The sequence below is a fragment of the Emticicia sp. CRIBPO genome (genome assembly GCF_009905725.1).
In the GTDB taxonomy this organism is placed as follows: domain Bacteria; phylum Bacteroidota; class Bacteroidia; order Cytophagales; family Spirosomataceae; genus Leadbetterella.
This window is the reverse complement of sequence record NZ_JAAAKV010000003.1, coordinates 1-57,671: the sequence shown is the minus strand read 5'-3', so window position 1 is coordinate 57,671 and position 57,671 is coordinate 1. Positions and strand designations below refer to the sequence as shown.

The following is a 57,671-nucleotide window of genomic DNA, read 5'->3' as shown; positions in this document are numbered from 1 at the left end:
ATGGTCAATGCCGGAGTTGAAGTCACCTTTCCTATTTTCGAGTAAGAAACGCCGGAAGCATCAAGCAATGCTTCTGCACTTTCGTCTGCCTGGAATACCACCGAAATATTTTCCGCGAAAAGCACTTTGGTCAGATCCGATTCACCAAGGCCTGTCAGGTCAATTTCAGCACCCAGGTTGCGGTCTGCAAAACACATTTCCAGTAAAGTAGTGATCAATCCTCCGCTGCCTACATCATGACCCGCCTGGATTTTGCCTGAACTGATCAGTTCCTGGATCAGTCCGAAAGCTCTTTTGAACTGAGCGGCGTCTTTGATGTCCGGGGCCTTATCCCCTACCTTATTCAGTATCTGGGCAAAAGAAGATCCTCCCAGCTGATAGGCATCAGCCGAAAGATTGATGTAGTAAATCGCTCCGCCGTCTTTTTGTAAAACAGGCTCCACGATCGCCGTGATGTCGTCACACTGTCCGGCAGCAGAAATGATGACCGTTCCCGGAGCAATCACTTCGTCACCTTTATATTTTTGTTTCATCGACAAGGAATCTTTCCCCGTCGGAATATTGATACCTAATTGAATGGCGAAATCTGAACAGGCCTGCACAGCGTTGTACAAACGGGCGTCTTCTCCTTCGTTTTTACAGGCCCACATCCAGTTGGCCGACAAAGAGACACTCTTCAAACCATCTTTCAGCGGAGCCCAGACCAGGTTGGAAAGGGATTCAGCGATGGCATTGCGGCTACCGGCGGCTTCGTCAATCAGGGCAGTCAATGGTGAATGCCCGATCGAAGTGGCAATACCGTATTTACCGTCAAAATCAAGAGCCATGGCCCCGAGGTTGTTGAGCGGTAATTGCAAAGGGCCGGCACATTGCTGCTTGGCCACACGGCCACCTACGCAACGGTCGACTTTGTTGGTCAGCCAGTCTTTGGCGGCCACGGCCTCCAGTTGTAAAACAGCCTCCAGGTACACCTGAAACTGATTAATGTTATATTCCAAAGGTTGATAAGCCCTTTTCACCGTACGGTCGTCCATGATGGTTTTCGGTGAACTGCCGAACATGTCGTCCAGTTCAAAGTCCATCGGTGTGGCCCCGGTTTTGGCAGAGGCTACCGTAAAACGATGATCTCCGGTTACTTCACCGACCACAAAAAGAGGAGCACGCTCCCTTTCGGCAATCGCCGAAAGCGTTTCGATGTGCTCATTGCTGATCACCAGCCCCATGCGTTCCTGTGATTCGTTTCCGATGATTTCTTTGGCAGAAAGTGTCGGGTCACCTACCGGCAATTTATCCAGATCGATCTTTCCTCCAGTGCTTTCAACGAGTTCAGACAAACAGTTAAGGTGTCCGCCCGCACCGTGGTCATGGATAGAAATGATGCTGTTTTCATCACTTTCAACCATTCCGCGAATGGCATTGGCGACTCTTTTCTGCATTTCAGGATTTGACCTCTGAACGGCATTCAGCTCAATACCCGAACCAAAAGCCCCGGTGTCGGCCGATGAAACGGCTGCTCCACCCATACCGATGCGGTAGTTGTCGCCACCCATCACTACAATTTTATCGCCCGGTTTCGGTTCATGTTTCTGAGATTGCTCCAGTTTTCCGTAACCGATACCTCCGGCCTGCATGATTACTTTATCATAGCCTAATTTACGGCCTTCTTCTTCGTGTTCAAAGGTCAGCAAAGACCCGGTGATCAAAGGCTGTCCGAATTTATTTCCGAAATCAGAAGCTCCGTTGGAAGCTTTGATGAGGATGTCCTGAGGTGTCTGATACAGCCACGGACGTTCTTCCACCCCGTTTTCCCATTCACGCCCTTCTTCCAGACGGGAATAAGCCGTCATATAAACGGCTGTCCCTGCCAATGGCAATGAACCTTGTCCACCAGCCAGACGGTCCCTGATTTCTCCACCCGATCCTGTGGCGGCTCCGTTGAACGGCTCCACAGTAGTCGGGAAATTATGGGTTTCTGCTTTTAATGAAAGAACAGAATCAAATTCCTGCACTTCATAATAAGAGGCCACATCTGCTCTCTGAGGGGCAAATTGTTTTACTCTAGGGCCTTTGACAAAGGCCACATTATCTTTATAAGCCGAAACGATGTCATTAGGATTTTCGGCTGATGTTTTCCTGATTAATTTAAAAAGGGAAGTCGGTTGTTCAACGCCGTCGATGACGAAAGTGCCGTTGAAGATTTTATGTCTGCAGTGTTCTGAATTGACCTGTGAGAAACCGAATACTTCAGAATCGCTTAGTTTGCGGCCCAGTTTTTCAGACAATTTATTCAGGTAATCCACTTCTTCCTGGCTCAGGGAAAGGCCCTCCTGCTTGTTATATTTTTCTACATCTTCAATGTAAAGAATAGGCTCAGGCTTGATGTTGATGGTAAAAACATCCTGATTCAGCTCTTCAAAACGCTGGGAAAGCATCGGGTCAAAGGCGATTTTAGTTTCAGCCGGCTGAAATTCTTCAATCCTGACAATGCCTGTGATTCCCATGTTCTGGGTAATTTCCACAGCATTGGTGCTCCATGGTGTGACCATCGCCGCACGCGGGCCGACAAAGCTCTTTCTTATACTGTTTTCAGGAATAAACGTGGCGTTATCAAATAGCCAGTTTAATTTTGAGATGTCCTGATCTGTAATTTCTTTTTCCGATTGAAGGGCAAAAACCGAATGGTTATTACTAAAAAAATAAATCATAATGAATATGTGAGCAAGTTTGGCTTCAGAAATGAAAGCCCAAAATTACGGAAAAAATAAACCTATTAAAAACTAAGTCTTCATTATCAGGATTATTTTTAAAGATGTATCGACATATTGCCCGGATTTTATTAATTTACTCCGAAAAAACAGGACAATCCGGTTGTCTGCAAAAATTTCAGTCCGGATGAAAAATAAACCCGGACCAGGACCCTGAGATTAATAAAAGGATAATACCGGGCGTAAACAAGCAAAGCAATTTACCTGATATATTTGTACCATAACCATCATCAAATCAACCATTCTCTATTAAATCATGAAACAAATCTCCCGCAGGAACCTTCTGAAATTTGTACCCGTGCTGCCTTTTCTGGGTGCAGCTACCCAAATCCCTTCTGAATCAAAACACAAACTGAGATTTATTGTGGCTTCTGACGGGCATTACGGGCAACCCAACACTCCTTACGAAAAGTTTCACCAGAACCTGGTGGATTGGGTAAATCAGGAAAAGGCAAGCAAGGGAGTTGATTTTATGGTGATTAATGGTGATCTGATCCACGATAAACCGGCTTTGTTACCCGAGTTTAAAAATGCCATCAAAGGGCTTCAGATGCCTTATTATGTGAGCCGGGGAAATCATGACCGCGTTACCCATGAACTATGGAAAAGCACCTGGGGATATGACACTAACCATAGTTTTACGGTCTCTGATTATGCTTTTATCGTACTCGACACTTCCAACGAAGAAGGAAAATACCTTTGCCCTGACAATGTATTCCTGAAACAGGAGCTTCAAAAGTATGCCGATAAAAAAGGAATATTTGTGTTTATGCACATTACTCCCGCCAAATGGACCGACAACGGCGTGGACTGCCCTGAAACCCGCGAACTTTTTGCGACCACACCGAATGTAAAGGCCATTTTCCACGGGCATGACCATAACGAAGATGAAGCCAGGACCGAACGCGGAAGGCCTTATTTCTTTGACGGGCATTTCGGGGGCAGCTGGGGTACGACTTACCGTGGCTACCGCGTGGTGGAAATCAATGAAGACGGCTCATGGAGGTCCTACCAATATAACGCCTCAGGTGAGCCTGTGATCAACGCATTTAATGGTAAAGCCTGACAACCGGTTTAACATGCTGAAAGTCATCAAGTTAATTATCATTTTACTGGTAACCATCAGTTTTGCTGATGCCCAGCAAAAACCCGAAGCCCTGATTGAACGGTTGCTGAAGCTGACTCCGGACAGCAAATGGACGCAAACCGCGGCTATTCCCTTGAAATTTGATGCCCATCATACCCAGGGCATGGTCAAAATCGGGGAATACTTTTTCATGACCTCCGTTGAAGTGAGCCGCTGGCCAAAAAAATATGAGAAACCGCAGGACGGCCTTGACCGCGACACAGGCATTGGCAAAGGCCATGTGTTCAAGTTTGATGCACAAGGTAATTTGCTCGCCGACCTTCCGATTGGTTCAGGCGACATCTACCATCCCGGCGGCATTGATTTCGACGGCACCTACATCTGGATTCCGGTGACGGAATACCGGCCCAAAAGTTTTTCGGTCATTTACAAACTCAATCCCAAAACGATGGAGCTGACAGAAGTAGTCCGTATCAAAGAGTCTATCGGGGCGATTGTCCATAACCTTCAGAACAACACCCTGACAGGTGCCAACTGGGGTGCCCGGAAATTCTACACCTGGCAACTTGACAAAAGCGGGAAGGTTATCAATGGAAACCTTCCGCCGGAAAAGCTGGCCAGAGAAAATCCGTCTTTTTATGTTGATTTCCAGGACTGCAAATACCTGGGCAACGGCCTGATGCTGGGTTCGGGACTCAGCTCTTACAAAAATGACGCAGGCACCTTCCGTTTAGGCGGCTGGGAAATATTCAACCTGAACGACTTCCGTCCGGTAAGACAGGTACCGATCAAACTCTGGTCACCCACCGGAGCACCGATGTGTAACAACCCCAGCACCGTTGAGCTTACCGCAAACGGCCTCAGAGCCTATTTTGTGCCGGACGATGATGAGAAGGCGGTTTTGTTTGTGTATGAGGTGAGTCATTAATCTGACAAATCACTTCACCACCTCCCTATCCCAGTTCCTGATCATATCCGCCAGGCTTTTGTCTGCGTTGGTTTCCAGGAAAGAGGACAGTTCTTCGTCTGTTTCGATCCTTGGTTTGTTTTTCAAGGCATCCCATACTTTCCTGTTCACCTGTTTGCCTGCGGTGTCATAAATTTTTCCTGCGGCGGCATGCCAGCGGCATTGGTACCAACCGTAATTCCTCGGGTGATTTCTCCCGATTTCATTGTATTTCGTTTCGACGTCGTTAAGACTGGTATATTTAAATTCTTTGATACCACCTGCGATGACCATCTGCGGGAATACGGTCAGAGACGGCAGCAATTGCGGTTCATTTTCTGCAATATAAGTGTGCAGTAAAATGTTAACATACAGTTCTCCCATCCAGTTACGCTGCATTTTAATACCAGCCTGACCATGAAAAGCATGTCCCAGCTCATGAATGGCCAGCAAGTCGAAGAATGCCTGCATGCTCAGACTGCCGTCTTCGTTTTTGTAAACGGTCCGGATCTGCTCACTTAAACCCGCCGGAAGTTTATCCAAAGGAGGCAGAAAGCTTTTCCAGAACGGATTATCTTCAGCGGCCACAATCAGTGTTTTGCTGTCAGAAGTATAATGCGGCATCCCGTAAACTGCTCCCGATTTTGTGTATTTAGTCCAATCGGACGGACTCAAAATAAGTAAGGTTACCTCAGGTTTAAAACCAAGCAAGCTCTGATAATAAACCATGGCCCTGTCAACACGCCCTGCTATTAAAACAGCCCGTTTTTCGTGACCTGTACTGTAATAAATTTTTGCGGCAAAATTATTCAATTTGCCCAACTGGTCCAATTCCTGGGCTTCGGCTTGCCCGACCAGGAAGAAACAGGTGATGAGAGGAAGAATGATGTACTTTGTCATAGCTGTTGTTTTTTCAACAAATTTCGGTGCTATAGCTGAGGGCAGATAGTACAAACACGACAATTACAGCCGCAAACCGGCTTGAAGACGGATGGGCGTTTGCTCCAGTTCCTTCTGGATGATGCCGGGAGCAACGCCGGCAAATTGCTTAAAATCACGAATGAGGTGCATCTGGTCAAAATAACCACTTTCATAAGCAATGTGTGTCCAGCTTACGTCCTGATGGTTTTCCCGCAGCCTGTAGGCTTTTGAAAACCTGACCACCCGGGCAAAGAGCTTGGGTGGCAAACCAATGCGTTCTTTACATATCCTTTCAAACTGGCGGAGGCTGAGGCAGGCCAGGGAAGCCATTTGCTCAACGGGCAGATTGCCGCTCATCTTTAGCAGTTCCAGCATGGCCAGATCAAAAGGCAGGGCTCTTCTTAACGATTTTGCTTTTTTAAGCAGAAAACTTTCGATTACAGCGTGTATTCCGTCAAAATCTTCCGCTTCCAGCAAACGCTCATTGATCTCTTTCAATTCATTTCCAAAAACATCAGCAGCATCGTAACTTCCGTCAATCATTTCGGCCATGGAGATTCCGAGCATTCTGTGTAATCCTCCCGGATGAAAACCTACGCGTACTGCTTTGTGATTTTTATTAACATCCAATGTCACCCTGGTAAGCTGAGGCCCCACCACCACACTTCCCGGCTGCAAAACAAAATTACTGTCGCCGTCTTTTTGTACTTTAATCCGGTCATTGATATAAAAGAAGAGGGAGTTCTGAGGTGAGGGCGGATATGGACTGACCATCGACGAAGGAGACTCTGCATGAACGATCATGACGCAGTTAATAAATTCCTGCAACATGATATGAGGAGGGTAAAATTTAACTTTCATACAGGCTCTCTTAACACACTGATAATAAGACTAAATTTACTAAAAACACACCACAGTATATCTAATTGTGAGGCAAATCCGCTTGAAGTTTTATTAAGTGGTAAGGGCCCCACAAAATAAAAACAGCCTTGTTCCGACAAGGCTGTTTTTATATCTAAATGATCTGCATCAGGACAAAACCACCGTCAGGATTTCCCACACAATAAAAAACGCCTGAATCGGGTATCTGTTGTTTTTTATAAATGCCCAGACTTTATCTGATTTGTTCATTTTTGTATCTGTTTTATATTTCAAATTTACAGAATATTTTAAAATAAACAAGCCATGACAAGCACTTTAATACCTGGCTTTTAACGGGTTAAAGATAATGTCTTATCCGTTTGACTTTACGTTTTTCTGGTCATCGTTCTGGATTTTCCTCGCGTTGTTTTTCTGGAACATATTTCCGAATTCCCAGTTCAGCGACAAGCGGACCGAACGGAGCATATAATCATTTCCGAAAGTCGAGGTAAAATCGGCAGATCTGAAAATATCAGATCGTCCGATGTATTTACTGAAAGGACTCACAGTAGTCAGCGTAATGGTCAGTTTGGGACCGGGCAATTCCTTTTTGGCAGAGAAACTGTAGTACAACCAATAAGTCTCATACCCCTGCAAAGTGACGCTTTTGGCGTCATAATTTCCATATGCCTGCACACTGTAGTTATTGGGCAATTTCCAGCTGCTGTTCAGGTTCAGTCCCCAAACCATTCCGTCATTCCGGATATTTAAAGCCCCGCTTGCATATTTTGCATAGCGGACATTGGCGTTGCCGTTTATTTTCCAGCCCCTCATGACATTATAAGAAGTGGAAGCGTTCAGACCATATTGACCGTTGGAAGCAAAGTTTTGTTTGGTCGTCGTTGCCACCCCTTCATTATTGACGGTCACGACACTCTCAATCGAATTCTTTGTATTTCTGGCAAACAGGGAGAAATTAATAAAGAAATCAGCATCTGTCTGTAGTGCATAGGTAAATTCAACCTGGTCTACCTCCTCAGGTCTAAGGTCCGGATTTCCGATCACGATGTTTTTAGGGTCCTGGCTGTCCCTGTTCGGGTTCAGGTCCCAGATAGAAGGGCGTGAGATACGTTTGGTATAACTCAGTGTCAGGTTGTTGTTGGTATTGAGCTTTTTGAAAACCGTTGCACCGGGCACAAAATTCCAGAAATCATTTTTAAATTTAACCCCGGCATTGACCTGGTTTCCTTCCAGGAAAGCACCCTCCATCCTCGCCCCGGCATGTAAGGCCCATCCGCTTTTCCACTTAAACTTCACCTGGCTGTAAGCCGCCACCACATTTTGCTGGTAGTCGAACCGGTCGGATCTTGAAGGCACCTGGGCCAGAAATTGAGGCTGGTCAGGGCTGGTCGCCCAAACGTCATAGATGCTGGAGTTATCCCTGAGAATGGCTTTCAGACCACTTTCAAGAGCGTGTTTTCCTCCTTCAGAGAACGGCATGATGTAATCTCCCTGGAACGTCCATTCTTTTCCGGACGTATGGTTGTCGTTCAATTCCCTGTAAGTAACATAATTCTCCCCCCATTTCTGAATCGCGTTGTAATTATAATCGTTCAGAGAGCGATTAAACTGGGCCATCAGGTAAAGTTCTTCACCAGGCTTCCGTAGTTTACGGGTATATCCCAGGTTCAGGTCCAGCCCTCTGCTCGGGGCTTTGGTAGTTACAGACTGGCGATAATCCTCTATCATGTAGCCGTCCGGCAAAAACCTCCGGTTGTGCTGTTCGCTGTTGTCCGGCCAGTTGCCTATATTTCCATTTGCCGAAAAATTAAACATATTCAGTGAATCCGGAGCATATTCCAGCTGAAAATCACCGGAGCCGTGTGGTTTGGCATTGTCTTTCACAATATCCTGGATCACCGTTCCGGCTGGTTCTCCGTCTTGTTTCAGCACCCTGTTCGTGCTTCCTATTTCCTTGTTTCTGAACCTGTGCATGTGGAGTGTGGTCGTCATGTTCCATTTTTCACGGTTCAGGGCTATGCGTGGATTGATGGCCTGTTCGAGGTTTCCGGCCACGCCTTCAAGCGTACCGCTCATGTTTTTATTGCCTTTTTTGGTGATGATGTTGATCACACCGGCCGCCCCTTCCGCATCATAGCGGGCCGACGGACTGGTAATGACCTCCACAGACTTGATGGAACCTGCGGGCATCATGTTGAGAGCATCGGCTGCATTCCTGGCCATCTGGCCTGAATATTTTCCATTAATCAGAATCCTTAAATTGGAATTACCACGCATGGTGACATTCCCGGCGGCGTCTACATTCAGGATCGGGGCCTTACGGAGTACGTCAGCGGCGGTGCCTCCCTGGTTACTGATGTCTTTTTCAGCATTATAAATAAGCATGCCGGGCTGCTGTTCTACCAACTGTTTGGTGGCTGTGACGGTGATGCCTTTCAGAAAAGTCACATCTGCCGTCATGATGACGTTTCCGAATTCATAAACCGGCTTTTCGGCGGTGAGGCTGAATGCCAATGTTTTGGGACGATATCCCACAAAAGTCATACTGAGGCTGAAATAACCCGCACGGACATCCGAAGATTTAAATACTCCGTTTTCATCAGAATAAGTCAGAGCAATTACTTTCCGGTCTTTGTCAAGTATGCTGATGGTCGCAAATTCAATCGGTTTTCTGGTAAGTGAGTCAACAACAATTCCTTTCAGTTGAAAAGGACTGGTATTCTGTGCTGATAATTGTTGTGTAAAAAGAGCGACAAATAAACATGAGAAGAGGTGTTTGTAAATAGTTTTCAATGGGAATAAAGTATGTTGAACGTTAAAAATTAATTACGGTTTGTTGAGAAGGCTTGCAACCTTTTTGTTATCAGCTCTTTAAGAAACGCCGCGGTGGTTGAAAACCGGGCTTATTTGTGAACTGATGGCAAATATATGATTTTATTTGGACTTATTCTAAATAACTAACCCTTAGCTTATAAAAAATCTGCTCCCCGCACGCCCGGAAAGCAGATTTTTATATGATACAGCTCAGGTGAAACGATCACAGGATTTATTTCCATCCCCCGCCCAAAGCCCTGTAAAGCTCTATGGCGGCTAATTTCTTTTGACGTTTGAGTTCAGCGAGGTCCAGTTCACTTTGCAGGTAAGCACTTTGTGTATTCAGGATTTCCAAGTAAGTGGCCATCCCGGTTTTAAAAAGCAGATCCGCGTTCTTTCTGGCTTCGGTAAGTGACTTTACCCTTGAAAGTGAAGATTGTATCTGCAGATCATTTTTTTCCTGTCTGACCAAAGCATTCTCCACTTCACCGATAGCCAGTAAAACCGATTGCCTGAAACCCAGTACAGCCTTTTCTCTTTCAATTTTAGCCAGTTCGTGCTGCATTTTAAGCTGTCCTCTCAGAAAAACCGGTTGACTGATGCCTCCGGCCACCATTCCGAACAATGAAGCAGGAACGCTGAACCAGTTACTGGCTTTGAAAGTGTTCAAACCTCCGGTAGCCGAAATGGTCAGAGAAGGATACATGGCTATCTGGGTCAGCCCTACCCTGGCATTGGCTGCCGTCAGGGTGTGTTCCGCCGCCCTCACATCCGGCCTTGCTCCGAGAAGTGAAGCCGGATAAGCGGGTTTTGTTAAAGCTATTATCTCTTCTTCATTAAAGTCTTTTCTGACCACAGCAGCCGGGTAAGAACCGCAAAGAATACTCAGGGCATTTTCCTGCAAAGCGATGCTCTGCTCTATCTGTGGAATCAGCTGACGGGCAAACTCCAGCTGGGCCCGGGCCTGATTAACACCCAGAATGGTCACCTGACCCACACTCTGCTGCACTGTGATGATTCTCAGCGTGCTGTCACTGATGGCCTCCATGTTTTCTGCCACCCTGAGCTGGTTATCCAGCATGATCAGGTTGTAATAACCATTGGCGATATCCGCCACCAGCCTGGTCTGAACCGCTTTGGTAGCTTCAACAGACTGAAGGTAATTGCTTAAAGCTTCTTCTTTTTGTGTCTTGACTTTACCCCAGATATCGATTTCCCAGGTAAGACCGAGGTTGGTATTGAAATCCGCCACGCTGTAAGAACCGATAAACAACTCGTTACCGATTCCCCCCAGACTGTTTTTTGAAGGTCTGGTGGTATTGGCGTCCATCCTGGCGGTGAGATCCGGCAGATAATTCAGTTTGACTTTTTTAAATACCTGTTCCGAAGACTCAATGCTTTTGACAGCCATATTGAGGTCATAGTTTTTCGCCATGGCCGAATCGATGAGTTCGAGCAGCACAGGATCTTTGAAAAACTCTCTGACAGGCAGGACCGTTTCGGCAGAAGAAACAACCGGAGTAGCTCTGTACGCTGCCGGAAGGTCTAATTCCGGGGTAGCCTGCTGTTTTCCTATCCTGCATGAACCCAGCAGGGAAAGGGAGGCCAGAACCAGAATCCGGAAAATATAATTATTCATATACTTTAAGTTTAAATTGCCCAGGAACATTATATTTTTTTAATGCTCACTTTTTCCTGCAAATACTGAAATACAATAAACAACACCGGGATGATGAATACCCCGAGTACTACGCCCGTCAGCATACCGCTGGCGGTACCGATACTGATGGAAATGTTTCCCACAGCAGAAGGCCCTGAGGCATTCATCAAAGGAATAAGCCCTGCTATAAACGCCAGCGAGGTCATCAGGATAGGCCGGAGTCTCAGTTTTGCAGCCTCGAGAGCGGCCTCCACCAGTGTTTTTCCGGCTCTTCTTCGTTGAACGCCGAACTCGATGATCAGGATCGCGTTTTTAGCGAGGAGCCCGATCAGCATGATCAGACCCACCTGTACATAGATGTTGTTGTCAAGACCGGCCAGTTTCACGGCAGTAAACACCCCGATCACCCCGACAGGCAGGGAGAACAACACGGCCAGCGGCAACAGGTAACTTTCATACTGAGCCGAAAGAAGGAAATAAACAAACAGTAAGACCAGGGCAAAGATGAATACCATCTGGTTGCCCGATTCTTTCTGTTCTTTACTCAAGCCCGTCCATTCATATGTAAATCCTGTTCCCAATGTTTTTGAAGCTACTTCTTCAATGGCCAGCATGGCGTCACCGGTACTGAAACCCGGTGCCGGAGAAGCATTAATGGCAATGGAATTGAAGAGATTGTAGCGGTTAATAGACTCCGGACCGTATATTTTTTTGAAAGACGCCAGTGTACTCACAGGTACCATTTGTCCCGTAGCATTCTTAACAAAAATACCGTCAAGCGATGATTCATTGGCCCTGAAAGGAGCATCCGCCTGCATATAAACACGGTAATATTTCCCGAAACGGTTAAAATCATTGGCCTGCACACTTCCGTAATATATCTGCATAGCCATCATGAGGTCGCTCACCCTGACACCCAATTGTTTGGCTTTGATCTGGTCTACTACCAGTTCGTATTGCGGGAAACTGGCGTTGAACATCGTAAATGCCTGGGCAACTTCTTTTCTCTTTGAAATCTCACCGATGAACTTGTGGGCTACCTGGTTGAATTTTTCGATCGGAATACTTTCCCTATCCTGCAAAACAAACTCAAGACCGTCGAAAGTACCAAAACCCGGTACCGTCGGCATCGTAAACACACTGAAGTTGGCATCCTGTATGGTGCTGAGCTTTTCACCCAGCATGATGACGATCTTATCGATATCTTTTACTTCACCCCTTTCTTCAAGAGACCTCAAGTTAATAAAGCCTGTGGCGTAGGCAGATCCGGCATTGTTACCCAGCATGTTAAAGCCTGAAATGATGGTCGTCGAAAAAATAGCAGGCTCTTTTTGTAATATGCTGTCTGCTTTCCGGATCACTTCGGAAGTTCTGGCCAATGAAGCTCCCGGAGGAAGGGCAACAGCAAATGCTGCAAAATTATCATCTTCACTCGGAATAAAACCTTTGGGCGTGCTGTTCATCAGCCAGAAAGCCACTACACTCACCACAGCCAGGGCTCCGAGACTCAACCATTTGTTTTTAACCAAAAAACCTACACTTCTGACATATTTGCCGGTCACCGCATCAAAACCAGAGTTAAAGGCCGAAAAGAATCTTTTCCGAAAACCTGCAGGTTTACCGCTGGCGTTTTCAGCATGGTTGTTTTTCAACAACAATGCACACAAAACAGGGCTCAGTGTCAGGGCATTCAAAGCTGAAATCAGGATCGCAATCGCTAAAGTAAAGGCAAACTGGCGATAAAATACCCCGGTTGACCCTTCCATAAACCCGACCGGAACAAAAACGGCCGTCATGACCAGAGTAATGGATACGATCGCACCGGTGATTTCACTCATGGCTTGCGTCGTCGCGGCCTTTGCACTCTGATGGGTTTTCTCCATGTTACTGTGGACAGCCTCTACTACTACAATGGCGTCATCCACCACAATACCGATAGCGAGCACCAGGGCGAAAAGCGTCAGCATGTTGATCGAAAATCCCAGCATCTGAAGAAAAAAGAAAGTACCGATCAGCGACACCGGTACTGCAATGGCCGGTATCAGCGTAGACCTGAAATCCTGCAAAAACAGGAAAACAATGATAAACACAAGTACAAACGCCTCTATGAGGGTATTCTGAACCTGGGAAATAGAGGCGTCCAGTTGTCTTTTAGTACTATAACTTACATGCGATTTCACCCCTTTCGGAAAAGTAGGCTCCATCTGCTCTAACAGTCCGTTGATTTTGGTCTGAATTTCATTCGCATTTGATCCTGTGGTCTGAAAAACAGCCATGGTTACACAGTGCTTCCCGTTTGTACGGTTATTCACGCTGTAATTGGCGGAGCCGAACTCCACCCTTGCCAGGTCCTTCAGCAGTAAGTTGTTCCCGCTGTTTTCAGCCCTGATCACAATATTCTCATACTGTTCCGGGGTGTTGAATTTCCCCGCATATTTAATGACATACTGCATGGCTTCATTGGTGCTCTCTCCCAAACTACCGGGAGCAGCTTCCAGACTCTGGTCCCGGATGGCATCCAATACTTCCTGCGGAGAAAGATGATACGTAGCCAGTTGCTGAGGGTTAAGCCATATCCTGATGGCATAATCTTTCGTACCGAAAATCTGCACGTTTCCAACTCCAGTCACCCTTTTTAAGGCCGGAGTGACATTGATCCTGGCATAGTTCTGAAGGAAAGTCTCGTCAAACTTTTTACTGTCTTCACTGTAAATGTCGACGATCATGATCATCCCGTTTTGCTGCTTGACGGTAGTGATCCCGGCCTGAATCACTTCAGGAGGCAGCTGGCCTGTCACCTGGGCAACCCTGTTCTGAACGTTGACGGCCGCCTGGTCAGGGTTGGTGCCCAGCTTAAAAAACACATTGATGACCCCGCTGCCGTCGTTGCTGGCGGCAGACTGGATGTAGGTCATGTTTTCAACCCCGTTGATGGCTTCTTCTATCGGCGTGATGACCGAACGCATCACTGCGTCGGCATTCCCACCCGGAAACACGGCAGACACTGAAACACTCGGAGGAGCGATATCCGGAAACTGGGTCAGGGGTAATTTTAACAAACCGACAATCCCCAGTATCACAATAATTATAGAAATAACGGTGGCTAATACCGGCCGTTCAATGATTCTCTTTATCATATTCTTAACGCTGATTTATTTTAGTTGTGAATTTCTTTTCGGGACAATCACGGAGCCGTCCTGGATGGTCTCAATACCACTCACCACTATGCTGGTATTGGGTTCCAGCCCCTCAGAAACAAAATAGTAGGATTCATTTTTGCCTTTGATCACAATAGGCTGCATGGCTACTTTATTGCTGTCTTTCAGCACATAGACAAAAGTTTTATTCTGTATGTCCAGGGTAGCGGCAATAGGCACTGTACTGACGTTGTCGAATTGCTCCTGAATGATGATTTTCCCCGTGTTTCCGCTACGTAAAAGCCCTTCTGCATTCGGGAAAGTGGCACGAAGGCTGATCCCGCCCGTGCCTTTATCTGCCTGACCGGCCACTACTTCTATTTTCCCTTTATGAGCATACACTTCCCCATTGGCCAGTTTCAGAGAAACCGGATGAAAAGAGTTAATCCTTTGCTGCAGTGTCTTGCCATTTCCCTGGCCATTAAACTTCAGAAAAGCCGACTCACTCATGGTGAAATAAATATACACCTCGTGGATATCAGACAAGGTGGTTAAGGCAACAGGATCCGTACTGCTTACCAGGCTTCCGATACGTTTCGGTATTCTGCCGATATATCCGCTCACAGGGGCTTTGATCAGGGTGAAATCCAGGTTAATCCTTGCGGCGGCTACCATCGTTTTAGCTTGTTCTACCATGGCTTCAGTAGATTCATAAGCCACTTTTACCGTTCTCAGCTGAAAATCAGAGACAACTTTATTAGCATAAAGGGTCGTAATTTTATCCACTTCAATCTGGGCATTTTTCACACTGGCTTCTGCTATGTGCAGATTGGCTGTGGCAGTATTAAGTTGCTCGCGGTAGACTTTGTCGCTGATCTTAAAAAGAGGTTGTCCGGCCTTTACATAAGCCCCTTCATCCACAAATATTTTCTCCAGGTAGCCTTCCACCTGTGGTCTGAGATCAATATTCACTTTTCCTTCGATGGATGCCGGATATTCATTGTACACTGCCACATCTTTTTTTTCGATCAGTTCAACCGGCACAGAAAGTGATGGAACTGCGGTCTGTTCTTCTGTTTTTTTGGTGCCGCATCCTGAAAATAAAAAGAGGAGAGAAAGTATGGAAACTGATTTAAAAACAGTCTTGTAAAAATTTGAAGCGTACATATGTTATCAATAATTATTTGATTTAACTGCAAATTCGGTGTTTGCAGATTTGATTTATTATGAATATTTACCGAACTGGAAATAATGCAGCCCGAAACAGAAAAGGCACAAACTGAAATAAAAGGGAGGTCAACGGTCAAGCCATTGTTTAAACGAGGTAGCTTTTTCTTTACTGATCAATACTTCTCTTTCCGGGTATCTCTTTAACTGCAACTTGAGTTTACCGTTAAAAAAATTATGAATACTGCTGATGCTGTGAACAGCCACCAGGTGCTGGCGGTTGGCTCTGAAGAATACATCGGGATCGAGTTGCTCTTCCAGTTCTTCCATGGTGTGGGCCACGGTTTCGATGCCACCGTCATTCAGAACCAGGTGAGTAGTCTTAAACTCTGAGTAGATAAAATCAACATCAGCCACTAAAATGGTCTTGTATCCGTCTTTGAACGGAATAAGGAACCGGGTACGGTAACTGAGGTTCTTCTGCCTGAAAAACTGCATGAGTTCTTCGATAGCAGGATCGGGACTGATCAATGTTTTTACTTTTTGCAGAGCCGCCTCCAGTTCTTCTTTTTCAACCGGCTTCAAAAGGTAATCTATGCCATTGACCTTAAAAGCCCTCACGGCATATTCATCGTAAGCGGTGGTAAAAATAACCGGGCAATTCACTTTCACTTTGGCAAAAATCTCGAAACTTAAGCCGTCTGCCAGCCTGATATCCATCAGAATGGTATCCGGGTGCTTGTTTTCCTTAAGCCATTCAACAGACTTATGAATGGTATCCAGCACTTCCAGCACCTCCGTATCAGGGTCAATTTCGAGCAGTATTTTCTTTAACCTGCTTGCATTTAATTTTTCATCTTCAATGATTACTATCCGCATACATCAGTTTTTAAAATCCAGCAAGGGCAAGATCACTGTAAAATCTTCTTCCTCTTCCAGCACTTCCACCGAAAGCTCGCACAATATCCGGTATCGGTTTTTAATATTCTCCAGTCCTATTTTGGTAGACGGTATATTATTCTGAATCGGCTGAAGGTTATTGGTAATTTTAAGGTATTGTGAGTTATGTAATGCAATATTGATCACCAGGGGTCTGCCTTCACAGGCCACGTTATGTTTGATGGCATTTTCTATCAGCAACTGCAGGGTAATGGGTGGAATGCCTTTTTGTTTTATGGCTTCAGGAATATCAATATTGACAAGCACTTTGTCTCCGTACCTTATGCCGATCAGGTAATTATAAGCCTCTAAAAACCTGATTTCTTCTTTGAGCGTAATGATATCGTTATTAAGATTCAGGATCATATAACGGTACACCCGCGAAAGATTATCCAGGAATTTCTGGGCGGTTTCTTTATCTTCAGAAATCAGCTCTGACAAGGTGCTGAAATTATTGAACATAAAATGCGGATCCAGCTGCAGCTTGAGAGACTGAAGCTCGGCCTGCATGGCAATTTCCTTCAGCTCAACAGATCTCAGTTTTAACTCGCTGGCTTCAAGCGTGGATACTTTCCATCGCTGCAGGAAAAAATTGCCAGTATGAACGGCACTGATGATGATTGACAGAATCGTGATGATAAAGAAATACTGCCAGAGTCCAAGCCGGTCAGATGAGGTCATGGGCTCTTTTATCGGACAGGTAACATCCCACAGCATGTCAAAGAAGTACAACAGAATACCTACCGAAATGATCTGCAGGAAAATCTGGGTAATGAAACGCATCATGGCATGCTCACGCCAGGAAATGCTCTTGTCCAGAACCCGGGCAATGACAATACTGGATTCTGTAATAAGAGAACAGAATACCATCGTAATACCCCACTCTGTCAGCAGGTTTTGGGTGCCCATTTGAAAATATCCTTCCCAAGATTTGCTGAAGGGGTTAATCAGATAGGTCAGCAGGTAATACAAACAAAAAACCACAGGTACTACAAAGAGCCTGTAATGCTTGTAAAATACTCCCGATTGTACTTTCATGTAAAGGTCTGCTTTTAGAAAATACCGGAGGCTTCATTGATGAAACCATCCGGTCCTGATAAAGTGTAATCCTGAAAGCAAAAATAGGAATTAGTTTTTCTTATCCGGATATATTCTTTCTCATCACGCCATATGCCTTACCGAACCGGAACTTAGCAGCACCGAAGTTTATCAGCAGATGGCGACTTTACCTGAAACCTTGTACAACAATAACTATCTTTATCTTACCTGCCAGCCAGCAATCAGAAAACCGGTACCCGCCGGAAATCAAACCGGGACAGATTGATCAGATTTCTGGCTTATTGTTCAACCGAAAATATTTTTCTGACCGTAAAGGTTCATATTTTCTCCTTTAAAAGGGAGTTTTTCCAATGTTTTATACTGTCCGCCCAAAGGCCTTTTCAGTAATACCATTTCTTTTGCCTCAAACCTTGCCTCGAAAGTCTCCTTACTCCATTTCGGCCACACTTTCTGGAGTTGCTCAGTAGTAAGTCCACGGGCGATGGTCACATGCGGAAGTTTTGAATAGGTCTTCGGCATGCCTTTCAACAGGGGTCTGATCTCTTTTTTTCTGCGTTCAGCGATTTTCAGGATGGGCTCAGGCGTTTTAACCTTAACGTAAACCGTCGAAGTGCTGCTTTCAAACTTCCCAAAGTCTTCGAGAACGATTTCAAACGGAGTTGTTCCATTGGCTAGTTGTCTCAGCTTTTTAACAATCAGATGTTCCCTGCTTTCATGCTTAAGGAAGTTCATGATGGTAATGTGAGGCGGAGTGATGGTCGCGTTAACAAAGCCGTTCTTCTTAAACTCCTGCTTACATTGCTGCACCAGGATTTGTCTGGCCAGGTCCGGATTGATCACCAGTAAATATTCGAATATTGTTTTTTCAGTTTTTGAATTCGTATCTTTTTTCATGTCTTTAATTTTTAATGTATTTATAAAAGCTTCACGTGCATCATAATAAGCTCTGTACACCTGATATATTGATTAATTAGCGATAGCGTAATGTCTGAGTGAACCGGATTTCTTTCTTATCTTAAAAGGGCTGACCCTCGAAATAAACCTGGTCTGAGCTGTGATCTTAAAATGTCTTGACAAAATCCAATGAGTAATAGGATAGTCTCCCAAAACTTTAGCCGTCACGAGGGTGTCCTGGTTGAACTCAATCATGGCGTAACAATTACATACAAAATCTTCATGAGATACTTCCTTGCTCCATTTGATGTGCAGGATGACAGAATCAGTTGCTTTCGCCGACTGGGTCTTGGGATTCATCACCACCTTATAACCGATAGGCTCGAGTTCCCTTTTAATTTTCTGAAGTAGTAATAAGTTTTTTTCTTTGAGGTTCATAAGCACTTTTATTTTGATGAAACAAAGATGCTAAAAAAATTAACATATTATTGCCATAATATTTAGCAATTGAAAAAATAGTTATTCTGGCACTCCATTGACTGATCAGAGCCAGAAGAAAAACTAACCATAAAAGCCTCATAAACAGACAATTAGAGAACAAAAACTGTCAAAGTCACCTGCCTGTCATATTTCTGTTTTTTTCTGAGTTGATTTCTTTTTGAGCCGGGTGCCGAGGCCCCCGGGGTTCCGGGACGGGCTCTGAAGGTACTGGGTAATGAATAATCTGAAAATGAAACAAAAGGATTCAGGCCTGAAGACCGCAACTCATTTTAAGCATCAGACTTTATTGCAGGAAATATATATGCGGTCTTCTTTTTCCCTTACTCCTTTTTTGCTTTTTCCATTCACCGTCCCTCCAGCCACATTGTAATTCCACCAATTCTGCTTATTTTAGAATTTGTTCCATCAAAAATTGATTTATGAACCGCCGGTCTTTTCTCAAAACCTCTTTCCTTGCCCGGGCCGCATTTCCCGTGGCGTGGCCTACAGCTATTTTTTTTAAACGAAACAGAAAACTCATCAGGCGTATCAAAAACACACCGGGATTTATTGCCCTGTGGGATTTTAAAGAAGACGCCGGGCAAGACCGCGAAGCAATCGGTGAGGGAACTTTCCCGCTAAAAGAAATGAGCGGTGCGATGAAGCGGATAGATGAAGGACCGATTTCAGGATACTCCGCACTTTTTGAAAACGGGGCTTACCTGAGTCTCCCGCATGCTGAAACAGGAAAACTTAATTTACACGGAGCCGGACAGGGTGTAACGGTGGTGGCCTGGGTCAAGTGGCAGGGAGGCACAGGATTTATCGGAGGCATGTGGAATGAATCTGCTTCGGGTGGCAAACGCCAGTATGGCCTTTTTGTAAGCCTTCCTTATTATAACGGCGACAGCCAGGTCTGCGGACATATTTCTTATTCAGGCAAACCCACTCCCCCGTTTCCTTATTCAATAGATTACTCCGCCTCCGCACAGGTCGTCCCTAAAAACGAATGGGCTTGTGTGGCTTTTACTTATGACGGACAAAACATTCGCTCATTTTTCAATGGCGTTTTCGAGGAAAGGGCTCCTGAACTCATACAACACACCAGGGGCTTTGAAGGCTACCCGGATGGTATCACCCAGCGTAAAAATCCCTATGCTTTTGCTGAGGGAATGGGTAACAATGGTTCGGACTTTACCGTCGGGGCAGTTTTACTGAGCCGGGGTATGGGCAACTTCTTCAAAGGACAGATCGGCGGTTTATGTGTTTTTGACCGGGCATTGACGGAGAAGGAGTTGGGAGATTTTGTTTAAGGAAGGAGAATGGACAAAGGAGGAAAAGGAAAAAGGATGAAAGGAAAATGGACAAAGGAGGAAAGAAAAAAAAGGCGGGCAGGCGTATTGATAACTGAATCTTATCGGGAAATCAGATTTAAATTACATAGCAGCTAAAAAATAAACCTCTCTTGCATTGTGTAAAAAAGTATTGAATTTTATATCTTTAAGCATGTACTTATACCTATGAAAATCATCCGCTTCTCTATCTGTGTTATTTACTGATAAATGACACTTCACGCAACCTGACAAGTCTGTAAATAAATTAGTTGAATAAAATAAACCCTTAAAGAACGAATATTACCTAAAATTATAGTTGGAAAACTAAATAATTAGTTTTATGTTTGTTCAATGATTACTTAACGTAAATCAAAAATCTAATCACCATGAGAGAATTAACGAAAGCCGAAGAAGAGATTATGCAGGTCATGTGGGACTTAAACACAGGATTTGTCAAAGATGTGATTGAGAAACTTCCTGATCCCAAACCGGCCTACAATACGGTTTCGACCATCATCAGGATTCTGGAACAAAAAGGATTTATTGACCATATGCCTTACGGGAAAACCCACCAGTATTTCCCGAAAGTAACAAAAGAGGAATACAGGAAATTTGTCACCGAAAAACTAATGAACGGATACTTTGAGAATTCAGTGGGTGACCTGGTTTCATTTTTTGTAAAACAGCAGCAGATCGACCTGAAAGAAGCAGATGAAATCCTCAAGATGATTGAGGAGATGAAGAAAGCCAAATAGAACCCGTAAAAAAATATTCAACCCGTTAACTTTATGAACTGGATCGCCTATTTTCTGCAAGCCAACCTCTTCTTAGTTGTGTTTTATGGTTTCTACTGGCTTTTGTTGAGAAATGAAACTTTTAATACCAATAACAGGATATACCTTGTATTTTCTGCTTTCCTTTCGTTTGCGATCCCTTTCTGGAACTCAGAGCTCGTGCAGTCATGGATCATCACCCAGGAAGCCAGCCAGATTATTTACAGCTACGAACTCAGCGAACTGATCGTCAGCAGCCATCCCGATGAACCCAGTTCAATGGATGTGGCCCAAATACTGATGATCATTTACGGAGCAGGTGTTTTTGTGTTTCTGATCAGGTTTATGACCAACATTTTCAGGTTAAACCAGTTGATGCGATCTGAAGAACCGTCTGTAAAAGCATTTTCATTCTTCAATAAGGTATTTGTAGATCAGCAATTGAAAGGCAGCGATACCATTTACGAACACGAGCAGGTACACAGAAAGCAGGTGCACTCTTTTGATGTGATCTTTTTTGAGATCATCGGTATCATTTGCTGGTTAAACCCCGTCGTTTATCTGTATAAGATTTCCATTAAAAACATACATGAATTCATAGCCGACGAGATAGCCAGCAGGCATCTTACGTCAAAAGCAGACTATGCTCTTTTACTTTTCTCGCAACAATTCCACGCACCAACCCAACACCTGGCTAATCATTTTTACAGCCATTCCACCTTAAAACTGAGGATCAAGATGCTCGGCAAAGAACGCTCTGCCAAAACGGCCCTGCTGAAGTACGGCATGATCGTTCCGGTATTTATCGCCATGCTGGTCCTTACTTCTGCCACCATTGCGAGATCTTCTTCAACTGAAAGCATATCTGAGCTGATAGAGATGCCGGCCACGACGTTTGAAGCCATTATCGACAACGATAAAACGAGGGTACTTAAAGGCCGGGTAACAGACGAAACCGGTGAACCCCTGCCAGGTGCTGCAGTGACTTTTAAAGACAAAACCAAAGGAGCCTATACCGACGTCAACGGTCATTTTATCATGAATGACGTAGCAGTGAATGCCATCATTGTAGTTTCTTTCCCAGGTTACAGGACAGTAGAAGTCAATACAAGTGACTTCAAAGAGTTAACCATAAAATTAACCAAACCGGAAACGGGATCTGAGGTGACCGGAACACTGAGTCCTGCCGAAAATTCCGTTGAAATAATGAGCAAGCCCGTTTTTACGGTGGTGGAACAGCAACCTGAGTTTCCGGGAGGGCAGGACGCCATGTACAGATACATCGCCGAGAACATCTCTTATCCTTCAGAAGCCAGGGAAAATCACAAAGAAGGCCGGGTATTCCTCAAATTCATCGTCAGCAGCACAGGCACTGTGTCAAACATACAGATTCTACAGGGTGTCGGATACGGATGTGATGAAGAAGCCGTACGTGTGGTCGCTACCATGCCTAAGTGGAATCCGGGTGTGCAAAACGGCAAACCGGTGGATGTCTATTTCAACATGCCGATCAGTTTCCAGCTGGATAAAAACAAGCCCCTGAATACCGTCAACTCTCAATCGAACACCATTACAGGTATCAGGCTGAGAGGGAAAGTAGACGGCGTGGAACCGGGTGGTTCCAGGCTTTACACCACAGCACGACCCCAGGAAGGGAAAGTTCTGTCCTTGCGTTCAACCTCAGGCGTGGGCGTCAGTAGTCACGACAAAAACGAACCTGTCAGGGTGAGGGTCACCGGATATGCCAACCAGGCCAGACCTGCCCAGGGCAACGGATATTCCATGAATATCACCTCACCTGATGATGATTTCGCCAAAAATCCCCCTCTTTTCATCGTGGATGGTGTAGAAAAAGAAGCTTTTAAAATAAGAGATATGAATCCTGATGATATTCAGTCGATATCAGTCATCAAAGACTCTCAATCGGCAGTCATCTATGGAGAAAAAGGTAAAAACGGGGTCATCGTCATCACAACTAAAAAAAACCGCACTATTCAACCTAAATAATAACTGACCGATTCTCAACCTATAACGACGTGAAGTATGAACTGGATCAACTATTTAATTCAAGTCAATCTGTTTTTGGCCGTTTTTTATGGATTTTACTGGTCATTTCTGAGAAAAGAAACCTTCAATACGAATAACAGGATCTACCTGGTAGGTTCCGCGTTCTTTTCGTTCGCCATACCACTGTGGAACTCTGAACTGGTGCAGTCGTGGATCATCACCCGCGAAGCCAACCAGATCATTTATTCCTATGACCTGAGCGACATCATCATCAAAAGCCGGCCTGAGCAGGCATCGGACTGGGTTTTTCTTAAAATGACCAGACTCATTTACATCGCCGGGGCTTTGTATTTTTCCCTGCGTTTCCTGATCAATGTTTTAAAACTTGACCGTTTACTGAGGTCAGAAAATCCTTCGGTCAGGGCATTTTCGTTTTTCAATAAAGTATTTGTAGACCAGGACCTGCGTGGAAACGACACCATCATGGAACACGAAATGGTGCATGTGGAGCAAGGCCACTCTTTTGACATCCTTGTTTTTGAAATCCTGGGGATAGTGTGCTGGTTTAACCCTGTTGTCTATTACTATAAAACCTCTATTAAACATATACACGAGTTCATCGCTGACGAAATAGCAAGTAGCTACCTTCCTTCCAAGGCCGACTATGCTATGTTGCTATTTTCTCAGCAATTCCGTACACAACCTACGTTATTGATTAATAATTTCTTTAACCGCTCTACCCTCAAACTGAGGATAGAGATGCTCAAAAAGAAGCGTTCGGCTAAAATAGCTTTGCTTAAATACGGTCTGATTCTCCCTGTTTTTCTGGGTATGCTGATCCTGACATCTGCTACCATTGCGAGGAATACCACTCCTGAGCGTTTTTCGGAAATGATCCAAACCCCTGAAATCAAACTCAGGGAAGTAAGCGAGGCCTTAAACAACCCGGTTTTGACGGAAACCCCGGAAAAGACCAAGCCGGAGGAAATACCCAGCGACAGTTTCGACTTGTCTCTTTCTTTTCCGGATCACTATAATCAAACACCGGCCGCCCCTGCACCGGCTAATCCTGAGCTGATAGAAATAGTACCTGAAAAGCAGGTCATTTTTACAGCCGTGGAAGAAAACCCTGAGTTTACAGGTGGTGTATCTGAAATGTATAAGTTTATTAATCAGAACATCAAGTATCCGGCTTCAGCTCAACGGGCGAATGTGTCAGGCAGGGTTTTTCTGAAGTTCGTAGTAGAAAAAGACGGCTCTATAGGCAATGTACATGTATTAAAAGGCATAGGGTTCGGATGTGACGAAGAAGCCGTCAAAATAGTTTCATCCATGCCGAAATGGAAACCGGGAAAACAGAACGGTCTTCCGGTCCGGGTATATTATAACATGCCGGTATTCTTTCAGCTTGAGTAAGGTGAGGCTTAAAAAGATAAAATGAAAAAGCTATTTCAGGGGTAAGAGCACTTACCCTAATGAAATAAAAATTGACAATTCATAATTGTGTTAAAACCCTGTCCCCTGGATTGGGTTTTCATTGCTTAAAAATGTTTTTGAATAAACAGCGTTAAACATTTAAACAAAACAGAAAATGAACGAGACCATCTACTTTCTGCAAGTCAACCTATTCCTGGTTGTATTTTTTGGTTTCTACTGGTTATTCCTCAGAAACGAAACCTACAATACCAATAACAGGATATTCCTGGTTTTTTCCGCGATCCTTTCATTGCTTATCCCGGTATGGAACACCGAACTGGTTCAGTCCTGGGCATTCACCCGGCAGCTGAGCGGTTTGATTCATACGGAGGACACCAGAAAGGTGCTCGACAGCGTCAGCTCAGAAAAAGATACTATCTCCTGGTGTTTATCTGTAGTGGTGTTTCTGTATGTCGGTGGAGCGATCTTATTCGCCATCAGGCTGCTGGTCAATATTTTCAGACTTGATGCCTCTCTTCGTTCGGGCCAGTTGCCGGGTACTGCATTTTCCTTTTTCTGGAAAATTACCGTAGATAAAAACCTGTCCGAAAATGACGTTATTTATGAACATGAGCTGGTGCATGTCAGGCAGGTCCATTCTTTTGATGTCATATTTTTCGAAATCCTGGCTGTTTTTTGCTGGTTCAACCCGGTCATTTACCTCTATAAAATAGCGATTAAAAATGTTCATGAGTTTATAGCCGACGAAGTTTCAAGCAAGTACATGGCCTCAAAAGCCGACTATGCCATGCTTTTGCTGTCTCAGCAATTCCAGGTTTCGCCGCACACCCTGGCCAACACTTTCTTCAACTACAAAAACCTGAAGTTAAGAATCCAGATGTTGAAAAGGGAACGTTCCGGCAAATCCGCCCTGGCAAAGTACGTGTTCGCTGTTCCGGCGTTTGTGGTCATGCTGATGATTTTCGCTGCTGCCATTAACCAGCTGCCTGAGGAAATGCAGAAGGCAGCCCTTCCGCTGAAAAACCTTACGGCAACCCGCCAACCGGCCGGGGAAAAATCTGTTGAGGTTGAACTGAAAACCACCTGGACGGCTCATTCTGTTTTCACTCCTGCATCCGAGTAAAAAAAACCGCAACCCATAAAAAAGCCGCCGGATTCCTCCGGCGGCTTTTAATTTATCTGAATCCAGGTTTTATCCTTTATAGAACAACCATTTCATCATTTCTTTCCAGGTTACTTTTTTACCGTACATCAGGATACCTACGCGGTAGATTCTGGCTGCAACCCAGGTGGTGAAAATAAAGCCTCCTATCAGCAATGTAATGGAAAGGATGATCTGCCAGGCCGGCACCCCGAAAGGTATCCTTACCATCATAATGATCGGTGAGGTAAACGGTATCATCGAAGTCCAGAAGGCCAGACTGCCGTTAGGATCCCGTATGACAAATTGTGCAATGACAAAGGCGGCGATGATCGGAATCGTAATGGGCAGCATAAATTGCTGCGTATCCGTGTCGCTGTCTACCGCAGAACCTACCGCCCCGAACATGGCACTGTAAAGCAGATACCCGCCCAGGAAATAAAACAGGAAGCCGATAATGATCGTAGCCACAGGCAAGGTACCCAAGGCACCAATGATCTCCTGTGGAACAATGTTAGGGGCTCCGCTTGATTTCATCTGCTCCCGGGCCATTTTCTGAGCATCAGGAGGTAAATTAGATATCTGGGACTGGGAAATAGCAGACTGGCTTTCCATCATTTTGTCTCCCATTACCTTCCCCCCGATGGTCATCACACCAAGACTCAGTACGATCCATAAGGTAAACTGGGTCAAACCCACCAGGGCCACCCCGATGATTTTCCCGATCATGAGCTGAAACGGCTTAACAGAAGAAATGATCACTTCTACAATCCTGCTGGTCTTTTCTTCCATGATACCCCTCATGACCTGGGCTCCGTAAATAAACACGGAAATATAGATCAGGAAGGCACAGAAATACCCGATGCCCGTGGCAGCACCTGAACTGCTTTTCTTTTCACCGCCGTCTTCCATGCTGATCGTTTCAGACTTGATGTTGATCTTGGCATTTTCAAGCACACTTTTGGTGATCCCGGCCTCGGTAAGGCGGATCGTCTCCACTTCCGACTCGATCGATTGCTCTACACGGTTCTGAAGCTCAAGCGGCACTCCTTTTTCTGCAAATATCTGAACACCGGCAGGGTTTTCCAGGATATTTTCCGGGATCGAAACCAATGCGTCAAAGCCGCTTCCTTTGAATCCTTTCTTGGCTTTATCAATGTCGTCAGTGATAAACTGGTATTTAAATTCCTTGCTGTCTTTGAATTTATTGCTGAACAACCCGCTTTTATCAACGATCAGTATCTTTTTCTGATCAATCGACGATAAAGCCGCCCAGAAGATAAGTCCGTACATGACACCGATTAACAGGGGGCCGACAACCGTCATGATAATGAATGATTTTTTCCGGACCCGGGTCAGGTATTCACGCTGGATGATCAGTAGTATATTTTTCATATTTATTTAGTTTCAATGTGTTTAAAATGAACCGCTTACGACCCTGATAAAGATGTCGTTCATCGATGGGATGTTTTCTTTGAATGATTTCAATTCTACTTCACTGATGAGTCTCTTGATCAGTTCATTGGAGCTTATCTGCGTTTTCAGCTTCAAAGTCGCGGCATTCAGTTCCGATTCTATTTCGGTGATGCCCGATATGTCAAAATACTCATTGTTCAGATCCAGTTCTCCCTGGTAAGTGATGGAGTAGGTGTCACTTTTAAACTGTTCTTTGATCTTGGATTTCGGACCGTCCAGTACCTTCTTGGATTTATCAATAAGGGCCACGTGGTCACAAAGTTCCTCCACAGATTCCATGCGGTGGGTTGAAAATATGATGGTGGAGCCTTTTTCTTTCAGTTCAAATATCTCGTCTTTGATCAGGTTGGCATTGATAGGGTCAAATCCTGAGAACGGCTCATCCAGGATGATCAGCTTAGGTTCATGAAGCACAGTGGCGACAAACTGTATTTTCTGCTGCATCCCTTTCGAAAGATCTTCCACGTTTTTCTCCCACCAGGTTTTGATGTCGAATTTCTCAAACCAGTATCTCAGCTTGTCCATAGCCTCCGACTTGCTCAGACCTTTCAGCCTGGCGAGGTACAACAGCTGCTCCCCTACTTTCATTTTTTTGTATAAACCCCTTTCTTCGGGCAGATACCCGATCTGGTAGATGTGTTTTTCCTGAAGCGGCTCTCCGTTAAAAATAACGTGGCCTTCATCGGGTCCTGTGATCTGGTTAACAATTCTGATGAGGGAGGTTTTGCCCGCTCCGTTAGGGCCAAGTAATCCAAAAATAATTCCTTTGGGAACAACGAGACTGACATCATCCAAAGCTCTGTGGTTGGAATAGTTCTTCACGATGTTCTGAACTTCTAAAATATTACTCACTTTCTATCATGTTTTAATTATCTTCAAACTTACTACCTCTATTTTTTAAAAATACTATATTTAGGATAAAAGGCAAAAAAAAAACGCTAAAGGCAAAAAAGATTTTCACATTCGCACCATTATCAATAATTATCAAAAAAAATAGTTTTAATTTAGATTTGAATTCTAATTTTGCGAGGAAGTATTCATTATTATCACCCATATGATAAATTTTATTAGAGAATTGTTTTCTAAATTCAAACCGGTAACCGACTTTATTTCTGATAAAATATCTCTGTTATGGGCATTCTTTGTCAGGCTTCTCAAAAAAATCTTCGGAGAAGAAAGAGTCGATGCCTTCGGCAGGTTTTTGTCTGACCGGTATCACAACACCAAGTATAAATTCAACGACAAATTTGACCAGGAAGGCCGGTTCTGGAATGTGATCCGTAACCTTTATGCCTTTTTCTTCAGAGGAATTCTTGCGGTGATCATCTATCTTTTCCTGATTAAAACCAATTTCCTGTGGCTGACCGGCGGTATGCCCAGTGTAGACCAGCTGCAAAACCCGAAGTTGTCGGAAGCTTCGAGTATCCTTACCGCGGACGGCGTTGAGATCGGGAAATATTTTACTGAAAACAGGACGCCTGTTGACAGCTCTGAAATTTCCCCGTGGGTTTATAAAGCCCTGATTGCGACAGAAGACAAGCGATTTAACGAACACTCAGGCATTGACCTTAAAAGGATGGCCAGCGTGGCCGTAGGTATATTTTCAGGCGGCGATCGCGGGGGTGGAAGCACCATTTCACAACAATTGGCCAAAAACCTGTACAATACCCGCCGGAAAGAAATGAAAGGGCTTTTGTATTACATTCCTGTGGTGGAAACCCTGATTTACAAATCAAAGGAGTGGATCACGGCCATCGAGCTTGAAAAGAGATTTACCAAAGGCGAAATCGCTACTTTATATCTGAATACAGTTGATTACGGAAACAATGCCTACGGGATCAAAACCGCGGCTAAAACCTATTTCAACAAGGCTCCCGACAAACTGAGCATCGGTGAATCTGCCGTCCTGGTAGGTCTGCAGAAAGGTACCACTTTATATAACCCGATCAGGAATCCGAAAAACTCTGTCAAAAGAAGGAATACGGTTATTCAGAGGATGGTATTGAACGGTGACCTTGATAAGGAAACAGCAGACAAAGTTATTGCCGAAGAATTAAAACTGGACATCAATATTGAAAACCCTTACGACGGACAGGGGAATTATTTCAAAGTAGCCCTTTCGAAATTCATAGAAAAATGGGCCAAGGACAATGAAATGGACATTGACCTGTACCGCGACGGTCTGAAGATCTACACGACGATCGATTCGAGGATGCAGACTTACGCCGAATCGGCCCTGGAGCAGCACATGCGAAGCCTGCAGAAAGATTTCAATAACCAGTGGAAAGACAAAAATCCATGGACCTATGAAAGTGGAGAGGAGATTCCGGGCTTCATCGATACGGTGGCTAAAAGAACCACCTACTACCGGAAACTGGCCACGAAATTTGAAAACAACAAAGACTCTATCTCCAAATACATGAATGTACCTATGAAAATGAAGGTATTTTCGTGGGACGGAGACCAGGACGTGATGATGTCGCACATGGACTCGATCCGTTATTACAAACGCTTTTTACAGGCCGGGATGATGGCATTTGACCCTCTGAGCGGTTTTGTGAAGTCGTGGGTAGGTGGCATTGACTATAATTATTTCAAATATGACCACGTTAAGCAGGGAAAAAGACAACCGGGTTCAACATTCAAGCCCGTGGTTTATACTTCGGCTATCGATGGTCCGCTGAACCTTTCCCCATGCGACCGCAGGGAGGATAAGCCTATCAGCACCGAATACGAAGAAGACGGTGAAATAAAAATATGGCAACCTAAAAATGCCAACGGGACATTCAGTTACAGCAACATGACCCTCAGAAGTGCCATGGCCAGGTCTATCAACTCGGTGGCCGTCCAACTGACCCTTGAGTCTACTCCGAAAAAAGTAGTCGAATATGCTCAGAAACTGGGCATTACCTCCAAACTCGACGAAGTAGCTTCCATTGGTTTGGGCACTTCCGATGTATCGCTTTACGAAATGGTGGCCGCTTACGGGGTCTTTTTAAATGAAGGTAAGTATACCGAACCCATTTTCGTATTTAAGATCGAAGATAAATCAGGAAAAATACTGTTTGAATTCAACGCCAAAACCAGGGATGCCATCAGCCCTGAGTCTGCTTACCTGATGCAATATATGCTGAGAGGCAACATAGAAGAATCAGGCGGAACGGGCCGAAGAATGTTTAATTACGGAGAGTTATTCAGAAACGGCGGCCAGGTAGCCGGTAAAACAGGAACAACCTCCAATAACTCGGATGCCTGGTACATCGGTTTCACAAAAGACCTCGTTTGCGGGGTTTGGGTAGGTGGCGACGACCGGAGTATCCACTTCAAGAGCAGTATGGGAGAAGGCAGTAAGTCCGCCTTGCCGATATTCGGTTTGTTTATGGAACAGGTCTACAAAGACAAAAAGCTGGAATACAGTCCGGGGCCATTTGCCAAACCGACGATGAAGATCGAAAAAGATTATCTCGGGTGTTTCAGCAGCGACGGTGAGTCTGCCAATGTACTGAACGACAGCCTCATGAATATCATGATGAACGACTCACTCCAGAAAATAAACGGTACGATCAGGGATACCACCCAGGAAGGCGTCAATAAACTGACCAACAAACGACGGCTCGATACCGCGGGTTTGTTTAATACCCGGAAAAAGGAACTGAAGATAGAATAGTCAATGGAGAAAGCCCGCCCGGCTTGACCGTCAGGTCGGAGGGGGATAAAAGTAAAAGGGAGAATGGCATATGCATTCTCCCTTTTTTTATGGCTGGGATTTCTTCCGGTTCAGTTTTCATGAGAAATGAATTCCCATCTTGTTTGTCATCAGACGTTGCATGCAAGGTCTCTACAAATACGCTTCGTCATTGCGACCATTCACTACTGCACAAGCAAAGCCCAGGTCGGGCAGGCATTCTGTCATTCTCCATTCTATCATTCAACACTCCCTTCAGACCAGGTTAGTCTTGATCAGTTTAATGGCAATGGCAAGGAGAATCAAGCCGAAAACTTTCTGCAGCACTTCAATGGTACCCGGACTGATTTTTCTTTCGAGCCAGGCGGATGATTTCAGTACCGTGTAAATCAGAACGAGGTTAATGATGATGCCGATGATGATGTTTTCCTGGTAGTAGGCGGCTTTTAGAGAAAGCAGGGAAGTCATTGTGCCGGCCCCGGCAATGATCGGGAAGGCCAGTGGAACGATAGAACTGGCTTTGCCTTTGGTAGATTCATTGTGTTTGAAAATCTCACGCCCCAGGATCATTTCAAAGCCGATCAGCAACAAAATGATGGCCCCGGCTACCGCAAATGACTTGATATCCACCCCAAAGAGCTTAAGGATTCCGGTTCCCAAAAACAGGTATCCGAACATCAGTCCTCCCGAAACAATCGTGGTGCGTTCGGCATGGATGTGTCCCAGTTTTTTCCTCAGGTTCAGGATAATGGGAATGGATCCCAGAATATCGATAATGGAAAAGAGGATCAGCGTAACTGAAAATATTTCTTTGATATCAAAATGCATGATTCCGGGGGTTTTAGAGATAGTGATAAGACAAATTTAAACAAATTTTATGAACGAAGCACGTTTTTGAGCCTGTCAAAATCCTCATCGGTAATGGCCGGAAAATTAGCAATCCGGAATGAATTTTCTTTCCATTCCCCATACCCGTTGCCCAGGATAATGCCCTGCTCCTTAGCTTTGCCTTTCAGCACCTTCAGTTGCTCAGGATCTGACTTTATGGCAAAAACCGTATCAGAACGGGTATTTTCGTTACTGACTACCAGGTCAAAGGTCGTTTCGTTTTTTATAAATGCATAAAAATCCGCAGCACGGGCTTTGGTTTTCTTGTCTATCTCCCCGATAGAGGGCAAAATATGATTCAGTCTTTTCAGTAAGAAAATACTGAGTATGTTGGGGGTATAATGGGTCTGATACTGATCAAAATTCTCCAGGATATTGAGCAGGCTGTTGTAGTGATTCCGCTCATTGACCTCCCTGGCCAGGGCAATGGCCTTAGGTGAAACCAGCATAATGCTCATGCCGGAGGGCATTCCCAGGCATTTCTGCACAGAAGCAAACCAGACGTCGGCCAGGGCAAAATCGTGGGCTACACCACCAAAAGACGAGGTGGCATCCACCATCAGTACAGCACTGGGATTGAGCCTTCTTAATTTTTCCAGGTTTTCTGTATTGATCTGGGTGCCGTTGGAGGTTTCATTGTCGACGAGGCACAACAGATCATTTTCAGGATCAATTTCGACAGTGGCCGCTTCCTGGTCTTCAAAAAAACGGGAACCCCTCAGTACCGGCTTCGGATATTTCTCGGTAGGATTGATTTGGGGATTGGTTACGGCATATTTGAACCATTTTTTACCGAAAGCCCCGCTGTAAAGAAACTGAGCCTTACCCCTGATCAGCGACTGGGTAGATATCTCCCAGCATTCGGTGGCAGAAGAGGTAAAAAACACATGGTAATCTTCAGGAATGTCAAGTCTTTTTTTGAGGGTATCCAGGGTATCTTTCAGCAAAGCCATGAAAGCTTCACTCCGGTGATTCTGCTCCAGAATGCCGTCTTCAAAGGCTTCATTCATGAATGCTTCAATCTCTGGATAAACTTTCGACGGCCCCGGATAAAAACTTAACGATTTCAAATGCTGGTCTGTTTAATGGTCCCGTCAGACCGGGAACCTCCGCAAAACTAATAAAACTATGCGAGGGATTGCAGCCCCGCCCCTACTTTATGATTTCAGCCTTTCCAGCTCCTCTTCCGACCTCAGCCAGTCCGGTTTGGTGGTTCGGATATTGGCTTTCAGGTCATTCAGCAAGGTATAAAGTCCGAAATAAGTCCTGTTGACATACAATCCGTGCTGTGAGCCCCTGGCGGCATTGGCCTGTTTCAGCTCTTTGACGTTGGAAACATATTCAAAATAGCCATATACCTCATCCACATAGGCATCCTGCCCGAAATCGAAGGTTTCCGAGGCAAACGGACGGCCCAGTATCTCGATCATCTTGTAAAACAGGTCAAAGAAAAATACCTGTAATTCGGGCGAATCTTCTTTCAGGATAAATTCAAGTTCCGTAAAGACCTTATTCATGGCCTCGCGGTCTTTGAGTGTATCGTGGTTGATGAGTGAGAAGTAATTTCTGTAAAAATGATCCGGAATGACCTTGATACATCCGAAATCTATAATGCCCAGATTACCTTCCGGCGTGAAAAGAAAATTGCCCGGGTGCGGGTCTGCGTGTACCTGCTGCAAAACATGGATCTGATGGTTATAAAAGTCCCACAAAGCCTGTCCGATCCGGTCTCTGACTTCCTGTGAGGGGTTGGTCTGCAGGAACTCTTTCAAATGCATGCCGTCGATCCAGTCCATCGTGATGATCTTATCGGCAGAATATTCAGGGTAATAAGTCGGGAAAAACAAATCTTTAATGACCGACGAAGCTTTGGTAAGTTCTATAGAGCGGTTCAGTTCCAGCACATAATCGGCTTCCTCGAGCAGCTTGGTCTCCACTTCTTCAAAGTAGCGGTCAATTTCAGCGTCATTAAGATTCAGCAACTGGACAGCCAGCGGACGGGCCATTTTAAGGTCGGAACTGATGCTGGAAGCCACACCGGGATACTGGATTTTGACAGCCAGCTTCTTACCGTCTTTATAGGCCTGGTGCACCTGTCCGATAGAAGCGGCATTGCTGGCTTCAAAAGAAAAGGAATCAAAGATATCTGCCGGAGACTTTCCGAAAGCGGCCTTGAAGGTTTTCAGCACCAAAGGAGCCGACAAAGGCGGAGCGGAATACTGAGACATGGCAAATTTTTCTGTATAAGCCCTTGGCAACAGGTTTTTGTCCATACTCATCATCTGGGCCATTTTGAGGGCACTGCCTTTCAGCTTCGACAGGGCGTTGTAAACATCGGTCGCATTTTCCTGGTGCAGCTGATCTTTGGTCAGAGAAGGATCGATCAGCTTCTTGCTATAATGTTTGATGTAGTTTCCTCCTACCTGGGCGGTGGCCTTGACAAACTGGGTGGCACGGGCCACCTTGGATACCGGGATACTTTCCTGTGATTTCATGAGCTGTGGGGGTTATTTTCTGTTTTGAAATAAAAACTTACCTAAGTCCAGAAGAGAATCCAGCGGGTTACGGCCGATCCAGTCCATGGCGGTGTTCACTGATTTTTCAATCAGGGTATCTGTTTTCTCAAACAGTTTGCTGTAGTCCTTGATCCAGAAGTCAATGATACTGAGACACAGCGTCCACATCAGGTCAGGGTATTTCTGGGCAATCTGGGGAATCGGTCTGGATTCCACTTCCCTCGTTTCGCGTCCTTCCATCATCAGGTCGCCTGCAAATTCTATAAATACCTGTTTGGCATCGGCCAGAACAGGGTTGGACTTCAGGTTCAGGGGCTGATCCAGTGTTTCATAACTTTTCAGCACAAAACTCCGGGATGATTTGAGGGTTTCTATCAGCGTATAAAAGAAAGCCAGGAGCTTTTCCCTCACAGAATACCCTGCGTAAACTTCCTCTTTCTGAATCAGGCTGATGGTTTCGGTAAAATAATCCTTCCAGATGTCGTTCTGAATCTGTTTAAACGAATTATAATTTTCGTAAAATTCTTCCTCCTTTATTTTAAGGGATTTCGCAAACTTATAGATGGATTCAGGCTCGGTGCCGTTTTCGAGGATATAAGCAATGTATTTTTCTTTGATTTTGTGAGCCATCGGATTAACAATTTTAAGCGTAAATATTGGTAAAAAAAGATGAAGTCTTATTGAAAAGGTTTAATACAGGAACAGAGATGCGTGCTTTGGGAATTCCGAGCAGGTCTGCATATTTTTCTCCGAGGAGCAGCCTGGACTGACTCCGGAATAGTCCGGCCACCAGTTCACTGTCGGCGATGGTTGCATAACAGTTCATCAGGGCATCCGTCAACTCCACCCCCACTTCTGACTTTCTGAAATGCCGCAAGGCAATCGCCTTATCCAGGTGATACGCTTCCTTGTAAGTATTCACCAGTAAACCCGGCTCTATACCCATGATCTGACCTATGCCGCTCCAGGTCAGTAAATAGGCATTCTCCTGTACAGAATCGGGTTGAATACCGAGTTTTATCAGGCCCTTAACGACAATAAATGAGAAAGAGAGATTAGTTCCTGCCATGTCTTCCTGGTTGACCGGATAACCCCAGTCCATGTTCCAGCGACCGGAGAGAAGGGTAAAATATCGGCTGACGGCATGTAAAAGGCGTATTTTGAGCAGAATCTGAAAAATGCTGCCGTTTTCCCAGGCGTCCACCTTCATGACATTCCTGAGAAAATGCCCGGTTTCTTTCAGTCGGTTGTAAGTATCGTTTTTGATCCTTCCGGATATTTGCAGCACCCTGGCTCCGTCTTCGGCGAGGTAGCAGTACGGCAGGGAATAACATCCGAGAATAACCCCGATTTCTCTCTGATACCTGGTATAAAAATCAGTCGCCCTGATGATGTCCTTCCTGTTCAGAAATCCGGGAATGCGGGCATTCTGAGTATAAAAGTCTTTCAGGACCGGATCTTCGCTGAAGAAATGATCGTCTCTGAAATCGACCAGCTTTTTCATCATTTCCCTGGCATAGGCCTGTCCGTTTTTAGCCAGTAGTTGCTCCACGACCAGATCAGCGGACGGGTCACCCACAAGCCGCAAGCCATCCAGTTTTTGAGAAGAATATTGATCGGAAGTCATGAGCCTTGTTTTCAGAATTTTCTTTAATTAACCAACAATCGCTTTGGCTAAATTGTTCTGAAAACGGGCAGCTTAATGAAGAAGAGTTCCGGAAAAGATCCGGAACCCTGTAATATTATAAAATGTACTGGCTCAGATCTTTGTTTTTGATAAGGCCGGACAGTCTTTCAAGCACCATCTCCCTGTCTACCACAATCTTCGTCCCGGTCTGGATACGGTCAGGTACATCAAAAAGAATATCATTCAATAAATGGCTCATGACGGTTTGCAGCCTTCTGGCACCGATGTTTTCCACTTCCAGGTTAGCCTCAAAAGCCAGCGAAGCCAGTTCTTTAAGGGCTTCCTCCTTAAATTCAAGCTCTACCCCTTCAGACTCCAGCATAGCAATATATTGCTTGGTAAGGGCGTTTTTCGGTGTTTTTAATATCTGGTAGAAGTTTTCTTCCGTCAGGGATTCCAGTTCCACACGGATCGGGAAACGTCCCTGGAGTTCAGGAATCAGGTCCGATGGTTTAGATACATGAAAAGCTCCGGCAGCTATGAAAAGGATGTGGTCGGTTTTGATGGAACCATGTTTGGTGTTGACGGTTGATCCTTCCACAATCGGGAGCAAATCACGCTGAACCCCTTCCCTGCTCACATCCGGACCGGATTTTCCGCCTGAAGAAGCAATCTTGTCGATTTCATCAATAAAGATCATCCCCAGGTTTTCAGCTTTCCAGATGGCTTCTTCTTTCACCTCATCCATGTCAATGAGCTTGGCAGACTCTTCTTCCATCAATATCTTCCTGGCCTCAGCTATGGTTACTTTTCTTTTCTTATTGTTCCTCGGCATCATCCCCCCGATCATCTCCTGGATGTTCATCATCGAAAGATCGTCAATAGGCCCTCCCATCACACCGATGGGCGATACGCCCGATGACTGGATGTCGATTTCTATTTTACGCTGATCCAGTTCTCCTTTTTTGAGTTTTTCCCTGAAAGCCTCCCGTGTTTTTTCATTCAGGGCCTCGTCTGAAGCCGGTATATCGGCAGACTCTTCATTATCATCATCACTCAGTTTTCTGGAGTGGCTTTTGCTTCCTGTTACAGGAGGAATCAGGATAGAAAGGATTTTCTCTTCTACTGCTTCTGCCGCTTTTATTCTCACTTCCTCTTTTTTAGAGGTTTTTACCATGTTAACGGATTGCTCTACCAGGTCTCTCACCATACTCTCCACATCTCTTCCTACATAGCCTACCTCTGTAAATTTCGAAGCTTCTACTTTGGTAAAGGGGGCATCCGCGATTTTGGCCAGCCTGCGGGCAATCTCTGTCTTACCCACACCTGTAGAACCGATCATCAATATATTATTAGGTATAATTTCCTGCTGCATTTCAGGTCTGGCGTTCATCCGCCTCCACCTGTTACGAAGAGCGATGGCCACATTCTTTTTGGCATCGGCCTGTCCGATTATGTATTTATCAAGTTCTGTGACGATTTCTCCCGGCGTTAGATTTTCTATTTTGGTTTTCATTATGTTAACTGGATGTTCTTAATTTAAAGGATTACAAAAAAACCTAATTTGAATCATATAATCACCAATACCGGACTTTTTTTATGCAGAATCCGGTACCGGTAATTTAAACCGGATCAACTTATTTCTTTTTCATTTTCTTACGGATCACTTTCGGCCTTTTTTCAAGATCAATCGGGTAGCCCGTCAGGTCCCTGATGACCACCGAAGCCGCCACCCCGCCGAATGTGGCAGGCAAATAAGAGATTGTTCCGTAGGCTGATTGTTTGAAATTGCTCCCGTCGGTCATGATCAAAGAATTTTTGTCCATTTCTTCAGTGGAGAAAACAGCATATACTCCGGCAGAAATGCCTTCTTTTTTAGCTCTTTTCCTTATGTACTGGGCCAGTTTACATTCATAAGTATCATACAGATCAGCTACTTTAACCTTGGTAGGGTCCATTTTTCCGCCCGCTCCCATTGAACTCACTATTTTTTTATTCAAACGGTAAGCGGTCGATATCAGGGTCAGTTTGGGTGTGATGCTGTCAATACAATCCATCACATAATCGTATTCCTCCTGTAAAATTTCCTCGCACTTTTCCGGGCTGAGGAATTCGTTGACAACCTTCAGCTTCAAGTCAGGGTTAATAGACAGCAAACGCTCAGCCATCCAACCCGCTTTTGAAACGCCGTGGGTAGTAGCCAGGGCAGGTAGCTGGCGGTTACGGTTGGTAGGATCCACCACGTCGCCGTCTACGATCGTCATTTGCCCTACCCCTGACCTGCAGATGTATTCTGCAGCAAATGAACCCACGCCTCCCAAACCTACAATCAGGACGTGGGATTGCTGTAATTTGTTTATTTTTTCGTTTCCGATCAACAGCTCCGTTCTGGAGAGCCACTTCAAATCGCTCATTTTCTATTCAATATATAATCCCAAATAATTTTCATAAATCAATTCCTCCAGTTCGTGCAGTGGCATCGCTAAAATCTCTGATGCTTTCCGGTAAATGGAAACAATATCTGCTTCGCTGTCATCTGTTTCAAGAAATAGCTTCGACAGGTCCATTTGTTTTAGAAGCTGTCCGGCCTGGCTTTCATCCCGGAGTAAATCTGCTCCCAACGATAGATAAAAGCCTTTTTCGATCAGCTGTAAACCCAATTCCGGCTTTTTCTGATAGCCGTGAATGATCACCGGCACCTTGGGTCTGACCACCTTTTTGATGGATATCATCTCATTAAAAGCCCTCACGCAATGGACAATGACCGGCTTGCGAAATTCCTCCGCTATCCTGATCTGCCTGATGAAAACCTCTTCCTGGATACCAAGTGACGGCCCTTTGAGCTTGTCTATGCCGCACTCCCCGATCATCCTGACCCGGTCATCTTTAGCCAGCTGCCTCAGCCAGCCCAACTGGTCCTTAAAACCGGTTTCTGCAATGTACCAGGGATGTATCCCCGCCGAATAAACAGTGGCTGCATCAAGCTCAATGTCTTCAGTTTCTTCCTGCGGAATTATAATGTTGAAATGTTTTTTTATATTCGCAGCATGATCCCTCTGATGGGAATGTATATCAATAATCATGTTTTCAGATTCTGAATTTGACACAAAATTAATATTTTTAATGAGTCAGATTAAGATTTCTGTATACTTTAAAGGCTTACAATTCAAATCAGGCTCAGATTACAGTCCTGTTTTCTTTAAACAACATCATCATGTCCGATCTTCATTTTGTCTGCAAGTCATTCCAGGAGCTTTCCCTGCAGGAATTATACGAGGTACTGGCCCTCCGGCAGCGGGTTTTTATTGTGGAACAAAACTGCCCTTTCCTAGATGCTGACGGTAAAGATCAGTATGCAATGCACTGCCTGGGCTATGATGAAGAAGGTAAAATAACCGCATACACGCGTATTTTTGATGAAAATATCTCTTATGAAGGCTTCCTGTCTATCGGCAGGGTGGTATCTGACCCAGACGCCCGGGGGCTTGGTTACGGCAAACAACTGATGGAATATTCGATTCAGAAGACGCTCGAATTGTTCGGTCCGAAAACCATCAAGATCGGGGCACAAGCCTATCTCGAAAAATTCTACAACGGTTTCGGCTTCAAAAGCACGGGCTATGATTACGTTGAAGACGGGATTGACCACAAGATCATGACCCTTTGACCAGCTTTTTGGTCACAGTTTCTCCTTCAGGTGTAGTCAATTTGAGTATATGAGGGCCATTGAGTTCAAAGCTTTCAGGCACTTCAATGTTGAAGAGGTTATCCCCCGGTTTTACGTCCAGGTCTTTTTTAAAGATCATTTTACCCTGCAGATCGAAAAACTCCAACGGGGCGTTCCCTTCTTTTTCTGAAGTAAATCTCAGGCTGATGGTATCCAGGAACGGGTTGGGATAAGCCTTAAGATCCACTTTTGGTGAAGAGTTTTCCAAAGCGGTGTATTGTGCCGGGAGGTTTTTGTCCAGCCAGGTCAGTCTTGCCTGAATCCAGTCTTTTAGTTCCTTTACTTCCAGCTCCCAGGTGGCCGGAACCGGTTGCGGACTCGGCCAGGTGTATTTACCGAGAACTGGCCATTTTTTAAAATTTCTCTTCTGTGCCTCATTGATTTCGGCCGCCATCTGATCAATTTCCTTTACTATCGAAGCATAATCCAGGATACCGCCGGATTCGCGAAGTTTGAAGTATTCAGCCCTCATCTGTCCCACAAATACCGGATCGGAGATCAGTCTTTCCCACCAGAAAGGCACCAGCCAGGTGTCTTTGGGGCAAATATCATTGTAACGGAAAGCAAAAAGCTCGCTTCTCCAGCCCTCACAATATTCCGCATTTCCATAGGCAATGTCATAGTCCCATGGCGGGCCCATGGTCAGTTTCCCGCCTTTGCTGTCTTTATCTTTATACAGGAAAGTGCTGATCCTGTAACCATCCACATTTTTTGAAAACTCATTGAGAATAAACATCATATAAAAAGATTTCACATCAATGTACTTGGCATAACCGGCTGTGGGGTCTGCAAAATCTTTGGAAAACATGACGTCCTCAAACTTGCCGACATAATCGCGGATGTAAGTCTTTTGCAATTCGGTGATTTCTTTCGGGGCTTCATAAAAGAAGGCCGAGAAATTCCTGACATTACCCGGATTGGGATATTTAGACTCCCAGGTCCCGAGGTTTGTGCCCGTGTTTTTATCGATTTTGATGATATAGCCGCCGGTAAGATCATCCCCTGAAGTCGAAGTTGGCTCCAGTTTGGCGATATTGACGCGGTCTTTGTCTCTCTTTATTTTTTCCATCAGGACATAAACCCCTTCATAAGAGCCGTTTACGATCACCTCCACATACTGCGTCCTGCTGGCATACATGCCCATTTTACGGGCAATCCGCATGGTCAGGGTATTGTGCATCAGGCTTTTCTCATTGTAGGAAGGGTATAAGATCCAGTCGCTTTCTTTGGGCATGCCGAAAAACCCCGCTTTTATGTCATTCTCCCGTTCATCCCAAAGTTCAAATCCGAAAGGTTTTTTCGGAAAATCCTGGGAACTGGAACCTCTGTATTCAAATCCGGCAAAGCCGTCATACTCATTCGGGGCATCTCCAGGCTTATTGTATTTACCGTTTTTGTTGTGGATTACCTTCAGCCTGGTCATGGTTTTGGGATCATCAATGATGGCTTGCCCCTGGGTATCCAGGATGAAGATCGGCAGATTTGTACTGTCTAACTGAGCATAGGACGACACCGTACTCAGCAGAAATACCATCAGGGCAAGCGTTTTATTCGACATCATGATCTTTTTTGCGAAGGTAAATAAAGATAGCTTAAAAGCGGCCTATTTTTTTGGCTTTTAACTTTATTTTCTTGTACTATTTAAATTCCACCATGCCAACATGGAAGAGCCTTTATGCTTAAATCTTCGTTTTTTACCTTAATAGCTGTCAGCCATTAGCTTTATGGTTTATGTCTTTAAAAATCAAATCTGCCATCATCTCCGCTCCTTGCCCGTTGTCTTCAGAGCTTACCGGGAACGCGGCCCGGGCTTCTTTATTTGAGAGGATACGCACGACGTGGCAATATCATCTCAAATCAAAATCTGTAAACAGCTAATAGCTTTTACCAAAAATAAATGCAAATTTTGAACGTTGATGGATTACGGTCCTTTTACACATGATAAACAAAAGCGTCATTTTCTTTTTTGCTGTCCTGTTTCTGTCCGGTTCGCTGATGGCCCAGGATAAAAAAGCCCTTGCTTTATTTGAAAAAGGGAAGGCTGATTTCATGAACCGCGACTATGATTCAGCCCTGGATAATTTCAAAAAATACCTGGGAAAGGATTCTTCCATCACCGAAGTGTATTTCAGGATGGGTCAGATTTATGAATCTAAAAGAGATGTGGCCAATGCCAGCCATTATTACAGGAGAGTCATCGAAAAAGACTCTGCCAATAAAGCTTACACCCTGGCATTCACCTATCTGGGTTCCAGGGCCCTTGAAAACCATGAGTTTGAAAAGGCAAAAAAATATCTCAACGTTTCACTGCAGAATACGAATAAGAATTCCATTGTTTATCAGCAACTTACGAGGCAGCTAAGAACCTGTGAATTCGGGATTCAGGCTATTGCCAATCCGCTGAATATCAAGCCGCAGGTGCTGCCTGAAGTGCTTAATTTCAAATCAAAGCAGTATTTCCCGGTGTTCACGGCTGATAACAGTACCATTTTTTTTACAGCCCGCGACGAGCAGACCGATGAGAATATTTATTACTCAGAACTCAAAAAAGAAGGCTGGGTATCGCCCAAAAGCATCTCAGAACAGATCAATACGCCTTATAATGAAGGGACGTGTACCATTTCGGCAGACGGGAAAATCATGGTGTTCACGTCCTGCGAAGGCAGGGAGTCGCTCGGAAGTTGCGATCTTTTTATCACCCGGAGAACCGGTGACAGCTGGTCTACCCCGACTAACCTGGGTCCGGCGGTCAATTCCAGAAGCTGGGATTCCCAGCCCAGCCTTTCGTCGGACGGCAATAAACTGTATTTTGCCTCAGAAAGACCCGGAGGATTTGGCCGTAAAGACATCTGGATGAGTGAGTTAAAACCCGACGGCACCTGGAAAACCTCTGTGAACCTCGGCCCGAAAATCAATACCAGCCAGGATGAGGTTTCCCCGTTCATTCATGCCAACGGCTACTCCTTCTTTTTCTCTTCCAACGGCCGGGAAGGCATGGGAAAATTTGACATCTACCTGGCTACCACCCAGAAAGACGTCATCGGAGAGCCTGTTAACCTGGGCTACCCGATCAATACTGCGGATGATGAACTGGCCCTTTTTGTCACAGCCGACGGTAAAAAGGCTTATTATTCGGTAGACAAAACAGGTAGCGTGAAATTATTTGAATTTTCGATCCCGGAGCAACTGTCTGTCCAGATCAATAAAATTCATTATCTCAAAGGTTATATCACAGATAGAAAGACCCAGAAGCCGCTTTATTCCAATATAGAGCTGGTTAACCTGAAAACCAACGAAAAAGTCTCTACGTTTTTGTCTGATCCGGTAACCGGTGATTACATGGCTGTTTTGCCAAGTGAGGGTGAATACGGCATATATGTGTCCACTCCTGATTATCTGTTCAAAAGCCTGAGATTTAAGTTTTCCAAAGACGAAGACTGGGAAGGTAAGCTGCTGAATGTGGAACTTGACAAGATTGAAAAAGAACTGACGGAAGTCCTCAACAATATCTTTTTTGACAGTGGCTCTTCTGTATTGAGAGATGAATCGATTCCTGAACTGGAAAAACTGACCGAGCTGCTCAAAAAGAATGCTTCAGTCAAAATCGAAATCTCAGGACATACCGACGACATCGGGAATGAGACCGACAACCTGAACCTATCGAGGATGAGGGCCCAGTCGGTGATTAAATACCTGCAAACCAAGGGCGTAGGGGCAGAACGCCTCATTGCCACAGGTTTTGGAGAAACCAAACCCCTGGTTAAAAACGATTCGGAAGAAAACCGTCAGCTCAACCGCCGCATAGAGCTGAAATTCCTGTGATTTTATTTCCCCTGGATTTCTTCCTTTTCCTTTTTCCGTTCTCCGGCAAATTGCACTAATTCAAGGAGTCTCTAAAATTTTCTTTTACTTTTTCCGTTAAAACTATATCTCTGAAAAGCCCGCCAGCTTCAAATATCGAATTGTAGGGCAGGACTTTGTCATATCTTTGGTTTAGAGCTTGTTTTTGACGAACTTTGTGCCTCGAAATTTGATTATATAAAGAAACAGAGAATTTATAAAATGACACAGGAACAAGTAGAGGTATTGATATTAGGTTCAGGACCAGCAGGTTACACAGCTGCAATTTACGCAGCAAGAGCAGGTTTAACCCCGGTTATGTACCAGGGAGGACAACCGGGCGGACAATTAACAATCACCAACGATGTAGAGAACTTTCCGGGTTATCCTGATGGTATTCAGGGCCCTGAAATGATGGAAGACTTAAGAAAACAGGCCGAAAGATTCGGTTTGGATAACAGATATGGCATGGCTACGGGTGTTGATTTTTCAACACCATTGAGCCACAAGGTGATCATCGACGAAAAGCATGAAATTACGGCTAAAGTGGTGATCATTTCGACAGGTGCCTCAGCCAAATGGCTGGGATTGCCTTCAGAGCAGAGACTTAACGGTATGGGGGTTTCAGCCTGTGCTGTGTGTGACGGTTTCTTCTACAGAGGTCAGGACGTGGCCATCGTAGGTGCCGGAGATACTGCCTGTGAGGAAGCTCACTACTTGTCGAAACTTTGCAGAAAAGTGACGATGCTGGTCAGAAGAGATGAATTCAGGGCTTCTGTGATCATGCAGAAGAGAGTAATGCATACACCAAACATTGAAATCATGTTCAATACAGAAACCGTAGAGGTTCTGGGTGAACACGGGGTAGACAGTGTGAAGGTTAAAAATACGGTAAGTGGTGAAGAAACGATCATTCCGGTAACCGGATTTTTTGTGGCGATCGGTCACGAACCTAACACCGGTATTTTCAAAGATTTCCTTGAGCTGGATGAGGCGGGTTATATTATTGTAGAGAAAGGAAGTACCAAAACCAACATTGAAGGTGTTTTTGCCAGCGGCGATGCCCAGGACAAAATCTACCGTCAGGCGATTACCGCTGCAGGAACAGGCTGTATGGCCGCCCTGGATGCGGAAAGATATCTGGCTGAACAGGAATAAATCCGGAAATTTTCCGGATAATTTTATACATTTATGAAGTCATCAAACATTTAATCACTTACTATTGATGAAAAACTTAATCTTGATTTTCTGCCTCGTAGGGTGTGTAGGAACAGGAGCATGGGCTCAGAAAGAAAAAGGGAAGATTGTGAAAACCCCGAAAATTCCGGCAGGAAAAACCAACAGTAAAGATCAGAAAAGTACCGGTGAAGCCAAAAGTGAATTCGATTTTACTTTTGAAGAAGAACCTAAACTGAGATTTGCCAACAGTTTTGAAAATCAAAATCAAAAGGTTCAGGGCAATGGTAAAACCGATCCGAATGCCAAAGGTGGCGACGTCATCAAAATAGAGCCGATCAAGCAACTGAACAAGACGATTCATGAAGATACTTCTTCTATTGACGAAGGTGAACTGACCATTGTCGAAATTGAGGAAGAGGCTCAGTTCCAGGGAAGTGACGAGATGGTGAAAATTGCCAGTTACTTTTCTGTCTGGGATACCCGGTCGATCAATCCCTACGGTATCAATCCAAAGGAATTTGAAGATGTCGTGAATCTTAAATTGTATGATATTTCGGAAGGCCGTAACTGGGCTTCTCCGTTGGATAAAACCAGACTGACCTCACATTTCGGATGGAGATGGAGAAGATGGCACAAGGGAACGGACATTGACCTGGAAACAGGTGACCCTGTCTATGCCGCTTTTGACGGGATCGTGAGGATCTCAGGATCTCATTCAGGTTTCGGGAGAACCGTCATGATCAGGCATTATAATGGTCTGGAGACCCTTTATGGTCACCTGTCCAAAATCAATTTTGAACCCAATACCATCGTAAAAGCCGGTGATGAGATCGGGAAAGGCGGAAACACCGGAAGGAGCTCAGGATCACACCTGCATTTTGAGACCCGTTATGAAGGCAACCCTTTTGATGCGGAAAATATCTACGACTTCAAAAACAACGATAAGGCCCAGATCAAGTTCCAGGAATTTATACTGACTTCCAAGGTTTATGACTACCTGAGAGGCGGTGCTTCAAGACCGGTCGCTACTACAGACCCTAATCAGGCCGAATTTGACGAAGGTGAAGAAGAAGAGGAAGCTCCCAAATATGTGGAGAAAAAAGTATGGCACCGTGTCAAATCCGGTCAGAATCTTACAGAAATTGCCAGAAAATACGGTACTTCCATTTCTGAAATCTGCCGTCTGAATAAAATCAGTTCTTACAAAAAATTATACGTCGGGCTCAGGCTCAGAGTCAAATAATATGTCCCTAAAATTAGACATTCTGGTCATGGCCGCTCACCCTGATGATGCAGAGCTGAGTGTCGCCGGAACCATCGCCAGGCATATTGCCATGGGAAAAAAAGTCGGGATCGTGGATTTTACCCAGGGTGAACTGGGAACCCGCGGAACCGCAGAAATAAGACTTCGGGAATCGGCCGCAGCGGCAGAAATCCTGCAATTGTCGAGTCGTGACAACATGAAATTCAGGGATGGTTTTTTCAAAAACGATGAAGACCATCAGCTTAAACTCGTGGAAATCATCCGTAAATACCAGCCGGATATCGTGATAGCCAACGCCATCGAAGACCGTCATCCGGATCATGGCAAGGCTTCTGATCTGACCGATCAGGCTTGTTTTCTTTCAGGCCTGAGGATGATCCATACTTTTGATGAGTCAGGAGAAAGTCAGGCTGCCTGGAGACCAAAATCTGTTTTTCATTATATCCAGGACAGGTACATTGAACCTGATTTTGTTATCGACATTACCCCTTACTGGCCGGTTAAAGAGGCCGCTATCAGGGCGTTCAGGAGCCAGTTTTATGACCCGGACAGTAACGAGCCTGAAAGTTACCTGACAACCCCTGATTTTCTGGGCTTTATAGAATCCCGTTCCCAGGAAATGGGCCACAAAATCGGTGTTAAATACGGAGAAGGCTTTACCAAATCAAAAATGCTTCCGGTCTCGGATCTTTTTGACGTGATCTGATAAAAAATCAAAGAAAATGAAGAGGTAATATTGAATGACCAGGAATAATATGGTTGTTCAATATTACCTTTTTGCTTTATGGAAATATCAGAATGAACCTGAAGGAATGGAGCTGTGTTCGACTCATCACGGCGGAATTGACCGGATAGCCGGTTTCCCGGCTACAAAACCAACATTTGACCCCGTTGGAATCCGTATTTGATTCCCAAATAACAAAAATCCCCCGGCCCGCTGTAAACAACACCGCGTTACATCGCCAAAAGTTATTAAATTGCATAAAGCATTCCAACCTTTGAACCATCAGTTGAGTCTTACGATTAGTCCCGGACATGTTTGAAACCAAAGTAAACCAGATGAAAAAAATTTCCATACTTTTCATATTACTTTCCGTTATCCTCCTCAATGCCTGCTATACTGAAGAAGGCAAGGATTATGAAGGTAAAGTAATGGGTTATAAGCCCATATACAGCTCTTATGAGACCATCCGCAAGGTATCGCTGACAGACGCAAGGCCGATCAGGCAATCAGGTAAAATATACGTAAAAGATGGTTATCTGTATGTCATAGAGCCAAATGCAGGTATCCACGTGATCAATAATTTTGATCAGAAAAACCCCAAAGCAGAACGATTTATCAACATTCCCGGCAACATAGACATGGCCATCAAAGGCCATATCATTTACGCTGACAACGGCCTAGACCTCGTGGCCATCGACATCTCTGATCCCAAAAGCATCAAGATACTCAAGAGGATTGAAGGCGTTTTGCCATATCCCAAGTATCCGCCGTACGAGAACGTAAAATTTGAATGTCCGGATTCCACCAAAGGCTATGTGGTAAGCTGGGAGTTTGTTGAACTTGAAAACCCTAAATGTTACCGCTGAAACCAATGAAAAAACTAATATTACTATGGATAGCCTGCTCGGCGGTGGCCTGCAAAGGTGATTTTTCTTTTAAAGGAGAGTCAAACACGCCGACAGCCGGTACCGGAGGCTCGCTGGCCAGGTTTACCATCACCAATGACTACCTGTACATCGTCAACAGCAATAATCTGAAGAGTTTTAACATCTCCAATCCTACTGACCCGATTCCAAGCGGAGAAGTGAAGATCAATGCTTTTGCCGAAACCATCTTCCCGTTCAAAAACCACCTGCTGGTGGGTACGAGGACAGGCATGTACATCTTTGGACTTTCTACGCCTTCTAAACCGAACCAGGTGTCTGTTTATCAGCACTTTGCGAGCTGTGACCCTGTGGTGGCTGCCGGTGACTATGCCTATGTTACCCTCCGCAAAGGCACCCCCTGCACCCGCGGACAAAATCAGCTGGATGTGCTTAACATTGCCCAGCTGGCCTCTCCGCAGTTCCTTGTCTCCTACCCTATGCTCAATCCTCATGGATTGGGGGTAACCGCTAAATACCTCTTCCTGTGCGAAGGAGCAAGCGGGTTCAAGATCTTTGACAGAACCAATCCGGCCGACCTGAAAATGATTGATTTCAAGTATGATATCAAGTCATTTGACGTCATCCCGCTGGAAGAATCCCTGATCATCACCGGAGAAGACGGCATTTACCAGTACGGTTTTGATCAGAAAGGGAATTTTGAATTGTACAGCAAAATTCCGGTTTCAAAATAATCCCTGTTTCTAATATCACATACATGAAATATATATCCATCGTTTTCATTTCCATTTTGTGCTTTACAAACGCCGTCGCTCATGGAGACAGCACCCGGATCCGTGTCCTTAAAACCAATCCGCTTTCCCTGTTTGATTTTGACAACAGCTTTAATGTGGCTTACGAGCAGTTTTTCAGGAAAGACAAATCTTTTCAGCTGGAAGCCGGGTATGGCAACACGGACTTTAACCTGCTGATGGGGCAGACCAACAATGAGTTAAGAGGTTTTCATGTCATCAAAGCCAGGACAGAATACAGGAAATACAGCAGCCGCAGCCTTTCTACCCTTCCTGAAGGCTCTTATATAGGCGTGGAATTGTTCTACAAAACCGTTTTTAAGAAAGAAGAAATCAACATTGGCCGTGAACCCATCAACGGTGCACCGCAATACTGGGAATATGTCGACGGGATAGTCCGTAAAACCGTCGGAGGAAGTCACTTCAAATTCGGAAGGCAATTTTATGTCCTGGACAGCTTTGTAGAAAAAAAACGCAGGCTTTTAATGGATGTGCATATTGGTTTGGGGTTCAGGGTCGTTGATAACCGGTACAATTATCAGAATAAAAGGTCTGATGATTTTCTTGGCCGGAGCCCAATGCGTACTTTTGCAACTTTCGCTCCCGCAAATCAAACGACACCGTATGTCAGTGCCACGATTGGCTTTAAACTGGGTTATCTGCTTTAGTCTTGCTATTTCCTGTGGCATGGCCCAGAGTCCGTTTGCCTTTACGGAAGTGGCTCCCTCAGCCCACGCCAATGCAGCGGGCGGAAACCTGATTTCTTATTCGAAACGTGACGGCCTCAGTTTTCTTCAGAACCCGGCCCTGCTTGACAGCACACTGGAAAATCAGCTTTCAGTATCGTATTCACCTTATTTCTCAGGCCATTACAATTCGCTTTCCTACGTATTGCCCGGAAAGAAAAGCTATACTGCAGGCGTTTTTGCCAGGGCCCTGAATTTCGGAAAATTCGTTCAGACCGACGATATCGGTAATGTAACCGGGCAATTCAGCGTAGGCAACTATGATCTGGGTATCGGGGTGGCTAAAAGCATCGAAAGAATCAGTTTCGGAGCTAATCTGAGGCTGGTCAATTCGCTTTTTGCCGGATACTGGTCCTCAGCTGTAGCCCTGGACTGCGGCGGTACGTATATGATTCCGGAGAAAGGAATACACTTAAGCCTGGTAGCCAGAAATATCGGCTTCAGTCTGAGCAGGAGCCCTTTTATTGAAAACCAACTGCCCTTCAACCTTCTGGTAGGCATGAGCATCAAGCCCCAGTTTATGCCGGCGAGGTTCCACATTGTCCTGGATCAGTTAAGTGACTGGTCATCAGAAAATAAGGAAAAATTAACAAGTGGCCGAAAGGCATTCAGTCACCTGGCTTTGGGAGCCGATATATTGTTCAGAGAGAACATTTACCTGACCGTGAGTAACAACTTCGGCAGGTCCTTAAACAGTAATGAAAGCCATATTTTTTCGGGGTACGGTGTAGGACTGACCATCGACTTTAAAAGAGCTTCTCTGGGTATTTCAAACGCCGCCAACCCTCTACTCAAAAATCAAACCGTATTTTCTCTGGCTTACAAATTATAACCCTCTGATTATCAGTAAATTAATTGCGTTTATTTATTAAGGTATTTCGTTTATTATCCATAACTTCTTCTGTTTCGTCAAATCTTATAAAAAGAGACAGAAAAAGTGATTAAAGCAAGCCATATTTCTGAAAAGTCCAATATTGACGAAGATATAAATTAATATACCCTGCCCTTTGGCATAACATTTGCGACTGCACCTTTGATTATTTGTAGAAGCCCGGGTACGTCACTAATACCCGGTCCGGTTCTCACTAAGCCACAGGTAATTACGAGAGCAATCCAAAAGAATGTACAAAGATAGGTGTCATTTTTACTAAAAATATTAATCAATCCCTTTAAGAAAACCATTAGCAGAAGAAGTGATCTGAGCATCATTCTGTTAATGATATTGTCTTTGTATACCACCGCCGCTCCGAAACTTTTACCGATCAACTACACCGGGCAGATAAGCGGAAACCAGGCAGCCAATGCAGGATATACACCAAGTACCATTACCTCGGTTTCATCTGCCACCGGAACGGGAGGCACTGTTTATTATCTCTGGGAAAAGAGTACAGACGGAAGTACATGGACAGATATCAGCGGGGCCACCTCCGCATCTTACTCACCATCAGCCATTACACAAACCACCTACTACCGGAGAAAGTCCAGGATCGGCACGAGCGGCGTCTGGGAGGGTTACTCCAACATTGTTACTAAAGCAGTCACAAATTTCAGCATTACTACCTCCTCAAACATCCCGACAGGCTCCACTATTACACTGGATGAAACGGGAGATTTCCCTGAAGTCTATAACCAGATGGTGGTCAACGGTGATTTCAGCAATGGCAATACCGGATTTACCTCGTCACTGACCTATACTACAAGTACGACACCGGCAGCATATACCTACAAAGTTGCGGAAAACTCCCAGAGCCTTTATACCGGTACGGACGTAACACACTTTACAGACCGGACCTCCGGGGTCGGTAAAATGATGTTGGGAGATGGTAAAACGACAGCCAATCATATCGTCTGGAAATCAACCCTGCCTGTTGTAGCCGGCAATGTATATACCATGTCTGTTTGGTCAAGGGCCATCCGGGATGTCAACAGACCGCAACTTAAATGGTCTGTCAATGACGCTAATTTCGGGACAACCGTCACGGTCGCATACGGAAGTTGGACACAGGTGACACACACCTATACTGCCACTTCCACAGGAAATGTAGATTTCAGTATTTATAATGCCCGGGGAATTGATGCCGGGAACATGTTCGCTCTGGATGATGTATCAATCCTTGAAAGTTCTGCGATCAGTTATGCCTGGTCCGGGCCGAACGGGTTCAATAGCACGGCGGTTAATCCGACCATCAGCGGAGCTACCGGTGTAAATTCAGGCACATACACTTTAACCATTTCTAAAGGCGATTTGTCGGTTCAGACCAGCAAGGTCATCCAGGTGGTCAATGCAGCCGTTACCTGCACCAATACCCTTTCTCTGGCAGCCACCAATGCCACTTGCGGGGGGGGTTCTAACGGAAGTATTACCGCCACAGCAGCCAACGGATTCGGAGGTTCGGGAACGGTGACCGTGCAGGGATGGTTCAATATTTCAGGAACGTCGGTCAGTGACCTTACTTCCAACACCAGCTATCCCAATTCGCCCTCTTATACCAGTGCCCTGACCCTGGCAGAAACCCCTTCAAACGTTGCAGATAACTTCGGAGGGAGGCTTGTCGGGTACATTGTTCCAAAAACCACAGGTACTTATTATTTCTGGATTGCGTCTGACGACAGCGGCGAATTCTGGCTCAGCACCACCAACAGTCCGGCCAATAAAACACTCAGGGCTTCAGTAAACGGCTATACGGGAGTCAGGGAATGGAATAAATTTACTTCTCAGAAATCGGCAGCCATTACACTGACAGCGGGACAGGTTTATTATTTTGAAGCTATTTATAAAGAAGGCGGCGGGGGCGACAACCTGGCCATAGGCTGGTCCAAGCCTGGTGAAGCCACCACTGCTCCCTCTGAAGTGATCCCTGCCACCGCACTGAGGCCTTATTCAGGAACTTCTGCGACAGACCCAGTTTATCAGTATAAAATCGGAACAGGAGCATTTCAAACCTCCAACGTGTTTCCCAACCTGGCAGCAGGCAGTTATTCGGTAACCGTCCAGGATTCATACGGATGTTCCGTAACAAGTTCAATCACCGTCACGGCTCCTTCAACCATCACTACCACACCCTCAAGCAACAGCCCGGTATGTACAGGCCAGACGTTAACGCTGAACTCGGGAACGGTTTCAGGGGGATCTGGTACTATTTCCTATTTGTGGACAGGGCCAAACGGCTTCAGCTCCACAGCTCAGAATCCATCCATAACCAATGTTACTTCTTCCAGTGACGGAACATATACATTAAAAGTAACCAGGGGCTCATGCTTCTCAACTTTCACCATTGATGTCGAGATCGACAACTCTCCTGCAGCCACTACCACATTCGTTAATCCCTCGTGTGGTGCCAGTGATGGCAAAATAACATTTAACTACCCTGTCGGTTCGGACAATGACATGCAGATCAGTCTGGATGGCGGATCAACCTGGCCTTACACCGCCACAGCAGCAGCCGGAAGCTATACGGCTACGGGGCTTTCTGCGGGGACAAAAAACATCAGACTCAGATGGGCCACAGGTACAGCCTGTGTCACCACCATACCTTCTGTTACGCTTGTGGCAGGAACGACGTTGCAGGGGGTAACCATGAGCCCGAATGTGACTATTTGCACAGGAACAAGTACAACCATTTCAGGAACCCCTCAGAACGGGACAGCCCCGTTTACCTATGCCTGGAGTCCTAACGTGGGCAATACCTCCTCTGTGACGGTCAGCCCTGCTGCCACCACTACTTACACCCTTACAGTTACTTCTGCCAACGGGTGCAGTGCCAGCAACCAGGTGGTGGTGACCACTTCAACCAATCCCGTGGTAACCATCACCACGCCTGACAGTACGATTTGTGCCCTTGGAGGTTATACCCTTACCTCAGCGATCAACCTCAGCAGTAGTTTTAACTATCAGTGGCAAACCAACAATAACGGAACCTGGACCGATATTCTTTTAGCCAACGGTGCTTCTTACACCGTATTGCTGGCTCCGGCAGGGAATGTTACCTACAGATTAAAAGTAACCAATTCGAGCTCCAGCTGTAACATAGGCTATTCTAATTCTTTTACCGTAAAAGTATTGACCTCGCCTGTCGCTTCAGTAGTATCGGCCAGCAATAAGATCTGTTTAAATCAAAGCACTACATTTTCTGCCAGTGTTTCCAACGGAGCGGGGGCCATCACCTATCAATGGCAAAATTCAACGGATAACCTCATATGGAGCAATATTGCAGGACAGACCTCCGTCAACTATTCTCCGGTTACCAACGTTGCAGGGGCCACTTATTACAGGGTGATCGCCAACATGAGCGGCACCGGTTGTACACAGGCCATTTCCAATGCTTATCTGTTTACGGTGGTCAATCCCGGAACGATGAACATTACCCCTGCTGCCACAACCTTGTGTTTGAACGGCACACAGTTGCTTACGTCCTCAGTGAGTGGTTCAAATGGCTCTTATACTTATCAATGGCAAAAATCTTCCAACGGAGGAGTAAGCTGGAGAGATATGAGCTCTGCTACAGGATCAACTTACTCCCCAACCAATGATTCATTAGGAACATATAAATACAGAGTTAAAGCCAACGCTTCGGTTTGCGGCGTTTTTTATTCGGGAACAGCCGACATCAATGTGGTTCAGCCCCATTCTGTCGACGTGTCAATCACAAACGCAACAGTTTGTGTAAACGGCTCCACGACCTTGTCAGGTACAGCATTAAATCTGACCGGCACCGGAACTTATCAATGGATGATTTCGTCCAATGAAACCGGTCCGTGGGTTAATGTAAGCAATGGCACGGGCGGAACAACAGATACCTATACTCCGGCAACTACTACCGCGGGGAGATATTATTACAAACTCAGGGTAACCGGTCCGGCGAGCAATTGCGGTGCTGTGGATTCAGAAGTTATTATGCTGAACGTAGTTGCCCAGTTAACTGTAACGGTTTCACCCGTAAGCAGCAGCATTTGCCTTAATTCCGTAAATTACCTGAACGCACTAACTGATAACGGCGTAGGGCCGTTTACTTACCAGTGGCAGGTATCCTCGACTTCAGGGTCAGGTTATTCCAATATCTCCGGGGCTACGGGAAGCAGCCTGCTTATTCCTACAGGATCTGCCAATACGAGATATTATAAAGTGATTGTTACCCCGTCAGGAGCTGGGTGTAATGCAGTGACTTCGGCATTCTCTACGGTGATTGTCATGCCTTTACCGACGGTATCCGCCACCAACACCAGTAATTCAAGCTCATCGATCAACCAATGTGTAGGTACATTATTTAAACTTTTTGCGACCTCCACCAATTCACCCACAGCAGTGACAGGTTATTCCTGGTCAAGTGCCGGCGGGTTTTCAAGCAATGACCAGAATCCTTTAGGTTTGGCTACGAGTACCGCTTCAGGAGGAACTTACACCGTAACTGCCACCGGAGCCAATGGCTGTACCAACACCGCCACCACCAATGTGATCATCAATTCCAATTGCGACAACCGTTGTACCAGCATTATCGACGTAAGGCCTTTAAACCCTACAGATTGTGCCAGTGCAACAGGAAATATTACTGTAGATGAGTTCGGAGGCACCAATTATGAAACCAGTATGGATGGTATCAACTGGTTCAGGGGCTATAAGGTTTATTCGGCTCTCGGAGTTGGAAGTTACCTGGTTTTCCTGAGAGATTATTCTTCGAAAATCATTTGCCGTACGGTAAATATTACACTGGAAGCCAAAACCACTGCTTTTTTTACAGGACAAACTGTAACCAACGCCACAGGTTGCAAAGTTGCCAACGGTTCTATCAGGCTTACAGGTGTTCTTTCGACAGACCAGGTTTCATGGATCTCATCCAGAACCCCCACTTATGTGGCGGTTTCAACCCTTACCAATCAGACTATCCCTAACTTATTGCCGGGTACTTATTATGTAAGGGTGATCAGAGGCGGTCAGTATTGTTACAGCGAAAGAATGATAACCGTCGGAAACAGCGGAACACCGTGTATTTCAAACCAGATATGTACTACTACTGACCTCGTTAACTTATTCCCTAACGGTGATTTCGGAAGCGGATCTACCAAACACGGTCCGGTACTGACCGGTGCAGAAACCCAGTACGGGTATTCACTTTACAACTGTAACGCCCCCAATGACGGCTTTTACACGATTGTCAACAATACTGACTGCGACGGAGCGGGCGGAAAAACTTTCGGCGGAGCAGGTGGAGCAGGTGGCTGGGACGTATTAGCACAGGATCATACCACCGGGGATACAGGAGGTTATATGATGGTGGTCAATGCTTCACACAACCCGGATATTGTGGTCGAAAAAAGCATTTCAAATCTCTGTCCTAAAACACAATACAATTTTACAGCCTGGATTTATAACCTGATCCCGAATGAAGACATCAAGCCCAATCTTTCGTTTCTGATTGACGGGGTGGTTTACTATGTTACCGGAAATATTACGACCAATGGCTGGAAACAGGTCGGTTTCTCTTTCACTACAGGAAACATCACTTCATCTGTATTCAGTATCCGGAACAACGCACCCGGTGGAGATGGTAATGACTGGGTGATAGACGATATCGTAGTGAGCAAATGTCCGATGAACATCACCATGAATGCTAATGTGGTGGCTTGCGTAGGCACTGCCAGCAAAACCATCACCGCTACAGTAGCTGACCCTTACCAGGAATATGTGTACTACAAATGGCAGGAAAGCAGCAACAACGGAGCAAGCTGGACAGACATTTCCGCAGTAACTTCAGGAACTTACTCAGCTGGTAACATGACGGTTTCTACGGTTATCACCGGTCCTTTCACTTATGCTCAGAGCGGAAAAAAATACAGGTTAAAATTAGCGACCACCGCTTCCAGCATCGACGATGCTACCTGTTCAGTAGCCAGTGCAGAAGCCACCCTGACCGTGCCGCAGATCACGTCCACTATTACGCCCCCTATTGAAAAATGTGCAGGAACAGGCAGCAGTACCCTGACCGCTGCAGGCGGCGGAGGCACATCTCCTTACACATACAGTTGGAGCGACGCCCTGGGCAGCACCGCCTCAGTAACGGCCAATCCTGCAGCTACAAAAACCTACACCGTGACCGTAACAGACGCCAACGGTTGTTCTACCACAGCAACTACACAAATTACGATTAAGCCATTACCTGTAGCCTCTGCGACTGGTACTACGATTTGTTCAGGTGAAACATTCAGTGTCACCCCGACGACAAGCATTACCGGAACGAAATACACCTGGACAGCTGCGATACAGACTGCTCCTACCGGCGGTACTCTTACCGGGTTAAGTAACCAAACCACAGCCGTTGATGGTCCGTTTGCACAGACTTTAGTTAACAGTGGTACGACAAACGCTGTGGTAAGATATACTGTTACTCCTATAGCGAACGGATGTAACGGGGCAACATTCCCGTTTGATGTCATCGTTAAACCGTTGCCGACTGTCAACAAACCGGTAAATCAGGTTATTTGCAACGGAGGCACGGTCTCAGCCGTCAATTTCACCGGATCTATAGCGGGAACGGTATTCAGCTGGACAAATAGTCAGCCTTCCATTGGTCTGGCAGTCAGCGGAACAGGAAACATTGCTTCATTTACAGGCGTCAATACCGGCAGTGATCCGGTTGTTGCAACGATTACGGTTACCCCCAACGGATGTCCCTCTTCTTCTGAAACATTTACCATAACCGTTAATCCGACTGCTGATGTTGCTAAACCTGCCAACCAATCCTTGTGTTCAACAGGAACGACCAATGCTGTTAATTTTTCAGGAAGTGTGTCAGGCACTACTTATTCATGGACTAATAACCAACCATCTATAGGATTAGCGGCGAGCGGCACAGGAAATATTGCTTCCTTTACAGCTGTAAATAGCGGGGCTATTCCTGTAACTGCCACCATAACCGTAACACCGACAGCCAACGGCTGTCCGGGTACCCCTCAAACATTTACCATTACGGTAGCTCCCAAAGCCACTGTAAGTGTAAATTCTGCCAGTGAGACCGTTTGTGTAGGTGGCACAGTAACCCTGACGGCGACCCTATCCAATGGTACCGGGAACATCACTCAGAAATGGCAGGAATCGACCAACAATTCTACCTGGACAGACATCGCGGGACAAACTTCGCTTTCTCTCAGCGTACCCACCACCGCAGCAGGCATAAAGTATTACAGAATAGTGGTAACCGCCGACGGGTCGGGTTGTGGAACAATTAATTCGGCCAGTTCGACAGTGACCGTAGTAGCCAAGCCGACGGTGACCGTAGACATTCCTTCTTCCACTGTCTGCGTGGGAGGAACAGTAACTTTAACAGCAACTGCGTCCAACGGAACCGGAACCCTTACTTACCAGTGGCAGGAATCAACAAATAACACAAGCTGGACTAACATCGCCGGGCAAACGACGACAACTTTAAATGTCTCAACCGCTACTGCCGGGGTTAAATATTACAGAGTCGTAATCACAGCTTCAGGATCAGGCTGCGGTTCAGCTAACTCGTCAAGTTCGACGGTAACTGTGGTGGCCAAACCGACGGTGACAGTGGATATTCCTTCTACCACAGTTTGCGTGGGCGGAACAATGACATTGACAGCAACTGCTTCCAATGGAACAGGAACTGTTACTTATCAATGGCAGGAATCAAGCAATAATACAAGCTGGACAGATATCACCGGACAAACAGGAACTTCTCTGAACGTTTCAACGGCTACTGCCGGGGTTAAATATTACAGAGTCGTAGTTACAGCATCAGGTTCTGGCTGCGGATCTGCTAACTCGTCAAGTTCGACGGTAACTGTGGTGGCCAAGCCAACAGTATCAGTGAACATTCCTTCAACCACAGTTTGTGTCGGCGGAACAGTTACCTTGACAGCAACT

At 45.3% G+C, this 57,671-nt stretch carries 40 protein-coding genes (1 of these 40 running past the window's edge); 18 read left to right on the top strand and 22 right to left on the bottom strand.

Going from position 1 to position 57,671, the window contains the following annotated elements:
- Positions 1–2,705, bottom strand: the 5' portion of a protein-coding gene (gene purL, locus GVN16_RS07070; protein ID WP_166563170.1) for a phosphoribosylformylglycinamidine synthase. It extends 952 nt beyond the left edge of the window; only the first 2,705 of its 3,657 coding nucleotides appear in the window; the start codon lies at positions 2,703–2,705; its stop codon lies off the left edge, out of view.
- Between the two features lie 316 nt (positions 2,706–3,021).
- On the opposite strand from purL, the gene GVN16_RS07065 reads away from it, so the two are divergent.
- Both GVN16_RS07065 and GVN16_RS07060 read left to right on the top strand, forming a co-directional pair.
- Positions 3,022–3,831, top strand: coding sequence for a metallophosphoesterase (locus GVN16_RS07065; protein ID WP_166563169.1), 810 nt, complete (start codon positions 3,022–3,024; stop codon positions 3,829–3,831).
- Between the two features lie 13 nt (positions 3,832–3,844).
- Entirely contained in the window at positions 3,845–4,780 is a 936-nt protein-coding gene (locus tag GVN16_RS07060; protein ID WP_229244091.1) for a DUF6454 family protein, read from the top strand.
- 9 nt (positions 4,781–4,789) lie between these two features.
- Here GVN16_RS07060 and GVN16_RS07055 read toward each other — a convergent pair whose 3' ends face one another.
- From GVN16_RS07055 to GVN16_RS07010, 10 genes are all read right to left on the bottom strand, one after another.
- Positions 4,790–5,698: a hypothetical protein gene (locus GVN16_RS07055; RefSeq protein WP_166563168.1), complete on the bottom strand. Its 909-nt coding sequence runs from the start codon at positions 5,696–5,698 to the stop codon at positions 4,790–4,792.
- Between the two features lie 63 nt (positions 5,699–5,761).
- Complete coding sequence (locus GVN16_RS07050; protein WP_166563167.1) at positions 5,762–6,580, bottom strand: helix-turn-helix domain-containing protein; 819 nt, start codon at positions 6,578–6,580, stop codon at positions 5,762–5,764.
- Between the two features lie 372 nt (positions 6,581–6,952).
- Positions 6,953–9,394 (bottom strand): outer membrane beta-barrel family protein, encoded by a 2,442-nt coding sequence (locus tag GVN16_RS07045; RefSeq protein ID WP_166563166.1) that lies wholly within the window; start codon positions 9,392–9,394, stop codon positions 6,953–6,955.
- Between the two features lie 253 nt (positions 9,395–9,647).
- The gene (locus tag GVN16_RS07040; RefSeq protein WP_166563165.1) at positions 9,648–11,054 is read right to left on the bottom strand and encodes an efflux transporter outer membrane subunit; all 1,407 of its coding nucleotides are present in this window, start codon (positions 11,052–11,054) and stop codon (positions 9,648–9,650) included.
- Between the two features lie 29 nt (positions 11,055–11,083).
- The gene (locus GVN16_RS07035; RefSeq protein ID WP_166563164.1) at positions 11,084–14,212 is read right to left on the bottom strand and encodes an efflux RND transporter permease subunit; all 3,129 of its coding nucleotides are present in this window, start codon (positions 14,210–14,212) and stop codon (positions 11,084–11,086) included.
- Positions 14,213–14,227: 15 nt separating this feature from the next.
- Positions 14,228–15,379 (bottom strand): efflux RND transporter periplasmic adaptor subunit, encoded by a 1,152-nt coding sequence (locus GVN16_RS07030; RefSeq protein ID WP_166563163.1) that lies wholly within the window; start codon positions 15,377–15,379, stop codon positions 14,228–14,230.
- Positions 15,380–15,508: 129 nt separating this feature from the next.
- The gene (locus GVN16_RS07025) at positions 15,509–16,258 is read right to left on the bottom strand and encodes a LytTR family DNA-binding domain-containing protein (RefSeq protein WP_166563162.1); all 750 of its coding nucleotides are present in this window, start codon (positions 16,256–16,258) and stop codon (positions 15,509–15,511) included.
- A gap of 3 nt (positions 16,259–16,261) precedes the next feature.
- Complete coding sequence (locus GVN16_RS07020) at positions 16,262–17,356, bottom strand: sensor histidine kinase (RefSeq protein ID WP_166563161.1); 1,095 nt, start codon at positions 17,354–17,356, stop codon at positions 16,262–16,264.
- 306 nt (positions 17,357–17,662) lie between these two features.
- Positions 17,663–18,271, bottom strand: coding sequence for a 2'-5' RNA ligase family protein (locus GVN16_RS07015; protein ID WP_166563160.1), 609 nt, complete (start codon positions 18,269–18,271; stop codon positions 17,663–17,665).
- Between the two features lie 72 nt (positions 18,272–18,343).
- The gene (locus tag GVN16_RS07010; protein WP_166563159.1) at positions 18,344–18,709 is read right to left on the bottom strand and encodes a hypothetical protein; all 366 of its coding nucleotides are present in this window, start codon (positions 18,707–18,709) and stop codon (positions 18,344–18,346) included.
- 482 nt (positions 18,710–19,191) lie between these two features.
- Between GVN16_RS07010 and GVN16_RS07005 the strand changes: the two genes are divergently transcribed.
- The 5 genes from GVN16_RS07005 (at position 19,192) to GVN16_RS06985 (ending at position 25,425) form a co-directional block, all read left to right on the top strand.
- On the top strand, positions 19,192–20,064 hold the full coding sequence (locus tag GVN16_RS07005) for a LamG domain-containing protein (protein WP_166563158.1): 873 nt from the start codon (positions 19,192–19,194) through the stop codon (positions 20,062–20,064).
- A gap of 407 nt (positions 20,065–20,471) precedes the next feature.
- Entirely contained in the window at positions 20,472–20,840 is a 369-nt protein-coding gene (locus tag GVN16_RS07000; RefSeq protein WP_205748808.1) for a BlaI/MecI/CopY family transcriptional regulator, read from the top strand.
- A gap of 33 nt (positions 20,841–20,873) precedes the next feature.
- Entirely contained in the window at positions 20,874–22,865 is a 1,992-nt protein-coding gene (locus tag GVN16_RS06995) for a TonB family protein (RefSeq protein ID WP_166563157.1), read from the top strand.
- A 36-nt stretch (positions 22,866–22,901) separates the two neighbouring features.
- A complete protein-coding gene (locus GVN16_RS26080) occupies positions 22,902–24,281 on the top strand; it encodes a M56 family metallopeptidase (RefSeq protein ID WP_229244089.1) in 1,380 nt (459 codons plus the stop codon).
- A 175-nt stretch (positions 24,282–24,456) separates the two neighbouring features.
- Positions 24,457–25,425, top strand: coding sequence for a M56 family metallopeptidase (locus GVN16_RS06985; RefSeq protein WP_166563156.1), 969 nt, complete (start codon positions 24,457–24,459; stop codon positions 25,423–25,425).
- A 69-nt stretch (positions 25,426–25,494) separates the two neighbouring features.
- Here the strand turns inward: GVN16_RS06985 and GVN16_RS06980 are convergent, their stop codons facing one another.
- Together GVN16_RS06980 and GVN16_RS06975 are read right to left on the bottom strand one after the other, a co-directional pair.
- The gene (locus tag GVN16_RS06980; RefSeq protein WP_166563155.1) at positions 25,495–26,838 is read right to left on the bottom strand and encodes an ABC transporter permease; all 1,344 of its coding nucleotides are present in this window, start codon (positions 26,836–26,838) and stop codon (positions 25,495–25,497) included.
- Positions 26,839–26,859: 21 nt separating this feature from the next.
- Positions 26,860–27,771, bottom strand: a complete 912-nt coding sequence (locus GVN16_RS06975) for an ABC transporter ATP-binding protein (protein ID WP_166563154.1) — start codon at positions 27,769–27,771, stop codon at positions 26,860–26,862.
- Between the two features lie 202 nt (positions 27,772–27,973).
- Here GVN16_RS06975 and GVN16_RS06970 point away from each other — a divergent pair, with 202 nt between their 5' ends.
- Positions 27,974–30,586: a penicillin-binding protein 1A gene (locus GVN16_RS06970; RefSeq protein ID WP_166563153.1), complete on the top strand. Its 2,613-nt coding sequence runs from the start codon at positions 27,974–27,976 to the stop codon at positions 30,584–30,586.
- A 273-nt stretch (positions 30,587–30,859) separates the two neighbouring features.
- Here the strand turns inward: GVN16_RS06970 and GVN16_RS06965 are convergent, their stop codons facing one another.
- The 8 genes from GVN16_RS06965 to GVN16_RS06930 all read right to left on the bottom strand — a co-directional run bounded on the left by GVN16_RS06965 (position 30,860) and on the right by GVN16_RS06930 (position 38,742).
- On the bottom strand, positions 30,860–31,432 hold the full coding sequence (locus GVN16_RS06965) for a MarC family protein (protein WP_166563152.1): 573 nt from the start codon (positions 31,430–31,432) through the stop codon (positions 30,860–30,862).
- A gap of 47 nt (positions 31,433–31,479) precedes the next feature.
- Positions 31,480–32,562 (bottom strand): aminotransferase class V-fold PLP-dependent enzyme, encoded by a 1,083-nt coding sequence (locus GVN16_RS06960; protein WP_229244088.1) that lies wholly within the window; start codon positions 32,560–32,562, stop codon positions 31,480–31,482.
- 87 nt (positions 32,563–32,649) lie between these two features.
- Positions 32,650–33,987 carry an AarF/ABC1/UbiB kinase family protein gene (locus GVN16_RS06955; RefSeq protein WP_166563151.1) on the bottom strand — a complete coding sequence of 446 codons (1,338 nt, stop codon included), beginning with the start codon at positions 33,985–33,987 and terminating at the stop codon, positions 32,650–32,652.
- A 12-nt stretch (positions 33,988–33,999) separates the two neighbouring features.
- Positions 34,000–34,638, bottom strand: coding sequence for a TetR family transcriptional regulator C-terminal domain-containing protein (locus GVN16_RS06950; protein ID WP_166563150.1), 639 nt, complete (start codon positions 34,636–34,638; stop codon positions 34,000–34,002).
- Between the two features lie 13 nt (positions 34,639–34,651).
- The gene (locus tag GVN16_RS06945) at positions 34,652–35,635 is read right to left on the bottom strand and encodes an oxygenase MpaB family protein (protein WP_166563149.1); all 984 of its coding nucleotides are present in this window, start codon (positions 35,633–35,635) and stop codon (positions 34,652–34,654) included.
- A gap of 115 nt (positions 35,636–35,750) precedes the next feature.
- On the bottom strand, positions 35,751–37,151 hold the full coding sequence (hslU, locus tag GVN16_RS06940) for an ATP-dependent protease ATPase subunit HslU (RefSeq protein ID WP_166563148.1): 1,401 nt from the start codon (positions 37,149–37,151) through the stop codon (positions 35,751–35,753).
- A gap of 121 nt (positions 37,152–37,272) precedes the next feature.
- The gene (locus GVN16_RS06935; protein WP_166563147.1) at positions 37,273–38,049 is read right to left on the bottom strand and encodes a ThiF family adenylyltransferase; all 777 of its coding nucleotides are present in this window, start codon (positions 38,047–38,049) and stop codon (positions 37,273–37,275) included.
- Between the two features lie 3 nt (positions 38,050–38,052).
- Positions 38,053–38,742 (bottom strand): TatD family hydrolase, encoded by a 690-nt coding sequence (locus GVN16_RS06930; RefSeq protein WP_166563146.1) that lies wholly within the window; start codon positions 38,740–38,742, stop codon positions 38,053–38,055.
- 107 nt (positions 38,743–38,849) lie between these two features.
- Here GVN16_RS06930 and GVN16_RS06925 point away from each other — a divergent pair, with 107 nt between their 5' ends.
- On the top strand, positions 38,850–39,302 hold the full coding sequence (locus GVN16_RS06925; RefSeq protein ID WP_166563145.1) for a GNAT family N-acetyltransferase: 453 nt from the start codon (positions 38,850–38,852) through the stop codon (positions 39,300–39,302).
- On the opposite strand, the gene GVN16_RS06920 is transcribed toward GVN16_RS06925, so the two are convergent.
- Positions 39,289–40,923, bottom strand: a complete 1,635-nt coding sequence (locus GVN16_RS06920; RefSeq protein ID WP_166563144.1) for a CotH kinase family protein — start codon at positions 40,921–40,923, stop codon at positions 39,289–39,291. The two genes, GVN16_RS06925 and GVN16_RS06920, sit on opposite strands and share 14 nt — an antisense overlap.
- A gap of 377 nt (positions 40,924–41,300) precedes the next feature.
- Here GVN16_RS06920 and GVN16_RS06915 point away from each other — a divergent pair, with 377 nt between their 5' ends.
- The 9 genes from GVN16_RS06915 to GVN16_RS06875 all read left to right on the top strand — a co-directional run.
- Entirely contained in the window at positions 41,301–43,184 is a 1,884-nt protein-coding gene (locus GVN16_RS06915; RefSeq protein ID WP_166563143.1) for an OmpA family protein, read from the top strand.
- Positions 43,185–43,424: 240 nt separating this feature from the next.
- Positions 43,425–44,360: a thioredoxin-disulfide reductase gene (gene trxB / locus GVN16_RS06910; RefSeq protein ID WP_166563142.1), complete on the top strand. Its 936-nt coding sequence runs from the start codon at positions 43,425–43,427 to the stop codon at positions 44,358–44,360.
- A gap of 67 nt (positions 44,361–44,427) precedes the next feature.
- Positions 44,428–45,624 carry a M23 family metallopeptidase gene (locus tag GVN16_RS06905; RefSeq protein WP_166563141.1) on the top strand — a complete coding sequence of 399 codons (1,197 nt, stop codon included), beginning with the start codon at positions 44,428–44,430 and terminating at the stop codon, positions 45,622–45,624.
- 1 nt (position 45,625) lies between these two features.
- The gene (gene bshB1, locus GVN16_RS06900; RefSeq protein WP_166563140.1) at positions 45,626–46,351 is read left to right on the top strand and encodes a bacillithiol biosynthesis deacetylase BshB1; all 726 of its coding nucleotides are present in this window, start codon (positions 45,626–45,628) and stop codon (positions 46,349–46,351) included.
- Between the two features lie 353 nt (positions 46,352–46,704).
- Positions 46,705–47,235, top strand: a complete 531-nt coding sequence (locus GVN16_RS06895) for a hypothetical protein (RefSeq protein ID WP_166563139.1) — start codon at positions 46,705–46,707, stop codon at positions 47,233–47,235.
- 5 nt (positions 47,236–47,240) lie between these two features.
- Entirely contained in the window at positions 47,241–47,987 is a 747-nt protein-coding gene (locus GVN16_RS06890; protein WP_166563138.1) for an LVIVD repeat-containing protein, read from the top strand.
- Positions 47,988–48,010: 23 nt separating this feature from the next.
- The gene (locus GVN16_RS06885) at positions 48,011–48,712 is read left to right on the top strand and encodes a hypothetical protein (RefSeq protein WP_166563137.1); all 702 of its coding nucleotides are present in this window, start codon (positions 48,011–48,013) and stop codon (positions 48,710–48,712) included.
- Positions 48,669–49,622, top strand: coding sequence for a PorV/PorQ family protein (locus GVN16_RS06880; RefSeq protein ID WP_166563136.1), 954 nt, complete (start codon positions 48,669–48,671; stop codon positions 49,620–49,622). Before GVN16_RS06885 ends, GVN16_RS06880 begins: the two co-directional genes overlap by 44 nt.
- A 384-nt stretch (positions 49,623–50,006) precedes the next feature.
- On the top strand, positions 50,007–57,671 hold a 7,665-nt coding region (locus tag GVN16_RS06875), incomplete at its 3' end, for a PKD-like domain-containing protein (protein ID WP_166563135.1).

Excerpts from the sequence above, each read along its gene's own strand:
- GVN16_RS06970 (WP_166563153.1), top strand. The coding sequence starts at position 27,974 with ATGATAAATTTTATTAGAGAATTGTTTTCTAAATTCAAACCGGTAACC.
- GVN16_RS06950 (WP_166563150.1), bottom strand. The coding sequence starts at position 34,638 with ATGGCTCACAAAATCAAAGAAAAATACATTGCTTATATCCTCGAAAAC.
- GVN16_RS26080 (WP_229244089.1), top strand. The coding sequence starts at position 22,902 with ATGAACTGGATCAACTATTTAATTCAAGTCAATCTGTTTTTGGCCGTT.
- GVN16_RS06980 (WP_166563155.1), bottom strand. The coding sequence starts at position 26,838 with ATGAAAAATATACTACTGATCATCCAGCGTGAATACCTGACCCGGGTC.
- GVN16_RS06945 (WP_166563149.1), bottom strand. The coding sequence starts at position 35,635 with ATGACTTCCGATCAATATTCTTCTCAAAAACTGGATGGCTTGCGGCTT.
- GVN16_RS06890 (WP_166563138.1), top strand. The coding sequence starts at position 47,241 with ATGAAAAAACTAATATTACTATGGATAGCCTGCTCGGCGGTGGCCTGC.
- trxB (WP_166563142.1), top strand. The coding sequence starts at position 43,425 with ATGACACAGGAACAAGTAGAGGTATTGATATTAGGTTCAGGACCAGCA.
- GVN16_RS06985 (WP_166563156.1), top strand. The coding sequence starts at position 24,457 with ATGAACGAGACCATCTACTTTCTGCAAGTCAACCTATTCCTGGTTGTA.
- bshB1 (WP_166563140.1), top strand. The coding sequence starts at position 45,626 with ATGTCCCTAAAATTAGACATTCTGGTCATGGCCGCTCACCCTGATGAT.
- GVN16_RS07015 (WP_166563160.1), bottom strand. The coding sequence starts at position 18,271 with ATGAAAAAAGATACGAATTCAAAAACTGAAAAAACAATATTCGAATAT.
- GVN16_RS06880 (WP_166563136.1), top strand. The coding sequence starts at position 48,669 with ATGTCAGTGCCACGATTGGCTTTAAACTGGGTTATCTGCTTTAGTCTT.
- GVN16_RS07000 (WP_205748808.1), top strand. The coding sequence starts at position 20,472 with ATGAGAGAATTAACGAAAGCCGAAGAAGAGATTATGCAGGTCATGTGG.
- hslU (WP_166563148.1), bottom strand. The coding sequence starts at position 37,151 with ATGAAAACCAAAATAGAAAATCTAACGCCGGGAGAAATCGTCACAGAA.
- GVN16_RS07010 (WP_166563159.1), bottom strand. The coding sequence starts at position 18,709 with ATGAACCTCAAAGAAAAAAACTTATTACTACTTCAGAAAATTAAAAGG.
- GVN16_RS07040 (WP_166563165.1), bottom strand. The coding sequence starts at position 11,054 with ATGAATAATTATATTTTCCGGATTCTGGTTCTGGCCTCCCTTTCCCTG.
- GVN16_RS07055 (WP_166563168.1), bottom strand. The coding sequence starts at position 5,698 with ATGACAAAGTACATCATTCTTCCTCTCATCACCTGTTTCTTCCTGGTC.
- GVN16_RS07020 (WP_166563161.1), bottom strand. The coding sequence starts at position 17,356 with ATGAAAGTACAATCGGGAGTATTTTACAAGCATTACAGGCTCTTTGTA.
- GVN16_RS07035 (WP_166563164.1), bottom strand. The coding sequence starts at position 14,212 with ATGATAAAGAGAATCATTGAACGGCCGGTATTAGCCACCGTTATTTCT.
- GVN16_RS07030 (WP_166563163.1), bottom strand. The coding sequence starts at position 15,379 with ATGTACGCTTCAAATTTTTACAAGACTGTTTTTAAATCAGTTTCCATA.
- GVN16_RS06920 (WP_166563144.1), bottom strand. The coding sequence starts at position 40,923 with ATGATGTCGAATAAAACGCTTGCCCTGATGGTATTTCTGCTGAGTACG.
- GVN16_RS06965 (WP_166563152.1), bottom strand. The coding sequence starts at position 31,432 with ATGCATTTTGATATCAAAGAAATATTTTCAGTTACGCTGATCCTCTTT.
- GVN16_RS06915 (WP_166563143.1), top strand. The coding sequence starts at position 41,301 with ATGATAAACAAAAGCGTCATTTTCTTTTTTGCTGTCCTGTTTCTGTCC.
- GVN16_RS07025 (WP_166563162.1), bottom strand. The coding sequence starts at position 16,258 with ATGCGGATAGTAATCATTGAAGATGAAAAATTAAATGCAAGCAGGTTA.
- GVN16_RS07005 (WP_166563158.1), top strand. The coding sequence starts at position 19,192 with ATGAACCGCCGGTCTTTTCTCAAAACCTCTTTCCTTGCCCGGGCCGCA.
- GVN16_RS07050 (WP_166563167.1), bottom strand. The coding sequence starts at position 6,580 with ATGAAAGTTAAATTTTACCCTCCTCATATCATGTTGCAGGAATTTATT.
- GVN16_RS06935 (WP_166563147.1), bottom strand. The coding sequence starts at position 38,049 with ATGAGCGATTTGAAGTGGCTCTCCAGAACGGAGCTGTTGATCGGAAAC.
- GVN16_RS06925 (WP_166563145.1), top strand. The coding sequence starts at position 38,850 with ATGTCCGATCTTCATTTTGTCTGCAAGTCATTCCAGGAGCTTTCCCTG.
- GVN16_RS06885 (WP_166563137.1), top strand. The coding sequence starts at position 48,011 with ATGAAATATATATCCATCGTTTTCATTTCCATTTTGTGCTTTACAAAC.
- GVN16_RS07065 (WP_166563169.1), top strand. The coding sequence starts at position 3,022 with ATGAAACAAATCTCCCGCAGGAACCTTCTGAAATTTGTACCCGTGCTG.
- GVN16_RS06955 (WP_166563151.1), bottom strand. The coding sequence starts at position 33,987 with ATGAAATCACAGGAAAGTATCCCGGTATCCAAGGTGGCCCGTGCCACC.
- GVN16_RS07060 (WP_229244091.1), top strand. The coding sequence starts at position 3,845 with ATGCTGAAAGTCATCAAGTTAATTATCATTTTACTGGTAACCATCAGT.
- GVN16_RS06895 (WP_166563139.1), top strand. The coding sequence starts at position 46,705 with ATGAAAAAAATTTCCATACTTTTCATATTACTTTCCGTTATCCTCCTC.
- GVN16_RS06995 (WP_166563157.1), top strand. The coding sequence starts at position 20,874 with ATGAACTGGATCGCCTATTTTCTGCAAGCCAACCTCTTCTTAGTTGTG.
- GVN16_RS06905 (WP_166563141.1), top strand. The coding sequence starts at position 44,428 with ATGAAAAACTTAATCTTGATTTTCTGCCTCGTAGGGTGTGTAGGAACA.